At 50.6% G+C, this 57671-nt stretch carries 56 protein-coding genes and 1 other RNA gene; 19 read left to right on the forward strand and 38 right to left on the reverse strand.

Annotated features, from left to right (window positions below):
* Window positions 1-392 precede the first annotated feature (392 nt).
* The 5 genes from ACFVU8_RS19495 to ACFVU8_RS19515 all read right to left on the reverse strand — a co-directional run bounded on the left by ACFVU8_RS19495 (window position 393) and on the right by ACFVU8_RS19515 (window position 5171).
* Window positions 393-1154: a pseudouridine synthase gene (locus ACFVU8_RS19495; RefSeq protein WP_175374374.1), complete on the reverse strand. Its 762-nt coding sequence runs from the start codon at window positions 1152-1154 to the stop codon at window positions 393-395.
* 1 nt (window position 1155) lies between these two features.
* Entirely contained in the window at window positions 1156-2667 is a 1512-nt protein-coding gene (locus ACFVU8_RS19500) for an RsmB/NOP family class I SAM-dependent RNA methyltransferase (RefSeq protein ID WP_387429499.1), read from the reverse strand.
* Between the two features lie 118 nt (window positions 2668-2785).
* On the reverse strand, window positions 2786-3244 hold the full coding sequence (locus tag ACFVU8_RS19505) for a DUF309 domain-containing protein (protein WP_387429502.1): 459 nt from the start codon (window positions 3242-3244) through the stop codon (window positions 2786-2788).
* On the reverse strand, window positions 3234-4046 hold the full coding sequence (gene yjbM / locus ACFVU8_RS19510; RefSeq protein ID WP_175374371.1) for a GTP diphosphokinase: 813 nt from the start codon (window positions 4044-4046) through the stop codon (window positions 3234-3236). Before yjbM ends, ACFVU8_RS19505 begins: the two co-directional genes overlap by 11 nt.
* Before the next feature lie 30 nt (window positions 4047-4076).
* Window positions 4077-5171, reverse strand: a complete 1095-nt coding sequence (locus ACFVU8_RS19515; RefSeq protein WP_175374799.1) for a quinone-dependent dihydroorotate dehydrogenase — start codon at window positions 5169-5171, stop codon at window positions 4077-4079.
* A 211-nt stretch (window positions 5172-5382) separates the two neighbouring features.
* On the opposite strand from ACFVU8_RS19515, the gene ACFVU8_RS19520 reads away from it, so the two are divergent.
* Window positions 5383-5520: a hypothetical protein gene (locus ACFVU8_RS19520; RefSeq protein ID WP_175374370.1), complete on the forward strand. Its 138-nt coding sequence runs from the start codon at window positions 5383-5385 to the stop codon at window positions 5518-5520.
* Here ACFVU8_RS19520 and ACFVU8_RS19525 read toward each other — a convergent pair.
* The 3 genes from ACFVU8_RS19525 to ACFVU8_RS19535 all read right to left on the reverse strand — a co-directional run bounded on the left by ACFVU8_RS19525 (window position 5517) and on the right by ACFVU8_RS19535 (window position 8780).
* Window positions 5517-6950, reverse strand: a complete 1434-nt coding sequence (locus tag ACFVU8_RS19525) for a L,D-transpeptidase family protein (protein WP_387429504.1) — start codon at window positions 6948-6950, stop codon at window positions 5517-5519. The two genes, ACFVU8_RS19520 and ACFVU8_RS19525, sit on opposite strands and share 4 nt — an antisense overlap.
* 130 nt (window positions 6951-7080) lie before the next feature.
* Window positions 7081-7323: a ferredoxin gene (locus tag ACFVU8_RS19530; protein WP_175374368.1), complete on the reverse strand. Its 243-nt coding sequence runs from the start codon at window positions 7321-7323 to the stop codon at window positions 7081-7083.
* A 164-nt stretch (window positions 7324-7487) separates the two neighbouring features.
* Window positions 7488-8780, reverse strand: a complete 1293-nt coding sequence (locus ACFVU8_RS19535) for a DNA polymerase IV (protein WP_387429506.1) — start codon at window positions 8778-8780, stop codon at window positions 7488-7490.
* Between the two features lie 197 nt (window positions 8781-8977).
* On the opposite strand from ACFVU8_RS19535, the gene cimA reads away from it, so the two are divergent.
* A complete protein-coding gene (cimA, locus tag ACFVU8_RS19540) occupies window positions 8978-10597 on the forward strand; it encodes a citramalate synthase (protein WP_387429508.1) in 1620 nt (539 codons plus the stop codon).
* Window positions 10598-10681: 84 nt separating this feature from the next.
* On the opposite strand, the gene ACFVU8_RS19545 is transcribed toward cimA, so the two are convergent.
* From ACFVU8_RS19545 to ACFVU8_RS19560, 4 genes are all read right to left on the reverse strand, one after another.
* Window positions 10682-11242 carry a TlpA family protein disulfide reductase gene (locus ACFVU8_RS19545; protein WP_387429511.1) on the reverse strand — a complete coding sequence of 187 codons (561 nt, stop codon included), beginning with the start codon at window positions 11240-11242 and terminating at the stop codon, window positions 10682-10684.
* A 379-nt stretch (window positions 11243-11621) separates the two neighbouring features.
* On the reverse strand, window positions 11622-12371 hold the full coding sequence (locus tag ACFVU8_RS19550; protein WP_379468743.1) for an exonuclease domain-containing protein: 750 nt from the start codon (window positions 12369-12371) through the stop codon (window positions 11622-11624).
* Entirely contained in the window at window positions 12368-13450 is a 1083-nt protein-coding gene (locus tag ACFVU8_RS19555) for a DUF294 nucleotidyltransferase-like domain-containing protein (protein WP_387429514.1), read from the reverse strand. The genes ACFVU8_RS19550 and ACFVU8_RS19555 overlap by 4 nt, the downstream gene beginning before the upstream one ends.
* Window positions 13451-13481: 31 nt before the next feature.
* Window positions 13482-14873: an ammonium transporter gene (locus ACFVU8_RS19560; protein ID WP_379468739.1), complete on the reverse strand. Its 1392-nt coding sequence runs from the start codon at window positions 14871-14873 to the stop codon at window positions 13482-13484.
* A gap of 622 nt (window positions 14874-15495) precedes the next feature.
* Between ACFVU8_RS19560 and ACFVU8_RS19565 the strand changes: the two genes are divergently transcribed.
* Complete coding sequence (locus ACFVU8_RS19565; RefSeq protein ID WP_066371807.1) at window positions 15496-15927, forward strand: MerR family transcriptional regulator; 432 nt, start codon at window positions 15496-15498, stop codon at window positions 15925-15927.
* Window positions 15928-15963: 36 nt separating this feature from the next.
* Window positions 15964-16635 carry a zinc metallopeptidase gene (locus ACFVU8_RS19570; protein WP_379468735.1) on the forward strand — a complete coding sequence of 224 codons (672 nt, stop codon included), beginning with the start codon at window positions 15964-15966 and terminating at the stop codon, window positions 16633-16635.
* Between the two features lie 173 nt (window positions 16636-16808).
* On the opposite strand, the gene gltC is transcribed toward ACFVU8_RS19570, so the two are convergent.
* Window positions 16809-17720, reverse strand: coding sequence for a glutamate biosynthesis transcriptional regulator GltC (gene gltC, locus ACFVU8_RS19575; RefSeq protein WP_175374360.1), 912 nt, complete (start codon window positions 17718-17720; stop codon window positions 16809-16811).
* Between the two features lie 5 nt (window positions 17721-17725).
* Window positions 17726-18358, reverse strand: coding sequence for a rhomboid family intramembrane serine protease (locus ACFVU8_RS19580; RefSeq protein WP_387429517.1), 633 nt, complete (start codon window positions 18356-18358; stop codon window positions 17726-17728).
* A gap of 113 nt (window positions 18359-18471) precedes the next feature.
* Between ACFVU8_RS19580 and tpx the strand changes: the two genes are divergently transcribed.
* Window positions 18472-18990 (forward strand): thiol peroxidase, encoded by a 519-nt coding sequence (gene tpx, locus ACFVU8_RS19585; RefSeq protein ID WP_387429519.1) that lies wholly within the window; start codon window positions 18472-18474, stop codon window positions 18988-18990.
* A gap of 150 nt (window positions 18991-19140) precedes the next feature.
* On the opposite strand, the gene ACFVU8_RS19590 is transcribed toward tpx, so the two are convergent.
* The 3 genes from ACFVU8_RS19590 to ACFVU8_RS19600 form a co-directional block, all read right to left on the reverse strand.
* Window positions 19141-19530 (reverse strand): DUF1499 domain-containing protein, encoded by a 390-nt coding sequence (locus tag ACFVU8_RS19590; protein ID WP_066371822.1) that lies wholly within the window; start codon window positions 19528-19530, stop codon window positions 19141-19143.
* 157 nt (window positions 19531-19687) lie between these two features.
* A non-coding RNA gene (ssrS, locus tag ACFVU8_RS19595) (6S RNA) lies at window positions 19688-19880 on the reverse strand.
* Between the two features lie 104 nt (window positions 19881-19984).
* The gene (locus ACFVU8_RS19600) at window positions 19985-20803 is read right to left on the reverse strand and encodes a YesL family protein (protein ID WP_379468729.1); all 819 of its coding nucleotides are present in this window, start codon (window positions 20801-20803) and stop codon (window positions 19985-19987) included.
* Between the two features lie 178 nt (window positions 20804-20981).
* On the opposite strand from ACFVU8_RS19600, the gene ACFVU8_RS19605 reads away from it, so the two are divergent.
* Window positions 20982-21077, forward strand: a complete 96-nt coding sequence (locus ACFVU8_RS19605; protein WP_042186834.1) for a hypothetical protein — start codon at window positions 20982-20984, stop codon at window positions 21075-21077.
* Between the two features lie 184 nt (window positions 21078-21261).
* Here ACFVU8_RS19605 and cshA read toward each other — a convergent pair whose 3' ends face one another.
* Window positions 21262-22920, reverse strand: coding sequence for a degradosome RNA helicase CshA (gene cshA, locus ACFVU8_RS19610; RefSeq protein WP_387430115.1), 1659 nt, complete (start codon window positions 22918-22920; stop codon window positions 21262-21264).
* Between the two features lie 318 nt (window positions 22921-23238).
* Here cshA and ACFVU8_RS19615 point away from each other — a divergent pair, with 318 nt between their 5' ends.
* The 4 genes from ACFVU8_RS19615 (at window position 23239) to ACFVU8_RS19630 (ending at window position 27456) form a co-directional block, all read left to right on the forward strand.
* A complete protein-coding gene (locus tag ACFVU8_RS19615; RefSeq protein ID WP_379468727.1) occupies window positions 23239-24060 on the forward strand; it encodes a YitT family protein in 822 nt (273 codons plus the stop codon).
* Between the two features lie 175 nt (window positions 24061-24235).
* Window positions 24236-24424: a hypothetical protein gene (locus ACFVU8_RS19620; protein WP_175374354.1), complete on the forward strand. Its 189-nt coding sequence runs from the start codon at window positions 24236-24238 to the stop codon at window positions 24422-24424.
* Between the two features lie 236 nt (window positions 24425-24660).
* The gene (locus tag ACFVU8_RS19625; protein WP_379468725.1) at window positions 24661-25896 is read left to right on the forward strand and encodes a putative glycoside hydrolase; all 1236 of its coding nucleotides are present in this window, start codon (window positions 24661-24663) and stop codon (window positions 25894-25896) included.
* Window positions 25897-26088: 192 nt separating this feature from the next.
* Window positions 26089-27456: an MATE family efflux transporter gene (locus ACFVU8_RS19630; protein ID WP_387429521.1), complete on the forward strand. Its 1368-nt coding sequence runs from the start codon at window positions 26089-26091 to the stop codon at window positions 27454-27456.
* 80 nt (window positions 27457-27536) lie between these two features.
* Here the strand turns inward: ACFVU8_RS19630 and ACFVU8_RS19635 are convergent, their stop codons facing one another.
* From ACFVU8_RS19635 to ACFVU8_RS19655, 5 genes are all read right to left on the reverse strand, one after another.
* On the reverse strand, window positions 27537-27755 hold the full coding sequence (locus ACFVU8_RS19635) for a hypothetical protein (RefSeq protein ID WP_387429523.1): 219 nt from the start codon (window positions 27753-27755) through the stop codon (window positions 27537-27539).
* Between the two features lie 1091 nt (window positions 27756-28846).
* Window positions 28847-29107 (reverse strand): metal-sensitive transcriptional regulator, encoded by a 261-nt coding sequence (locus ACFVU8_RS19640; protein WP_066371850.1) that lies wholly within the window; start codon window positions 29105-29107, stop codon window positions 28847-28849.
* Between the two features lie 15 nt (window positions 29108-29122).
* Window positions 29123-31654, reverse strand: a complete 2532-nt coding sequence (locus ACFVU8_RS19645; RefSeq protein WP_387429525.1) for a CoA-disulfide reductase — start codon at window positions 31652-31654, stop codon at window positions 29123-29125.
* Between the two features lie 338 nt (window positions 31655-31992).
* Window positions 31993-32964: a 6-phosphofructokinase gene (gene pfkA, locus ACFVU8_RS19650; protein ID WP_066371858.1), complete on the reverse strand. Its 972-nt coding sequence runs from the start codon at window positions 32962-32964 to the stop codon at window positions 31993-31995.
* A 67-nt stretch (window positions 32965-33031) separates the two neighbouring features.
* Window positions 33032-34114 (reverse strand): tetraprenyl-beta-curcumene synthase family protein, encoded by a 1083-nt coding sequence (locus ACFVU8_RS19655; protein WP_175374348.1) that lies wholly within the window; start codon window positions 34112-34114, stop codon window positions 33032-33034.
* Between the two features lie 194 nt (window positions 34115-34308).
* Here ACFVU8_RS19655 and ACFVU8_RS19660 point away from each other — a divergent pair, with 194 nt between their 5' ends.
* Window positions 34309-35601 carry an MFS transporter gene (locus tag ACFVU8_RS19660; protein ID WP_387429528.1) on the forward strand — a complete coding sequence of 431 codons (1293 nt, stop codon included), beginning with the start codon at window positions 34309-34311 and terminating at the stop codon, window positions 35599-35601.
* A 313-nt stretch (window positions 35602-35914) separates the two neighbouring features.
* Here the strand turns inward: ACFVU8_RS19660 and ACFVU8_RS19665 are convergent, their stop codons facing one another.
* Window positions 35915-36112: a cold shock domain-containing protein gene (locus tag ACFVU8_RS19665; protein WP_019911834.1), complete on the reverse strand. Its 198-nt coding sequence runs from the start codon at window positions 36110-36112 to the stop codon at window positions 35915-35917.
* Between the two features lie 172 nt (window positions 36113-36284).
* Between ACFVU8_RS19665 and ACFVU8_RS19670 the strand changes: the two genes are divergently transcribed.
* The 6 genes from ACFVU8_RS19670 to ACFVU8_RS19695 all read left to right on the forward strand — a co-directional run bounded on the left by ACFVU8_RS19670 (window position 36285) and on the right by ACFVU8_RS19695 (window position 41022).
* On the forward strand, window positions 36285-36518 hold the full coding sequence (locus tag ACFVU8_RS19670; protein ID WP_066371860.1) for a hypothetical protein: 234 nt from the start codon (window positions 36285-36287) through the stop codon (window positions 36516-36518).
* A gap of 5 nt (window positions 36519-36523) precedes the next feature.
* The gene (locus ACFVU8_RS19675) at window positions 36524-36694 is read left to right on the forward strand and encodes a hypothetical protein (RefSeq protein ID WP_175374346.1); all 171 of its coding nucleotides are present in this window, start codon (window positions 36524-36526) and stop codon (window positions 36692-36694) included.
* 212 nt (window positions 36695-36906) lie between these two features.
* On the forward strand, window positions 36907-38697 hold the full coding sequence (gene pepF, locus ACFVU8_RS19680; protein WP_379468711.1) for an oligoendopeptidase F: 1791 nt from the start codon (window positions 36907-36909) through the stop codon (window positions 38695-38697).
* A gap of 85 nt (window positions 38698-38782) precedes the next feature.
* Window positions 38783-39103, forward strand: coding sequence for a LapA family protein (locus ACFVU8_RS19685; protein ID WP_379468709.1), 321 nt, complete (start codon window positions 38783-38785; stop codon window positions 39101-39103).
* 64 nt (window positions 39104-39167) lie between these two features.
* Window positions 39168-40211 carry a M42 family metallopeptidase gene (locus tag ACFVU8_RS19690; protein WP_387429530.1) on the forward strand — a complete coding sequence of 348 codons (1044 nt, stop codon included), beginning with the start codon at window positions 39168-39170 and terminating at the stop codon, window positions 40209-40211.
* Window positions 40195-41022: a hypothetical protein gene (locus ACFVU8_RS19695; protein ID WP_387429532.1), complete on the forward strand. Its 828-nt coding sequence runs from the start codon at window positions 40195-40197 to the stop codon at window positions 41020-41022. The genes ACFVU8_RS19690 and ACFVU8_RS19695 overlap by 17 nt, the downstream gene beginning before the upstream one ends.
* Before the next feature lie 735 nt (window positions 41023-41757).
* Here ACFVU8_RS19695 and ACFVU8_RS19700 read toward each other — a convergent pair.
* The 10 genes from ACFVU8_RS19700 to hemE all read right to left on the reverse strand — a co-directional run bounded on the left by ACFVU8_RS19700 (window position 41758) and on the right by hemE (window position 52513).
* The gene (locus ACFVU8_RS19700; protein WP_387430117.1) at window positions 41758-42243 is read right to left on the reverse strand and encodes a tetratricopeptide repeat protein; all 486 of its coding nucleotides are present in this window, start codon (window positions 42241-42243) and stop codon (window positions 41758-41760) included.
* A 56-nt stretch (window positions 42244-42299) separates the two neighbouring features.
* Window positions 42300-44246, reverse strand: coding sequence for an ABC-F family ATP-binding cassette domain-containing protein (locus tag ACFVU8_RS19705; RefSeq protein ID WP_387429533.1), 1947 nt, complete (start codon window positions 44244-44246; stop codon window positions 42300-42302).
* Window positions 44247-44372: 126 nt separating this feature from the next.
* Window positions 44373-44984, reverse strand: coding sequence for a TetR/AcrR family transcriptional regulator (locus ACFVU8_RS19710; RefSeq protein WP_387429535.1), 612 nt, complete (start codon window positions 44982-44984; stop codon window positions 44373-44375).
* A gap of 15 nt (window positions 44985-44999) precedes the next feature.
* Window positions 45000-45803, reverse strand: a complete 804-nt coding sequence (locus ACFVU8_RS19715) for a DUF92 domain-containing protein (protein ID WP_387429536.1) — start codon at window positions 45801-45803, stop codon at window positions 45000-45002.
* 37 nt (window positions 45804-45840) lie between these two features.
* A complete protein-coding gene (locus tag ACFVU8_RS19720; RefSeq protein WP_387430119.1) occupies window positions 45841-46464 on the reverse strand; it encodes a fumarylacetoacetate hydrolase family protein in 624 nt (207 codons plus the stop codon).
* A gap of 40 nt (window positions 46465-46504) precedes the next feature.
* A complete protein-coding gene (locus ACFVU8_RS19725) occupies window positions 46505-47236 on the reverse strand; it encodes a glycerophosphodiester phosphodiesterase (RefSeq protein ID WP_387429538.1) in 732 nt (243 codons plus the stop codon).
* Window positions 47237-47313: 77 nt separating this feature from the next.
* Window positions 47314-48825 (reverse strand): CapA family protein, encoded by a 1512-nt coding sequence (locus ACFVU8_RS19730; protein WP_387429541.1) that lies wholly within the window; start codon window positions 48823-48825, stop codon window positions 47314-47316.
* A gap of 207 nt (window positions 48826-49032) precedes the next feature.
* On the reverse strand, window positions 49033-50460 hold the full coding sequence (gene hemG / locus ACFVU8_RS19735; protein ID WP_175374335.1) for a protoporphyrinogen oxidase: 1428 nt from the start codon (window positions 50458-50460) through the stop codon (window positions 49033-49035).
* Window positions 50457-51413, reverse strand: coding sequence for a ferrochelatase (gene hemH / locus ACFVU8_RS19740; RefSeq protein ID WP_175374334.1), 957 nt, complete (start codon window positions 51411-51413; stop codon window positions 50457-50459). Before hemH ends, hemG begins: the two co-directional genes overlap by 4 nt.
* 47 nt (window positions 51414-51460) lie before the next feature.
* Window positions 51461-52513 carry a uroporphyrinogen decarboxylase gene (hemE, locus tag ACFVU8_RS19745; RefSeq protein ID WP_387429544.1) on the reverse strand — a complete coding sequence of 351 codons (1053 nt, stop codon included), beginning with the start codon at window positions 52511-52513 and terminating at the stop codon, window positions 51461-51463.
* 226 nt (window positions 52514-52739) lie between these two features.
* Here hemE and ACFVU8_RS19750 point away from each other — a divergent pair, with 226 nt between their 5' ends.
* Window positions 52740-53960: an MFS transporter gene (locus ACFVU8_RS19750; protein ID WP_387429547.1), complete on the forward strand. Its 1221-nt coding sequence runs from the start codon at window positions 52740-52742 to the stop codon at window positions 53958-53960.
* 2 nt (window positions 53961-53962) lie between these two features.
* On the opposite strand, the gene ACFVU8_RS19755 is transcribed toward ACFVU8_RS19750, so the two are convergent.
* Window positions 53963-54595 (reverse strand): O-methyltransferase, encoded by a 633-nt coding sequence (locus ACFVU8_RS19755; protein ID WP_387429551.1) that lies wholly within the window; start codon window positions 54593-54595, stop codon window positions 53963-53965.
* A 168-nt stretch (window positions 54596-54763) separates the two neighbouring features.
* Between ACFVU8_RS19755 and ACFVU8_RS19760 the strand changes: the two genes are divergently transcribed.
* Window positions 54764-55903: a THUMP domain-containing class I SAM-dependent RNA methyltransferase gene (locus ACFVU8_RS19760; RefSeq protein WP_175374330.1), complete on the forward strand. Its 1140-nt coding sequence runs from the start codon at window positions 54764-54766 to the stop codon at window positions 55901-55903.
* Between the two features lie 115 nt (window positions 55904-56018).
* Here ACFVU8_RS19760 and ACFVU8_RS19765 read toward each other — a convergent pair whose 3' ends face one another.
* The 3 genes from ACFVU8_RS19765 to ACFVU8_RS19775 all read right to left on the reverse strand — a co-directional run bounded on the left by ACFVU8_RS19765 (window position 56019) and on the right by ACFVU8_RS19775 (window position 57647).
* Window positions 56019-56843, reverse strand: a complete 825-nt coding sequence (locus tag ACFVU8_RS19765) for an aldo/keto reductase (RefSeq protein WP_379468683.1) — start codon at window positions 56841-56843, stop codon at window positions 56019-56021.
* A gap of 220 nt (window positions 56844-57063) precedes the next feature.
* Complete coding sequence (locus tag ACFVU8_RS19770) at window positions 57064-57303, reverse strand: YuzB family protein (RefSeq protein ID WP_066371926.1); 240 nt, start codon at window positions 57301-57303, stop codon at window positions 57064-57066.
* A gap of 41 nt (window positions 57304-57344) precedes the next feature.
* Entirely contained in the window at window positions 57345-57647 is a 303-nt protein-coding gene (locus tag ACFVU8_RS19775; protein ID WP_175374328.1) for a HesB/IscA family protein, read from the reverse strand.
* Window positions 57648-57671 lie beyond the last annotated feature (24 nt).

Below are 57671 nucleotides of genomic sequence, written 5' to 3' on the forward strand. Positions count from 1 at the left end.
TATCGTTGTCTTTGTTCTCCCAAGTGAACACACCTCCACTACTGTCATTATCGGTCTGTCCGTTAACGAGTGTCCACTATTTATTCTAATTGCATCTTGTACCTTAATTTACAGAATACACCCATGGGCCAAGGAATAAGGGCATTAATGCACCTTATTTTTTGTGCATACACCCTTCAAGCAGCGAAAGGAAGAATTTAGTGTGCAATTTTGCCTTTAATCGCTCTTTTTTCGTTTATTCAGCCTAATTAAGGTGCCATTTTTCCTTTATTTTCCGCTACTCCCCTGTGCCAAGGTGAATTTGGCCTCCGAGCTATAGCTGAGTCACCCGAAGTACGGCTTGCTCATAAAATTATTAATCAGCAGGGAGCCCAGCGGCCCTTTATCCGACCTCACCCTTCTCTACCCGCATCCAGCAGACGCAGCTCCTCGGCTGTCAGCTCGCGGCAGGCGCCCTGCGGCAAGCTTTCGTCCAGCTTCAGCCCGCCCATAGATACACGCTTCAGGAAGACTACCTTTTTGCCAACGGCCTGGAACATCCGTTTGACCTGATGGAATTTACCTTCGGTGATCGTAAGCGAAATCTGCGAGATGACTTTGCTGCCGCGCTCGCGGCTAAGGATGGTCAACTGCGCAGGTAGAGTCACATACCCGTCCTCAAGCTCCACACCAGCCGCGAAGGCCGCTACATCGGCAGCATCCACTTCGCCCTCCACTGTGGCTTCATAAGTCTTCGGCACATGTTTGCGCGGGGACAACAGTTCGTGAGCGAGCTTGCCGTCGTTGGTGAGCAGAAGTAGTCCTACCGTATCCTTATCCAGCCGGCCGACCGGAAACGGTTCGAAATGCGCGTATTCCTGGTCCAGCAGGTCAATTACAGTCCGATCCCGGCGGTCTTCCGTTGCCGAGAGAACGCCGGGGGGTTTATTCATCATAAGATATATATGTTCGCGGTACGTAAAACGTTGGCCGCCAATTTCTATGACATCTTGATTAGGGTCGACATGAATACCGCTGTCCTTGACCACGGTACCGTTCACTGTAATGAGGCCCTGCTTGGCCTGCTTACGAATCTCGCTGCGTGAACCGGCTCCGATATGGGACAGCACTTTATCTAACCGTTGCTTCTTGCTGCTGTTACCTGAAGCTCCCATCTTACGTCCACCTCCATCCAGCGGGATATTCGTTCTTCAGCATGCCATCCTGCCATTTGCCCCATCCCGCACTGTAGCCGTCAATGCAGACCAGCACATAGCCCTTCAAGGGACTTCCAGGCTTAACGACCAGTCGCTCCTCAGGGATCGCCAAAGTCTCTCCCTTAAGATAAGAAACTGCCTCCCCGCTGGCACTAGACAACGACAGACTGCGGCTGCTTTCTTCAGGCCGCAGCGCGGTCGCCAGCGGATGGCCGGGAATGAACCGGCCATTGCGGACCTGTCCCAGGTACCAACCGGGACGGACCGCCTTAAGCCCGTTCAGTGCCGCCTGTGGCAGCGGCGACAGGTAGAGATGGTCACCGAACAGCACGGGATGACCCTCAAGCTCCGGGCTCAGCTGTTCGCGAGCCCAGTCGCGGTACGCAGACAGCGCGGCCTCTTCAGCTGAGGCCTGACCCCGGCCACCGTCTCGGCCCGCTGGCCGCCCGCCCTTGCCGCGCCCGTTCTCCGCGCGGCGCACGGCAGACTTGCCAGACTCGGCCTTGCCTTTCCTAGGCCGAGCCGCAGCTGACAGTGTTACATCGTCAGCCGTACCAACTTCGGCATCCGGCTTCGCGGTGCCGTCATGCCGCAGCACGGCCATGAAGTGGCCTTCGCCCTTCACCTTGTGCGGCCACAGCCGTGCCGTACCGGCAAGCTCACCGAATCCTGGCGCGAACGATCCGGTGCCGCCCACGGGCACTACCGAAAAGTGCGGATGCACCGCTAGGAAGGTTGCAATGCTGCCTTCATTCTCTTCCGGGGAAAAGGTACAGGTAGAGTAGACAAGCGTTCCACCTGGAGCCAGCGCCATTGCAGCCGAGTTTAGAATTTCCCGCTGCATGTCCGCATATTTGGCCGGTGTCCCCGGCTCCCATTGACGCACCATGTCCTCATCCTTGCGGAACATCCCCTCGCCGGAGCAAGGTGCATCGATCAGGATTTTGTCAAAAAAGCCGGGGAACGCCGCCGCGATTCGCTCAGGGCTCTCGTTCAGTACGATTCCATTCCGAACGCCGTACAGCTCCAGATTCTTGGCTAGCGCCTTGGTCCGCTCAGAATGCAGATCATTACTGATCAAGAGACCCGCGCCTTGAAGTTTAGCGGCAATCTGGGTGGATTTGCCGCCGGGAGCTGCGCACAGGTCGAGCACACGGTCGCCGGGCTCTACGCCAAGCAATTCCACCGGAGCCATAGCACTAGGTTCCTGAATGTAGTACAAGCCCGCATGATAATAGGGATGCTTGCCTGGACGTGCTCCTTCTTCAGTATAAAATCCCGTAGGACACCACGGGATAGGCTCAAGCCCAAGCGGAGACAGCGCCCGCAGTGCTTCCACCGTTATTTTTAACGTATTCACCCGGATGCCTCCATATGGAGTCTCCTTGTAGGTGTCTGCAAATTGCTGATATTCATTTCCCAGCAGTTCCTTCATCCGCTGGGTGAAAGTGCCGGGCAGTTGTGCCGCCATGATGCCGTCCTCCTGCTTAAATAGGGTGATGAAAGACTCAAGGAACACCCTTGCGGGTGCCCCTTAAAGTAGACTGCTTATTCTATAAATCGAACTCCAAAAGAATAAGAGCGTTGACTTACTTGTGTTTCGAATGTGCTCGGTCCGGTCGTTGTGGGCCCCGGCGCTGGGGAATATTCGGTGTGATGCCGGTAGCTGCAAGTCTCACTTGCTGCGCCAGATCGTGATCAACGATGTCGATGGTAAGATCGAAATAAGGAAACGGCTGATCAGCGAAATTCTCCAGACGAACAGCATACTCCTTTACTTCACCCACCAGCTTCGCGAGATCGATACCGAGCGTCTTCGCCGGATAATTCTCCAGCTTGGCCGCCGCCCCCTGCAGCATCATTCTGCCACCGCGAACGTTGTTGTTCCGGAAGTGGTACAGTCCGACGGCTACCTGCAACAATCCCTTATATAAAGGGTCCTTGTCCTTGGCAAGCCACAGCTCCTCGAGCACTTCATGACACTCGAAATAATCTCTGTCCCGGTTGAAGTAGACCAGATATGCCAGGTACAGCGGTTCATAGTCCATCCGGCAGATCGCCCTTCTTCGCTTCAGAGAGGAGTCCGCGCACATGGTCCAGAAGTCCCTTCATGGCCTCCATATCGTGAGCCTGCCAGATTTCATTGAACCGTTCCTGGCTCTCGATGGCTTCATTGACCAGATGATAGAAATACAACTGGTGAATAGCCTTCAGCAATTGCGTGGTTGTATTCGAATTTTCCTCGAAGGTCATCTGGGCATCCAGAATTTCTTCACGGATACTGGACATTTCACTGTCAAGAATCGATGCCGCTTCCGCCGCCGTCTTCAGACGCACCCGGATTTCATCGGGCAGGCTTTCACGATATTTATAATTCAGGGAGTGTTCGATCGTCGCCCAGAAATTCATAGCGAGCGTACGGATCTGAATCTCAGCGAGCACAATCTTTTGGCCCAGGGCCGTCTGTACAGGATATTTGATAATCATATGAAAGCTGCGGTAGCCGCTCTCTTTATAATTGGTGATGTAATCCTTCTCATAGAGGACTTCCAGGTCCTTGCGGGCCCGGATATATTCAGCCACCCTGCGAATATCCTCCACGAATTGGCACATAATGCGAATGCCGGCGATATCCTCGATGCCCGTCTCCAGATCTTCCATCTTCACATTCAGGCGCTTGGCCTTTTCCAGAATGCTGGAGAGCCGCTTTACCCGGCCGGTTACGAACTCGATTGGCGTATATTCCTCTCTTTTTTTCAACTCCGAACGCATGGTCTTAAACTTAACTTTCAGTTCCTCCACAGTTTGCTCATATGGAAGTAAAAAAGTTCCCCAATCCCTTCCGTCCATCGCCTTCGTCCTCCTGTCCTTTCGTCTTCCTCAGTGATGATCCGCGCCCACCGCTTCGGAAAGTGTACGGAATCCGTCCCGGCGCAGCAGTTGCCGCAATCCGGCATGCAGCCTCCGGTTCACTTCAGGTCCCTCATAGATGAGGGCTGTATAAATCTCAACCAGGCTGGCGCCCGCCCGGATCTTGTCATAGGCATCCTGACTGGTGAAAATCCCGCCCGAACCGATAATCGGCATTTGGCCGCCGGTCTGACGATAGATTTTGCGGATAATTTCAGTGGAACGGTCACGGAGCGGCTTCCCGCTGAGGCCTCCGGCCTCTCCCGCCTTCTCATGGCTCAGTCCCTCACGGGTTATCGTAGTATTAGTAGCGATAATGCCGTCCATCCCCGCTTCAGTCAGCGTATGTACCATATATTCCAGCTCGGTGTCGCTCACGTCGGGAGCGATCTTCACCAGCAGGCTTTTGTTCAGTCCGGTCGCCTTGCGCTGAATCTCCATTTCTTCCTTGACCTGAGCCAGCAGGAACGACAGCTCACTACCGTGCTGGAGGCTGCGCAGGTCTGGCGTATTTGGCGAGCTGATGTTCACCACAAAAAAATCACCGTACGGATACAGCGTACGGATACACTGGCGGTAATCCTCATGGGCGGCTTCATTACTAGTCGCCTTGTTCCGTCCAATATTGACCGCAACCGGAATTCTGCGGTGCTTCAGTGCCTTCAGCCGCTCCTTCATGGCCTCGGCGCCTTCGTTGTTGAAGCCCATCCGGTTAATCAGGGCCTCGTCTGAGGGCAGGCGGAACAACCGCGGGCTCTCGTTGCCCGGCTGTCCTTTGGGCGTCACCGTCCCCACTTCCATGAAGCCAAAGCCGATGGAAGAAAACCCCGGCACTGCTGCAGCGTTCTTATCCAGGCCCGCAGCCAGTCCTACCGGAGTAGGAAAGTGAACGCCAAACAAATCGACAGCCATGTCGGCCGTCTCCGGCACCCCGTACATCAGGCGCAGAGCCGCGCTGCCACCAGGCATGAATGCTGCTTTGTCCAGGCCGCCAACGACCAGATGGTGCGCCTTTTCCGGGTCCATTTTGAAGAAAATCGGTTTTCCAAAATTACGATACAGCACCATTCTCGCTCCTTCATGGGGTCATCGCTAGTGCTTAAGTCTCCCCGCTTCTGTAGGTTTCTACTTGATTTTAGCCTTTTCCGGGTGAAAAGAAAAGTTTTTTGCCCTTTCCCGCTCCAAAGGACCCGTAGTCCAAGTATAGTAATTTTATTGTAAACGCATTACAATGTAAGGGTAATCACCGATTATAAGAGAAAGAAGGTCGAACTGTATGTCAACCAAACGTAAACCTCCTACACTGCAGCAGAAGAAGGAAGAAGTGAACCGCAAAGCCCTCTTGTGGATCGGCGTAAGCCTTGTATTACTTATCATTCTGATTGTTGTTCTGTTAATTGTAGCAGGCAATTAGTTCAACCAGTGGTACTTTTTATGGGGGTTGGTCTGATTCTCTGAAGTTGCCGGCGCGAAGCGTTCCTTCGGCAGCAGCAGTTCTGCAGGCAGAACCCCTCTGCTGATTTCTACCTTCGTTCCCTTAGGCGCCAGTGCGAATAATTCCTCCACATCCCCCCGTCTCATCCGAATACAGCCCAATGACTCATCCTTGCCGATACTGTTCAGATCATTCGTGCCATGAATGGCATAATTCGTGTCTGAGAGCTGCATACCGCGGCTGCCGAACTCTCCGTTGTCATGCCCATTAGGATTAACAACCTTATCCGATATCGCAAAACGTCCCTCAGGGGTACGATCCCCGCCTAGGCCCACTTCATAGTTCCGCAGCATCACCGAGCCGCTGACGACTGCCAGACGGTGTGTTTGTTTATCTATAATAATAGTAAGCGGGCTGGCAAAAAAGGGCTGGCCCTGCGTCCCGCCGCTAGCCCCAGACCCACTCCCGTCAGCTCCCTGCGCGGCTTGTGACGTAGCTGGCTGTTCCGGTTGATCTCCTCTTGCCCCCGGGCTTGCCGCCGCCCTGAGCGGCTTAAACGCCTGCTTCATAGTAGGCGTGACGCCCCCCAGCCAATTCCCGGGAAACGGTCCAGTGAGTTCCTTCAGGGAATCCGGCAGCTTTCCCTTTGCAGACTGGTAGGCCTTCATCGCGCTCCACAGCACCGCTTGCTCCTCCTGGGCGTCTTGCCACTCTCCGGCCTGCTTGGCCAGTTCGCCATGCTCCGGCGGCTTACAGTTGCAGACAGCCGGCTCAAAGGACTGATACTCGATGACTCCATCACTCTTCTTTTCGAGCGCAGAAATCAGTGGCAGCCGCTTCTTCCAGATCAGCCATTGTCCTTGACGCTTCATACCGAGTACCGCTGTCTTGGAACCCTCCTGCTCCCCACCGAGCATCGTGACCAGCAGCTTGCCGGCTGAGGAAGCGCCTCCACCTTCGACCGCCGTGAAGGCTAGCTTGGACTTAACCGGTGTCTGACTATTTCCCGGTTTAGCAATGGCAGGTACCTCTACAGGATCAACCTTGTCTGAATCCCCTGCAGCTGAAGACCCATCGGGTTCCCATTGCCCGACAAGCCCCGGTGCAGCCGCCGAAGGGATGACCACCAGCAGCAAGAGTATTAGCGCCATCAGCGCGCGGCGGATCTTCTTTCGTTTCCGGTCCCGCTCGCGCCCGGCCTGAAGCAGCCCATCCTCATACTCACGAAGCATTTCGGCGGGCACCTTACTATGCTCGAAAGCCTCATAGACTTCCCCGGACTGGTTAAAGCAATAATTGGCTTTGCCGTGCTGTCCGTTCTTATAATATTCTTTCCCAAGCAAGTACCATGCCATCTTATTATCAGGATGCATCTGCACGTAGGCTTTGAGATGCTGTATATTTTTCATCGGGACCTCCGCTATTTAAAGATTCCTTCATTATTACTATCGGCTGGATATGAAAAAAAAGACATCCCCAGCACCAAAATTGGGCCTAAGGATGTCTTTTATCTCGTATGACGATAATATCGCGGGTGAATTAACCTTCTTTATTAAACGGCTCGTCCGCAATCTTGATGGAATCGGTTGGGCATCCGTCGCAAGCATCTTGCAGATCGTCGAACAGATCGTCTGGAATTGCCGTTACGCCGTGGTTTCTGTCATTCTCATAAATAACTTCCGCCAAGCCTTCATCATCGTAATCATAAATATCAGGGGCCGTCGCGCCACATGCACCACATGCAATGCAAGTATCTTTCTCGACCCAAGTGTACTTAGCCATAATTTATCTTTGCCTCCTGTTAAACAATACAGCGCCGTGAGAACGGTCTGTTATTTTTCTCATATTAATATAAAAGGAATGCAATTTCAATGAATTTTCAAGACGTTTGCATTTCCGCCTCAAAATATGGCAACTGATCCAAGCGGATAGTCACGCCCTTATTTTCAGTCCTGATCCCGCTCCAGACGGCCGAGATTATCTTTCTGCAGCGAGGTGCCCCGTTCCTTGTGGTTGCGCAGCAGCGAGGAGTGCGTATCGCTCAGCATCCCTGCCGTCAGCACCGCATTTTCGCCGAATTTATTACGCAGCATGTCCATGGCCTTGTTAAGCGATTCCTTCTTGGGCTGGCGTTCATAATCGAACAGATCCAGTTGAATCGCCGCCTCTTCCTTGGGAGACAGCCCCTGAGAGGTCACACCAAGCAGGCGTACAGGTTTGTCTCCCCGCCAGTGGCGCACATACAGGTCACAGGCAGCCTTGTAGATATCCTCCGCCGTCTCTGAAGGTGCGTCCAACTGACGTGAACGGGTGATCGTCTTCATATCGGGCGTGCGGATAGTCAACTGGATCCCTGCGGCCACAAGACCCTGTTTGCGCAGCCGTCTTGCCACCTGATCGCTCAGGTTGAGCAGGATGGGCCGGGCCTCCGCGATGCCTACAACATCCCGGGGCAGAGTGGTCGTATGCCCGATGGACTTGCTCTGTTCCCGTTCCGGATTGACAACGCCATGATCGATCCCATTGCCCGCCCGCTTCAGCCAGGAGCCCATGACGCCAAAATGCTCAGTCAGCATCCGCTCGTCAGCAGCAGCCAGCTGTCCAATGCTGTAGATCCCAAGCTTCTTCAGTTTCTCCGCCGTCTTCCCGCCGATCCCGAACATTTCGTTGCAGGGCTTATGCCACAGAATATTCGGCACATCGCGCAGCCGCAGCACGGAAATACCATTAGGCTTTTTCAGATCAGAGGCCATCTTGGCCAAGAGTTTATTCGGAGCAATTCCAATGGAGCAAGGGAGGCCCAGTTCCTCCATAATACGGCGCTGAATCTTCTCCGCAATCTCCAGCGGTGTACCAAACTGGCGGGAACCGGTAATATCCAGATAACATTCATCAATGGAGACCGCTTCAAGTAAAGGAGTATAACTATAGGCAATCTGCATGAACGCATTCGAATATTTGCGGTATAAATGAAAGTTTGGTTTAATAACGGTCAGCGAAGGGCAGATCCGCAGTGCCTTCTGCACCTGCATTCCCGTAGAGATGCCTTGTCGGCGCGCAGCATAGGAGCAAGTTACAACAATCCCCTTGCGCATCTCCACGCTTCCGGCCACTGCCGTCGGTTTGCCCTTATATTGATCCGGGTCCTCCGCCTCATGGACAGAGCAGTAAAAGGCGTTCATATCCACATGCAGGATCACCCGGCCGCTTGCGGGATAATATTGATCAACATTCTGCACAATATCTACCCTCTATCCTCTTATGGTTTCTATTGTCAGAACTAGAATACCGCTCCCCTGCGCGAAGGTCAACTCACCGAGCCTGCTTCTTTAGCACAAATGTTCTCTACCACGTTGCCGTATAAAAAAGTTCTCTGTTACATTCCCGCGTAAAAATGCTATAATGTATAAATTCATTTCCCTTAAGGAGGACTATCATGTCAAAGTCCATCTCCATCTTCGATACAACGTTGCGCGACGGCACCCAAGGTGAAGGTATCAGTCTGTCGGCCGACGACAAGCTGAAGATCGCCAAGAAACTCGATGATCTGGGTGTGCACTATATTGAAGGTGGCATCCCGGGAAGCAACAATAAAGACATCGAATTTTTCAAAAGAGTTAAAGAACTACACCTGAACGCCAAAATCACCGCCTTCGGCAGCACCCGCCGCAAGAATTCCCTGGCTGAACATGACGACAATCTGCAGCGGATGATTGATGCGGGCGTGCCTGCAGCCACACTCGTAGGTAAGTCATGGGATTTCCATGTGCATACCGCGCTCCAGACTACACTGGAGGAGAATCTCGCCATGATTGGGGATTCCATTTCCTTTCTGAAGCACAAGGGCCTTGAGGTTATTTTTGATGCCGAGCATTTCTTTGACGGTTATAAAAACAACCCCGAATACGCCGCGGCAGTCCTGGCCAAAGCCAGAGAAGCCGGCGCAGACTGGCTGGTTATGTGCGACACGAACGGTGGAACACTTCCCCATGAAATACAGGAGATCGTCACGTCATTGTCGGCACGGCTTCCAGAGGCCAAGCTTGGGATCCATACCCACAATGATTGCGAACTGGCGGTGGCCAATGCGCTTAGCGCCATCGGTGCAGGCGTCCGCCAGGTTCAGGGAACCATCAACGGTTACGGCGAACGCTGCGGCAACGCCAACCTGTGTTCCATCATCCCTACGCTGCAGCTCAAGATGGGTTACCACTGTATTCCGGGTGACAACTTGTCACAGCTCACCAACACTGCCCGCTTTATCAGCGAGGTAGCCAATGTGAACATGCCTGTGAATCAACCCTATGTAGGGAATGCTGCTTTCGCTCACAAGGGCGGTATTCACGTCTCCGCCATCCTGCGCGATTCTCGTACCTATGAGCATATTGCTCCCGAGCTTGTCGGCAACAAGCAGCGCGTTCTGGTCTCAGAACTTGCAGGACAGAGCAATGTACTATCGAAAGCTCAGGATATGGGGCTTCATCTTGATCCTAGCAGCGAACAGGCTCGCAAAGTTATCGACAAGATCAAGACATTGGAACATCAAGGTTATCAGTTTGAGGGTGCAGATGCCTCACTGGAGCTGCTGCTTCGTGAAGCAACAGGTGAAGTCAATGAACTGTTTGTCTTCGAGTCCTTCAAGATGCTGGTGGAGAAAAATGCCGGCAGTCCCGTTGTCTCCGAAGCCTTTGTCAAGATCCGGGTCGGAAAAGAGAACCTCTATACCGCCGCGGAAGGCAATGGTCCGGTCAATGCACTCGACAACGCGCTACGCAAGGCCCTGCTAACCTACTTCCCGCAGCTTAAGGAAATGCACCTCTCCGATTACAAGGTGCGGGTTCTGGATGAACAGGATCAGACAGCGGCGAAGGTACGTGTATTGATCGAGTCGAAAGACTACCATCAAACCTGGAGTACCGTTGGCGTATCCAGTAACGTCATTGAAGCCAGCTGGGAAGCACTGGTCGACAGTATGCGTTATGCTCTGCTTGGCCAGATTTCCCAAGTGCATGAGCACCTTGAAGATCATGAACCAAGAGGCCTCGTTAACCATTAACGAAGCCGTAACACAATAAAGCCCACTTTCAGCAGCCTGATTGCTGAAAGTGGGCTTTTTTCAAATTCTAATTATTCTTATTTCCTAAGAACCAGTGAGCGCAGTGATCTTCGCTTCCAGTTCCTCCGGCGTCAGGATACCAAGAATAATCTCGGAGATGACACCGTTCTTGTCAATAAGTACATTAGTGGGAAAGACCGCACCGTTATATTTGGCAAAGGCCTCGCCCTTCTGGTCGTATATCACCGGAAATGTCAGCTTGAACTTCTTCACGAAGCGTTCGGCATTCGGCTTGTAATCATGGCTGGTCACATTGATGCCGTAAATATCCAGCGTGTCCTTATATTTTGCGGCTATGACATTCAGCTCCGGAGCCTCCTGCTGGCAGGGATCGCACCAAGAGGCCCAGAAATTGAGCAGAACGGCTTTTTCTGTTTTGCCGCCTACCTGGTATGTGCTGCCGTCACTTCCTTGCAGGGTTAACGCTGGCGCCAGCAATCCGGCACGAGGTCCGGATTCAGTGGGCAGCTCCTGCGATTTGAATACAGCTACCGCTTCTGAGCCCCGTTCCCGCCACATTACAAGCACAACCAGAATAACAATCAAGGTTACTACCGCTAAATTCCGTTTATTAACAGCTTTCATTGGCGTCTGTTCCTTTGCGAAATGGGATAGTTTCTTACTATTGTACCCCCATTCGGTAAAGTTTCAAACCATCCATAAATTTGTCATACATAAAAAAAGGATTCCGCCGCAGAGGACGAAACCCAAATGAAGAGAGGGGTGAACAATTGACAGCCCGCCGGAGAAATGTCCAGTCCATAGGATGGAGTCTTTCTTACAGCAAGCGCTGGGGAGGCACCCGCTGTCCAGTTGTCCACGTCAAGCATGAGGAGGCCTGCCGGTTGCTGCCGCAGCGGGAGGCATGCGATCGACAGCTTGTGTCAAACGCAGGCGTAGCGCCTTACCCGCTGCGTTCTGTAGCCCCATGCCCACGGTTATACACACATATGGGTTAGCGGTGCTAGGCCCTGCTTAAATAAGCGTACAAATCCCCTAACGTCTCCACCTGACGCCGTTTGGCAATCTCCCGAAGGTAGGCCACCCAGAGCTGCGCCGTCATTTTGGCATCCTCCAGAGCATGATGTCTCTCTGTAATTGGTATACTGTGTACGGCCAGCAGTTCATCCAGAGAATAGTTGCTACGCTGTGGCTCCAGCCATCTAGCCAGCATCATCGTATCCAGTACACGATGCGTTAGCTGAACCTTGGAGGTTTTCCACAGGGCTGCATTTAGAAAAGCTTTGTCATGCGCACTGGCATGAGCCACCAGCACCCGCTGCCCTACAAAGGACATGAAGTTATGAAGCCCCTCCATCAGAGGCGGCGCTGTCTTAGTCATTTCCTCCGAGATTCCTGTTAGCTCTGTAATGTTACCCGGAATGGACGTCTGACAGTTGACCAAGGTATAGAAGGATTCCTCCTCCTTGATCTCCTCCCCTACTACCCGAATCGCGCCGAAGGACATAATCTCGTCACCATGCTGGTGAGAAAAGCCTGTTGTCTCCAGGTCAAAAATCACCGTCTCCAGCTGTGACAGCGGAGTATGCAGCACCTCAGGCCGCCTTTTCTCCCGCATCAGAGAGCGGATAAAAGCCATCTGCTGGGCGGTCTGCTGCGCCGTTTCTCCGCCCCGCATGGAAGCAATCGCGGACGGCATTCCACCCTGTCTCAAGTTGCTCCAGAATCCGCCGCCCTTATTTGGCTCCTTCATGACTGTCTCCTCTCCGCTGCTCTGAGCTGTCTTTGCAAGGCACGGTGAATACGCCTGACCAATAGCAGACTTCCACGCAGCTCCGACATTAACTGCTTGTTCTTCAGGTCCTGCTCCGAAATATAATCACTGCTAAGCAACAACCCATTCTGGGTGATATAAGGTGTATTCGAACGCATTCGTAGTGCTGTCAGGAAGGCTGTACGGATATCAACAAGATAATCATACTGCCCAAGTTGCTCCAGTTCCGTAAGCCGATTCAAAGTAGCACTCTCCTGAATTCCGTGCGACAAAGACAAATGTCTTACACTGTTAACCAGCGGGATATACATCCCGTATTTAATGTCGAATCCTCCGGCGTAGTCCCCGAAACGTTCAGTAAGCACTTGACCCAGCAGATTAAGCGTCGCCTTGTGACGGACTGTGTTGCGCAATACGGCAGTGCTGAGTTTCTCATTGTCAATGAATCCTTCATGATAGGCCTTCAGCCATTGTGCCGACAATTCAGCGTTCCCGGCAACATGACGCATATCTGATGCAATGATGAGATAGCGGACTGGCTCCCATTCCAGCTGGCTTCTCCATCCTTCGAGCTGTTCCTTCCATTCCTGGAGTGTCTTGCGCCACATTGGCTCGGAACACATGACCTTGCCTTCGCATTTCTCATACCCTGCTTCCTCCAGCACATCGGATAGCAGCGTACCGAAGACTTCAAAATACCGATTCTTGGCCCCATCCGGTTCCCCATCCACAATTAAACCGTTATCCTGGTCGCTCCATAAAGTAGCTTCCTGTCGGCCCGCACTGCCGAATACGATAAAAGAATAAGCGCAGGGAGGCGGGCCGTAGCCCGCCTCTCTCATCTGCGCCTCGCATATTTGCACTGCGGCCTTGGCAATGAGGTCATGCATGGCATTCACGCGTGACAGCCATTCCCCAATCGGAATCATGTTCAACTGCTGGAGAAGCACATTTTGACAGGCGATGCGCCTTATCTTAAGTTCATGCGGCGAACCGGCCGTTGCGATGGAAGTATAGTAGTTCTCATTGACCCATCCTGCAGACTCCATCGAAGCCACTCGGTTCGCCTCCCTTATAAGTGAAGTTATATTAATGCTTGGCAGAATTGGATTCCGAATCTGTAATCAACTTCATTTGCTCAGGGTAGCCATAGGTACCATGCTCACTGATATCCAGTCCCATCAACTCTTCCTCTTCCGTTACGCGGATGCCATTCACCAATTTCATAACATACAAGATGATGAAGGACAGCACAGCTACGAAGACGAATGTTCCAACTACGCCAAGGATTTGAACACCCAGCTGATGGAAGCCACCGCCGTAGAACAAGCCCGCTTGACCAACACCCACCGTCTCAGCCAATTCAGGTGTTGCGAACAAACCAGTGGATACCGCCCCCCACACTCCGGCGAGGCCGTGAACAGAGAAAGCATAGATCGGATCATCCAAACCTGCACGCTCCAGCCATTGTGCTGTCATGAAAGTAAATGCTCCCGCTACAAAACCGATCAGAATTGCAGCCCAAGGCTCAACGAAAGCACATGCTCCTGTAATAGCTACCAATGCTGCCAACACACCGTTCAGCATCGCTGGAATATCCGATTTACCGAAATACAGCCAGGAAGCAATCAGCGCTGCAAGACCGCCTGCTGCCGCTGCAATGTTTGTAGTCACTGCTACGTGTCCGAAGAAACCACCCATTGGTGACAGAGCACTACCAGGGTTAAAGCCGAACCAGCCGAACCAGAGAATGATAACGCCCAGGACAGTAAAAACTTGGTTATGGCCCGGGATGATGACCGGTTTGCCTTCTTTATTGAATTTGCCAAGTCGCGGCTTCAGCAATATTGTAGCCACTAATGCCGCAGTTGCGCCCGTCAGATGGACTACAGTGGAACCTGCATAATCTTGCATTCCCAGGGAGGACAACCAGCCACCGCCCCATACCCAGTGGGCAACTACCGGATAAATGACTACCGAGAAAATAATACCGAAGATAATATATACGCTAAGTTTAGCACGTTCAGCCATACCACCAGATACGATAGCCAGCGATACCGCTGCAAAGGCCATTTGGAACAGGAATTTAATATTCAAAGTTACATCAGAGCCAGCCAGGGAATCAAAGGAAGCTGCTGTGCTGTCTCCTCCATAAAGGAAGCCCGTTGTACCGAAGAACCCGTTACCATTTCCGAAACCGAGTCCGAAGCCGACAGCCCAGAAGCAAAGGCTTGCGATCGCCAGCGTCAATACCGTTTTACCAGCAACGTGACCCGCGTTCTTCATTCTTACCGAACCAGCCTCCAGCAGTGCAAAACCGGCTTGCATAAAGAAAACCAGAATAAAGGCTAAGAAGGTAAATGCTGTGTCGAGCCCGATTTGCAATTGCGGACTAGTCGGACCATCCGCTGCAAACGCGCTTACCGGATAAATCATCAGTGTTATCATAGCTAACACCAAAACCAGCCATTTCTTTCTCATTGTTCCCCACTCCCCTAATGTTATATTTTCTAACAAGTTGTGAAACTCTTAATGTCATTATAAGCAGGAGTAAGGTAAATTGACAAGGGTATTTTTAAACTTTTCATTATTTATTTTAGAACCGGCTTTTAATGCACTAACTTAAGATATGGAGATCACGCAACCAATAATGTTTTAGAATAACGCAAAACATACATTCGTCTTTAATGTAACCGCATCCAGTAAATTGCTGTGTCTGATCAACAATTCAAGTGTTTTTAATGAATATTACAATCAATAAATCTGCATTGTTCGTGTTTATATATCCACCCCTATGACGTTCATCACCTAACATATCATGTTACATTAACACTGTTTCTATACATTTCTATAGAAGTAAGCGATGCATCCCTTCTCTTCCTTCAAAGCTGACATAAGAAGAACTGAACAGCTCACCGCTATATTCATGTCAGGTATTTTCGTCTCACGGCACGCATATACTTTAGGTAAGCATCACGTTTGACTGTACGGTTTACAGTTTGTTATCATTGTAGAGACAGGTTTGAGATTGCCAAATATAAGGAATGACTGCCACAACACGGTTGTCTGATTCCCAGCAGCGAGGTGAGTTAACATTGGGGATATGACCCTGTATCGAATTGGAGAGTTGGCCAAATTTGCCGGCATCAGTGAACGTACGATTGATTATTACACCAAGTTAGGGCTTATTTCTCCGGAGTCGCGGAGCATGAAGAATTATCGTTTATACAATCATGAAACCTTGGCCGCTTTGGAACGTATTAATCAATTGAAGCATGACAAGTATACATTGGAAGAGATCAAGATCATGATGAGCAAATGGAAAACGGCCGCTCCAGAAGCGGATGTATCCGATAAGCTTGTTGAGCTAGAGCTTCACATGCAGCAGCTAGAACGCGAAGTCAAAGCCCTTGAACCGATGATCAGTGGATTGAAGCCCGGGCAGGCGAACAGAGCTTTGTCCGCACTTCTCCCGCAGGGCGTGGCCTGTATTGAAGCAATACGACTTCTTCTGACCCACGGACCGCCGATGTAAGTAGCTTGTTCACACAACACTCTGGAGGAATGACATATGATGATGTACTTATTAGTAATTGTTGCTTTTCTATTCTCGTTATGGGCCCAGTTCAGGGTCAAAGGCACATTCAACAAATGGTCTAAGGTGGCTACCTCCAACGGAATGACAGGATACGATGCCGCGCGCCATATGCTGGATTCCAATGGACTCAGCGATGTTCCTATCGAACCTGTACGCGGCGCTCTATCCGACCATTATGATCCGATCAACCGCGTTGTGCGTCTGTCGGAACCTGTATACTATGAAAGCTCAATCTCCGCCGTATCGGTGGCTTGCCACGAGGTTGGCCATGCGATCCAGCATAAAGTGCACTATCCGATGCTGGCCTTGCGTCACCGGATTTTCCCGGTAGTTAACTTTGCTTCCGGCATCGCTCCTTTCATGCTGATCGCCGGTTTCCTCTTCAGCTCTTTCAATCTGATTGGACTTGGCATCATTTTCTTCTCGGCTTCCGTAGCTTTTCAGTTGATCACCTTGCCGGTCGAATTCAACGCCAGCAACCGCGCCCGTCAAGTCATGGTTGAGCAAGGCTATATCCGTAACGATGAGGAACATGGTGTTGCTAAGGTTCTAAATGCCGCAGCTTTAACTTATGTGGCAGCAGCACTGGTCTCCCTGCTTGAATTGTTCCGCTTGATCACCGTCTTCCTCGGCAATCGTGACTAATATCTGATCTGCCATCCTTTTAAGGGGTGTCCCAAATATCGCATTCGCGGTAGGGGGCACCCCTTAAATATGTTTATCAACACACAAAAACCTCTCTTGTTGAAATGGTGCGTCATCAACCATTTTCTAAAGAGAGGTTTCTTTAATTCTTCTATACTACTCAAGATACAAAATCAGCCTACTGGCGCTCCCGAATGCTTCAGCCTAAAATAGGATAGCAAGAAGGTACGGAAGGAGCGAGCCACAAGCGGCAGCTTGCCGTCAGTCCGGTGAATCAGGCCGACTGTTCTAGTAACAACGGGTTCAACCACCTTCACCTGTGCCGGCTGAAGCGGATTCGTCTGGAAGAGCGCCATCTCCGGAAGCAGACTCACACCCATTCCAGCCGCGACAAGACCGCGTATAGTGTCCGTCTCACCACCCTCAAAGGCTATCTGCGGCTTGAACCCTGCCTGAAGGCATGCCTGCCAGACAATTGGCCGTAGAGAGTACCCCTGACTGAACAGAACGAACTTGTCATCCTTCAGCTGATCCAGCCGAATGACCGATTCCCCGGCAAGCGGATGATTTTGCGGAAGAATCGCGAACAACTCCTCCGTCATTACGATATCTCCTGCCAGATGGTCATTGCTCTCCGGGAAAGGCGAGATAAAGGCCAGATCCACTTCACCCATCAGCACATCCTTGATTAGCGACGGGTACGTCCCCTGCTTAAAACGAAACTTGACATGGGGATAATGCTTGCGGAACTCCGCTACAATACTCGGGATAAGATGCGTGCCCAGGCTATGTGGAAATCCTATACGAATCTCGCCCCGCTCCGGATCCAAAAACTCGTGCACCTCCGCCACCGAACGCTCCAGCTCCTTGAGTACGACCTCTACCCTCTTGCAGAATAACTGGCCCACCGGCGTTAGCTGCAGGTTGCGCCCTTTCTGCATGAACAAGTCCACACCCAATTCCTGCTCCAGCTGATGAATCTGGCGGCTGACCGCAGATTGAGCCACATGTAGCTCTTCCGCCGCGCGGGTGACGTGCTCCTTTTGAGCAACCTTGAGAAAATATTGCAGCTGTCTAAGCTCCACGCTTGTCATCTCTCCTGTCTTCGGCTTCTTTTAAATACGCGAATAATCAGTCCATAGAGGAAAAAGCCGGCGACCAAACCGCCGATATGCGCGACCCAATCTATCTTAGGAACCGCAAACGTCATAATAAGACCCGTCAGCAGAAGCCCATAGAGCGTCTTACGCGATCCTTCATCCATCATTGTTCGCTGCATAAGGGCAATGTAGAGAAATGCCCCATATACAGCGTAGATTGCGCCTGAGGCCCCCACGGAGACTCGCCACACATTGTCATTGGAACTGCTCAGTACGATCGACATTACATTGGCCAATACACCTCCGCCTAAATAAAGCAGCGCATACCGCCACCAGCCAAGTAGCCGTTCCAGTGGAGGAGCAAACACCAGCAATGCAAAACTGTTAAAGAATAAATGAGAAAAACCGTTGTGCAGGAAAATCGCAGCTCCGTAACGCCACCACTCTTCCCTGTAAGGTCCATTATCCACGATTGCTCCGTAATGCACCAGGGTATCTAGATTCGTTGATCCCCCATTAGCTGTTAAAACTACGAACATGACCACATTCGCCAGAAGCAAAAGCGTAGTCACCGGATAATACCGGATATAGCTTCGCCAATTCTCATACCGTATGAAAATCATAATCATCCATCCTTTTATACAAGTTATCCTGTTGGACATTCTCCCTTTAAAAAGATTATAATTTATTGTGGCAGTAACATTCCAATATGCCCATTCGAGGAGGAAACAAGGATATGACGCAAGAAAGAACAGGCGTGGCCACTTTAAAGGGCAGCCCCATCACACTTATCGGACCCGCACTGAAAGCCGGCGATCAAGCACCGGACTTTGTACTCAGCAAGAATCTTCTAGAAGAGGTATCCCTCAGTGATTATGCTGGCAAAATCAAGCTAATCAGCGTTGTCCCTTCTCTGGACACTGGTGTGTGCGATGCACAGACTCGCCGGTTCAATACGGAAGCCGCTGAACTTGGCGATGATGTCGTCATTCTCACTGTCAGCGTAGATCTTCCATTTGCCCAAGCCCGCTGGTGCGGCGCTGCTGGTATTGATCGTGTAATCACGCTTTCCGATCACAAGACTGCTTCATTTGGTGAAGCTTATGGCGTTCTCATTAAGGAACTCCGTTTGGACATGCGTTCCATCTTCGTGATCGACAAGAACGATAAGTTAACTTATGTAGAATACCTGAGCGAAATGGGCGAGCATCCAAACTATGAAGCTGCTATCGCCGCTGTTAAAGAGCTTCTGTAAAGCTTAGCGCAGGACAAACGCACGTATGCACTTTATTATTTGTGAAAAAAGCGGCAGAAGGCCTCCCTTCTTCCGCTTTTCTTATGCGAGTATCTCTCGAAAACGCATACAATCCCCAAATGGAATTGTTATTCGGCTATGCCGCTGTTCTCAATCCACTTTATATTTGCCAAGCTTCTTGTCCAGCGATCCATAAAGGCGCTGAATTACGCGGTAATTGCCGCCGAGGTCACCCAGAGAACCTCTGGAAGCGGAATATATATCAACTGCACAGCGCACCGGCGTCGTATTGAGTACCGAGACGGTGATATCAAGCGTACGGCCTAAAGCTGTTTTTTTCTCTAAAATAATTTCTCCGACGGACTCCACCTCATGCAGCACTTTATAACCCGGAATTTTTTTTAGTGTTGCGGATACTTCTTCCCAAGCCTTGTCCTTCTGCAAATTGTAGTAACGCGTCTTCAATGCCGGATCTTTTGCGCGGTCGCTTGTTCCATCATGGCTGCGGAACAAGCCGACCAAGGTTCTTTTCAACGACAAAATACTTCCCCCTCTTCAAGTCCCATGTTCATTAGTATAAGTGTAACACTCTTGCCTCAGGAACAAAAGAGCAATACTCACTTTCTGAATGTTCGCACAAGACAAGAAGGCGCCCTATCCGCAAAATACGGAAAATAGGGCGCCTGTCATAACCATTGGAAAACCCGCCTATGCCGTCCGGCCACAGTGTCTTCTGAACCTGCTAGAGCAGGTGGGTGATCGCAGAACTCGCTTTTGAATTCCCCAGGCCATATAGGCGGGGCCTTTCAGCCACGTTTCAATTTTGATCTCCCGAGACATTGTCATTGGTTCAAAACAACGAGCAGCCATAACGTACATCGCAGGATTTAGAACTATTATATTGCGTTTTGACGAAAATGTAAACCTGTATGCGCTTTAAATTATAATGGTTTAGAAATTTCGCCAGTTTTCCGCAGCGTCAAGCGATATTGACTTAGATCCGTTTGGTATCTCTATCGTCTTCGTCATCAAGCTTATCTGCCCCGGATTCGCCCTCTTCTTCAAGCTTACGGGCTTCTTCCGCTTCTTGCTCCTTCAGCTTACTCTGCTCAACTTGCATTTGCAGCTTGTTATAGGTTGCATAGAAGTTAAAGAAAGCAAGCATGGCTATTAGCGTAGGAATAGCAATAAAGTACAATGCAGGATACTTCAGACCTATATAAGCCAGTAACCCCGCTCCGATCAAGGTCATGAACACACGAATCGGACGAGCGACGGTCAGCAAAAACGAGTTGATGACAACTTGTTTGAAGGTCATTTGGTAGTGAACTACGATTGAGAAGAAATTAAACATGGACACAAACAAAATAATCATCAGCACCAGCATCAAAATGCCCACAATTTTGAAGTTGGACATTTGCGTCATGTATACGGTCACATCAACGTACATAATGACGATCAGCAGCGTATAGATCAGGCCGCCGAGCATGCTTTTTACATAATTCTCTTTATAACCCTGGAAGAACGTACGGAAAGTGCTGACATCCGTATTTCCCATTACCCATTTGCGCACAACCGTGAATAATGCGGCCGTAGCCGGAAACACAGTAAACGGTGCGAAAATGCCCATTGCCCAATTCAAGGTCAGCTGTTCATTGGGACCGCCTGTGCCAGTACCCAACATAATAATTTTCATAACAGCTGCAAACAGAAACGGAATTGAACAGAACGCCCATAAAATATTACTGAACGCAATCCGTGAAATCCATTCTGTGATGCGGTATAAACCACCCATTGCTCCTTTAAACTCCAATTTCCCTTCCTCCTGTCTGTCTCGCGCATACTGCGTATCTTAACTATACCCTATTTGCCCCGTTCTTTTCCAGCGCCCAAGTTTTTGATTGATAGGTTATGGTCTATACCTTCAAGGTAATAAGTCCATATATTAGAGACGTAACCAATTTAATCAACATTTCAAAGGAGGTATTCCTATGTCCTCACCTGTTGGCTACGGCGGCTGGACTTCCACCGGCACAATTCTGGTTTTGTTCATTCTGCTCGTCATCATCACTCGCACATTCATCTAACCTGTGCCAGTTGATTCCTTGGAGCGTCTATTTCGTCTAGCGGACAAATAGCCGTTCTCTTAACAACGATAAACAATCCATTACCACAAAACTCTTGCTTATACAAAAAAGACGGGACCCGCGTAGCGGTGTCCCGTCTTCTTCATATATTCAGTCATCAGCGGTTGCTGGTGACCTGGTCAGCTTAAGCGTCGAAGGAAGAATCCTCACGTTTTACAGCTGGACGTGTGCTGGTAGTGCTGCTGCTTGGACGAGTAGAAGGTCTGCGCTCACCGCTGCGGGATGCCGAGGAATCACGGCCTGCTGCGTTGTCGCGGTTGCCTTTGTAGCCGCCGCCGTAGCCGCCATTGCCACTACCGTAGTTGCTGCTGTAGCCACCACGGCTGCTTCCGCCGCCGTTGTTGTCACGGTTGCCACGGTATCCACCGCCGCCGGAACCACCACCGTAACCGCCACGGTTGCCGTAGCCACCGTTAGGCTTGCGTCCGCTGCGAATATCGTTCTTGCCACCGCGACGTTTTACGCGGATCGGATCTTCCGGAGTCAATTCGATTTCGGAATCCTTCTTCTCTCCAGTCAGAAGCTTCATTGCTGCAGACAACAATTGTACGGAATCGTATTGCTCCAACAATTGAATAGCAATGCCTTTATATTCATTCAGCTCGCCATTCTCCACCATATGAAGTAGACGCTCTGCAGTAATGCGTTGCTTACCTTCAATTGCCTCAGCCATAGTTGGCAATGGCTTGCGGGTAATACGGTGACGAGTAACACGCTCAATCAGGTGCAGGTGATCCATTTCGCGTGGAGTCACGAAAGACCATGCTGTACCTTCCTTACCTGCGCGACCAGTACGGCCGATACGGTGTACATAGCTCTCAGGATCTTGTGGAAGGTCAAAGTTGATTACATGGGTTACGCCGGATACATCGAGACCACGTGCTGCCACGTCTGTAGCTACCAGTACATCAATGCTTCCGTCACGGAATTTACGCATAACGGCATCACGTTGATTCTGGGAAAGGTCACCGTGAAGTCCATCAGCGGAATATCCGCGCTTCTGGAGGGCTTCAGCCAATTCATCAACCCGGCGCTTCGTGCGTCCGAATACGATAGCAAGGTCAGGAGACTCCATATCGATCAAGCGGCTTAGCGCTTCGAACTTTTGACGTTCAGGAACTTCGATGTAGGCCTGGTCGATCAGCGGTGCGCTGATTTGCTTAGGAATAACCGACACGTGCTGCGGATTCTTCAGGAATTGCTGAGCAAGACGTTGGATGTTCGGGGGCATAGTAGCAGAGAACAGCATAGTTTGACGCTCTTCCGGAACAAGCTTGAGGATGGACTGGATGTCCTCCATGAAGCCCATGTCCAGCATTTCATCTGCTTCGTCAAGGACAACAGTCTGTACATCGTCCAGACGGATGGTTTTGCGGTTAATGTGGTCCAGGAGACGTCCTGGGGTACCGATAATGATCTGAGGTTTCTTCTTCAGCCCACGGATTTGACGGCCGATATCTTGTCCGCCATAGATCGCCAGGGAACGAAGTCCTTTGAAGCGGGTCAGTTTGCCGATTTCCTCAGCTACCTGGATAGCCAGTTCCCGCGTCGGGGTCATTACAAGTGCGAGAATCTTCTCATCTTCACGGTTGATTTTGGAAATGAGGGGAATACCAAATGCAGCAGTCTTACCAGTACCTGTTTGTGCTTGACCAATTAGGTCCGATCCGGTCAATGCCAGGGGAATCGACTGTGCTTGAATAGGTGTTGCTTCCTCAAATCCTAGCTCTGTGATTGCCTGGAGAACTTTTGGCTCCAGGCCGAATTCTGCGAATGTTTTCAAATTATTCATGCTCCTTCTATACAGTGGACATTCCACATGCTTGTCTGTATTCTTAAGTAGCGGTAAACACATTTATAGGCTGTCCAATCATGCCAGAATCTCTGCATGGTTAACGCGTACCTGGGACGAAAAGCCGTCCTATCATCAGGCGCTTCAAAATCACCTGAGCAATTGTAGCTTCACATCCGAAGCAATGCAAAAGTACCATTGTAACGTCCTACTCAAGAATATCCTATACATTATATCACAAACATAAAGGGGAATACCAGTGTATTCCTTTCTTTCATGGTTTACAATACACACCAGAGGTGAATTTGCTTGTTAAAACGTATTGGGAGTTATGCAACAGTCATATTTGGATCTGCATTGATCGCCAGCGGCTTCAATCTTTTTTTGATACCGCACCGTTTGCTAAGCGGCGGCGTGTCAGGTCTGTCGATGCTCGTGGGGTATTTCACCCCATTGAACATCAGTCTGCTGTATCTTTTGTTCAACATTCCGCTGCTTGTGGCAGGATGGTTTCAGCTCGGACGACGATTCATCGTTCTCAGCATCCTCTCTGTCGCCTCCACCACATGGATGATGACACTGATTCCAGTAAGAGTGGTACCCTCGGATATGCTGCTTGCTTCTGTATTTGGCGGCGTGATGGTGGGCATCGGGAGCGGGATTTCCTTCCGTGCTGGCGGCTCGTCCGGCGGCTTCGATATTCTGGGCTCCATCATTACCCGCTACCGTGATTTTCCGGTAGGCACTATTATCGCGGGAATGAACGGTCTGGTCATTCTGGCCGCAGCTTATTTTGACAACAATTGGAACCTCGCTTTGGCATCCATGGTTTCGATCTATGTTACCGGCAAGGTGGTCGACATGATTCACATCAGCCATATCAAGGTAACCGTATATATTGTAACCAATCGTACGGAAGAGCTACTCAAGCAGCTGCTCGTTCTGCAGCGCGGAGTTACTAAGATTCGCACCGAGGGCGCTTATTCTCACGTGGAAAAGGACATGCTAATGACAGTAACTACACGGTATGAACTTGCAGAGCTGAAACGCATCATCAAAACAACGGACCCGCAAGCTTTTGTTAATATCGTGGAGACTGTAGGCGTCATGGGTTCATTCCGCAAGAGGTAAATTGAGAAACAATGCACATGCTTTAAATCTGTGGTATATTATAGTCACGCAGGACCCTTTATAATTTCATGAAGATTGTGCTTTACCTTCTTACTTCCAAGCATCTCGTTTTTCTGGGTGAACCCTGAATTCAAGTTCAGTACCATTCGAAAAAGGAAGGGTGATTGTTGTGGAAATGGAAACGGTAAAATTGTCAGCAATCGTCATGAGATGGTATCCCGATATGATGCCGTTTCTCAAGCAGGACGAACTGAATTCGGTGATCGTGCTGCGCGACGGACTAAGTATTTTGGAACCGGCAGATGCCATGGACATCATCCATTACAGCATCTGTGAGCATCAGAACTCTGCGTATCTTCACTAAGCAAGCCGCAAGAACATTTTCTTGATTGTTGCCGCTCTGGATTTGGCCATGTGCTGAACCCGGGCGGCATTTACTTTTTAATCTTCCGTTTAAAATTAGTGCATCCCGTTTATAAACAGAAAAGGGTCACTGCACTAGGAACACATTGTCAGCAAGTTTATGACAAGTCTGTTCTTTTTGGGAGCAGTTGTTCCTGTATAATTCTAAGGAACGTACATAAAGGGAGAGAATGAAGAATGAACATCACCTGGGCTCTATTGATGATGACACTGGGAAGCGTAGGCATTCAGCAGGACCAGCATTCAGCCAATGTGACAGCCGCTTTGCAGGCCGCAGCTAAGAATCCTGCCATCATTGCACAAAACAGCACCAATCCGAGCCAGAATACCACAGGCGGAGACAGCGTTGCCGCGTCGGCTACACCAGCACCACAGACCGGTGGCCAGAATAGCGCCCCCCTTGCTGATCCTCAACCGGATGCGCCTAAGGTGAAAGGCATATATGTTACTGCTTACAGTGCGGGCGGCGCCCGTATGGAGCAGTTGCTTAACCTGATTGATTCCACGGAGCTTAATTCCATGGTTATTGATATCAAGGATGATGCCGGGTATATCACTTACAAGACGGACAACCCGGAGCTTCAGCAAATGGGCGAGCCTAAGCCATTCATCGGAGATATCAACAAACTCATGGAGCGGCTGAAGCAGCACCAGGTCTATCCGATTGCGCGGATCGTTGTATTCAAGGATACCGTGCTCGCCAAGAAACACCCGGAACTGTCTTTTGTGAATCCGGACGGCACTATCTGGAAGAACAAGGGCGGCGACAGCTTCGTTAACCCTTACAATGAAAACGTGTGGAAATACAACGTGGATATTGCAAAGGAAGCAGTTAAGCTAGGTTTCAAGGAAATCCAGTTCGACTATGTCCGTTTCCCCGAAGGCTTTGAGAAGCGTGCCGACACGCTGAAATACACCAAGAGCGATAAAGCGCGTATTGATATCATTGCGGATTTCGTAAAATATGCCAAGGCAGAGCTTAACCCGCTTGGTGTTCGCGTCTCTGTTGATATCTTCGGCTATGCCGCTTCCGTCCCTGCTGCGGAAGGCATCGGTCAGGACTTTGTGAAGATCTCCAAGAATGTCGATGTTATCAGTCCGATGGTCTACCCAAGCCATTATACGACCGGCTGGTTCAGTGTTAAGGACCCGGACAAAGACCCTTATGCAACGATCAAGGGTTCTATGGTGGACACACACAAGAAGCTGGACCCGCTGGGAAGCTACAAGCCTGTGATCCGGCCGTGGATTCAGGATTTCACAGCCAGCTGGCTTGGAAGCGGCCACTATGTGAAGTACGGCAAGCAGCAGGTAGAGGATCAGGTACGTGCCTTAAAAGATCAGAATGTTGATGAATTCCTGCTCTGGAATGCCAACAACCGCTACACCGCTGATGTAAATTACGGAAAATAAGCTTACGGCCATTATTTTTTTATACGGAATCTGAATCAATTTTATAATGCGGATTTCAATCCGAAATGGATTTATGAAATTGACTCAATCTGATAGTATATTCTTATTAAGGGACCCGGCATCCGCCGGGTCTTTTGCCGGGCAGTTTGGCAAAATTAACCGAAAAAATTATAGAACCCGAGGCAAATAACAATGATCCAAAGTAATTCTATCAAGCAAAAAATGGGACAATTCCTGCACATTCTGTTTCCGATTCTGGTCACCCAGATTGCGTTGTCCGCCATTACCTTCTTTGACACAAACATGTCCGGCAAGTTCGGTACAGCCGACCTGGCAGGCGTTGCTATCGGCACAAGCCTCTGGATTCCGATCCAGACCGGATTGAACGGTATTCTGATGGGGATCACCCCCATCGTTTCACATCTTGTCGGCAGCAAAAGAGACAACGAAGTCGCCTATAAAGTTACACAGGGCATTTGGCTATCCCTAATTGTATCTCTGCTTGTCCTGCTTATCGGCTTCTTATCGCTGTCACCGATTCTGAACTTCATGAATCTGGAGCCTGCAGTTAGAGATATCGCGGCCCGCTTCCTGGGAGCTATTTCTTTTGGCGTGATTCCTCTCTTCGGTTACACCGTCCTGCGGAGCTGCATTGATGCGCTCGGTCAGACACGAGTATCCATGTTCATCACACTGATTGCTCTGCCGGTTAATGTAGGCCTTAACTATCTTCTGATCTTCGGAAAATTCGGCTTTCCGCAAATGGGCGGTGTCGGGGCCGGTGTTGCATCTGCGATCACATACTGGGTAATATTCCTTGTTGCGCTGGTCTTTATCTACCGGGCTGAGCCGTTTGTCGGCCTTAGACTGTTCCGCAAGTTCCATTTCATGTCGCTGTCTACCTTCAAGGAATTGCTTAAAATTGGTGTTCCTATTGGCTTCTCGATTTTCTTCGAGACGGCGGTCTTCTCAGCAGTGACACTGCTGATGAGCCGATTCGATACGATGACCATCGCCGCCCATCAGGCAGCGATCAATTTCGCTTCGACCCTGTATATGATCCCGCTCAGTATCTGCATGAGCCTTACAATTCTTGTTGGCTTCGAGACTGGCTCCGGGCGGCTCAAGGACGCTCGTCAGTACGGCATTATCGGCATCGGCGCAGCGGCGATACTTTCATTCGTAACGGCACTGGTGCTGCTATTCGCTGGCAATCATGTCGCTGGACTCTACTCTGATGAGCCCGCGGTTATCTCGTTGATCCAGCATTTCCTGATCTATGCGATCTTCTTCCAGATCTCGGATGCAATCGCCACACCAACCCAAGGCGTGCTGCGTGGCTATAAAGATGTGAACCCCGCCTTTATCATCTGTTTTATCGCTTACTGGGTCATTGGCCTACCAGTAGGCTATGTGCTGGCGACCTATACCGATTTGGGTGCATATGGCTACTGGATCGGACTGATCACCGGTTTGGCAATCGGAGCGATACTGCTGATGTCAAGACTCGTTATTGTGCAGCGCCGTTTTGCTGCCAAGGTGAACGCAGGCGAAGCGTAAGCCTGCTAGAAATGAATGTACAAAGCAGCGAAACACGTTGATAGCGTGCTCGCTGCTTTTTTACGTATGATGATAGTAACTTATATAACCTGATTGCTTGCTACGTACAGGAATAAGCTTGGTTTAAAAGCAAAATAGAAATCAAGTTCGAATGCAAGTTTGAATGCAAGCTTGAATGCAAGTTCGAGTGCAAGTCCGAATGCAAGTTCGAATGCAAATTCGAGTGCAAGCTTGAATGCAAGTTCGAGTGCTAGTTCGAGTGCAAGTTCGAAAGGCTGAGGAGCTTTCCCTTTTTGCAAAAGATAGTTAACTCGGGGAGGAGAGGTTGTTGATAACTGTAGTCCAATTCATCCCCATACCCCCAAACGCTCAACTTCGGCACCCTTGCCTCCACCTTGGGTATAGTAGACAAACTCATCTCACAGGGTACCCAAAAATAATAAGGGCAAAACTGTATCTTAATTTTAGATGTAAACACACCAAACGGGAAATAAGGGCAGAAATGTATGTTAAATCTACACTTTTGCCCGAAAAGAGGCTGCACCTATGAAATTAACATACAATATTGCTCTTATTTGCAAAATAATATGATTCCGCAGGAAATTAAGGTACAGAATTGCCCTTATTTCGATGCACACGTGCTCCAGCCAGCTATCTGCATTCTGCCACCTATCGGCAGCTATTGGGCCACAAACTACAATCATCTTCTGTCAGCACCTTCAAGATAGGGTACATACTTTGGAGTATGACTTAGTATCAGCCACACAACGCTAACTCTAACCCTTAGATCCCACTACCTATATCAGACGCCACCCTCCTTTTGGCTCTTACGGACATCGGCTTGTCTTTCCCATCTGATTGATCCACATTTTTTACATGGTGTGGTTTCCTAAACCAATAAAAAAAGGGCGAGCTTCGCTCATCCCACAACAAATAATTTCTTATACGTTAAAAAAAGGAACAGCATGACTGCTGTCCCTTCCGTTTAAACTCTTTGCTTCTTTGCCACTTAATCGCTAAGCTTCTAACCCTTAACTCCTTTGCTTCCTGGCTCCTTAGCTTCTAACACTTAACTACCTGGCTACCTGGCTACCTGGCTACCTGACTGCTTAGTTCTTACACTTAACTACCTAGCCACCTAGCTGCTTAGCTTCTAACACTTAACTACCTGGCTGCCTAACTGCTTAGCTTCTAACACTTAACTACCTAGCCACCTAGCTACTTAGCTTCTAACACTTAACTGCCTGGCTACATAGCCGCTTAACATCTAGCCCCTACTAATTCGCTATGGCTGCTTAGTTCTAACCTTCCAACCCTTCGCTACCTGCTCCTTAGCTTCTAAATTGCTTAGTCTCTAAACACTAGGCTCCTTAACGCTCGCCTTGGTCCCTTATCTACTCTTAACAAGCAGCTCTACCGCTTCCTTAATCACCTTATCCGGCGAATGGCCCTGCTCTAGTTCTTCTTGAATACAATGCTGCAGATTGGAACCGATCACGGTTCCTACAGTACGGTCGACCGCTGTACGGATGGCCGTCAGTTGGGTAACAATTTCACGGCAGTCCTTGCCTTCCTCCAGCATCCCCAATACACCGCGAACCTGGCCCTCGATCCGCTTCAGTCTGTTTTTAATCGCGTTATCATACTCCATTGCTTCACACATCCTTTAAATAAACAAGTTAACGCCTGCATCGTCGGCAGCGCCGAGATAACTGGCTACACCTCCAAAATCCACACCGTCCAGCAGCTCTTCCTTCTTAATCCCCATAATATCCATACTCATCGTACAGGCAATCATCCGCACTCCTGCGTTCATAGCTCCCTGCATCAGTTGCTCCAAGGAGTCTACATTCTTCTGTTCCATCGCATGGCGGATCATCTTCGGCCCCAGCCCGCCCATATTCATCTTGGACAGCGGCAGGGATTTGCTGCCCTGTGGCATCATGATTCCGAACATCCGCTCCATGCCGCTCTTCTCTACCGCAGGCGCCTGTATTTTTCGTAAAATGTTTAAGCCCCAGAAGGTAAAGAACATCGTCACTTGCTTGCCCATAGCCACAGCTCCGGTTGCAATAATGAAGGAGGCGATAGCTTTGTCCAAATCACCGCTGAACACAACCATGGTAGAACCATTCTTGTTCCCAGAACCTGATTCAGGGATCATTAACCGTCCATCTTGATTCCGAGAAGTATCCCGGCCTTTGCGCAGCACAGCTGTTACCTTCCCCTGAGACACATCCAGCGCTTCCAGTGTATTGCCTGTTTTGTGGCACCACTGCTCAATATCTGCTGCAAAACCAAAGTCTGTTGAGGTAACCTCCAGCTGGCCGCCTTCTTCCAGTGATTGTACCGTTTCGTATACCTTGAGTATAGGCCCCGGGCATTGCAATCCGCAAGTATCCAGCAAGGTCAACTGCGCATTCGTCCCTATTGGATTATGGGTTACTGGAACCTCAGAGGGGTTCTCGGGTCCTGGCTGTTTGCTCTTTGCTTTAGTCGGACCACCGCCAGTCGGGCTACTACCTACTTCTGGGGATTGGGTCAGCCGCCCGGCTCGCAGCATTGAAGCATAGGTCTTGTAGCCGCCATCTACGTTACGAACGCGATAACCATGTTGGCTTAACAAGCGTGCCGCGATATATCCACGCAGTCCAACCTGACAAGAGACCGCGATCTCCTGCTCGCGCGGAATCTCAGCCAACCGGCCGCGTAGCTGACCAAGTGGAATATGAATGGACCCTGAAATAGCCCCTGCCAGCAGTTCAGCTGCATCTCTGACATCAATGATCAGCCCGCCATTCCGGTGAAAAGCATCCACCTCATGCCACTGCAGCGTATCTACGAGGCCATCCATCAGGTTGGAGGCGATATAACCCGCCATATTGACAGGGTCCTTGGCCGATGAGTATGGTGGCGCATAAGCCAGTTCTATGTCGGCTAGTTCCTGCACATCCAGTTTGCCGCGGATGGCTGTGGCGATAACGTCGATTCTTTTATCCACTCCCTCCGCTCCGACGGCCTGTGCGCCATAAATTCCCCCCGTCTCTGGATTGAACAACAATTTCATAGAGATTGGCGAGCTTCCAGGATAGTACCCTGCGTGGGAGTTCGGGTGCAGATGAACCGCCTTGTACGGAACGTTAAGCCGGCGCAGCGTTTTCTCGTTGTTGCCCGTCGAAGCCGCTGTCAGCGCAAAGGTCTTGATGATTGCCGTACCAAGCGCACCCTCATACGCTATGGGCTTACCGTTGATATGATCAGCTACCAGTCTTCCTTGGCGATTCGCTCCCCAGGCGAGTGACACCATCGTAGCGAATCCATGATTCCAGTCTTTGACCTCGATGGCATCGCCCACTGCGTAAATGGCAGGGTCGCTGGTTTGAAGCTGGGCATTCACCTTGACCGCCCCACGGAATCCAAGCTCAAGCCCACAGGATTGAGCAAGATCGTTCTCTGGACTTACCCCGATTGCCATAATAACCATGTCCGTGTGCAGCAAATCTCCAGAGGTCAGATGCAATTCACGACCTGCAGACTTGAATTCCTTCACACCTTCCTTCAGCCGGATATCCACCCCATTAAGGCTCATATGTTGCTCCACAAGGATCGCCATTTCAGGATCTAGCGGATTCAGCAGTTGTTCCCCCCGATCAAGAAGTGTAACCTCAACACCGCGTTCGCGCAGATTCTCGGCCATTTCCAGCCCAATGAACCCTCCGCCGATAACCGTCGCATGTATAGGGTGACGCTCATCTACAAAGCCTTTAATCCTATCCGTATCCTGAACATTTCTTAGCGTGAACAAGTTAGCGGCATTTTCGATTCCCGGAATCTCTGGCATTATAGGCCTTGCACCCGGTGATAGCACAACGAGATCGTAAGCCTGTGTCCCTTCTTCACCCGTGAGTGTATTGCGGAAATGAATAAGCCTCTGTTCGCGGTCTATTGACGTCACCTCGGTCAGCACGCGTACATCAATGTTGAAACGGTCTTTAATCCCCTTAGGGGTCTGTAGGAACAATTTTTCACGGGAATTAATGCTGCCCCCAATATAGTAAGGCAATCCGCAGTTAGCAAAAGAAACATGCTCGCCCCGCTCGAACATCACAATCTCGTCTTGCTCATTCAAACGCCGAAGCCTCGCTGCAGCGGAAGCCCCTCCGGCCACGCCCCCAATGATTACAATTCTTCTATTCATCTCTCATCCTCCTCGTATATACCCTATGGGGTATATAATATACGGGTGGGGGTATATTGTCAAACGTAAAATATCCAGTCCTCTTCAAGAGTCCTCACCAGAATCGCTGAATCCAACATCCTTAAGGGGCCTCACCAAAGATCGCCGAATCCAACATCCTTAAGTGTTCTCACCAGAAATCACCCAATCTAACATCCTTAAGGGCCTCACCAAACATCGCCGAATCTAACAACTTCAAACGTCCGCTCTGGAAATCAGCAGATTTCCCAACATAAAAAGCCCTGCGATCACCGCAGGGCTCATAACTTCATAATTTCAGTACATAATCATTGCCGTTCTTATTGAGAAAGACGGGAAGCCAATTCATACAACTCAACGTTGAAGTCCTTCTTGCTATTGACCACGGTGTCAATGTCAGTCAGAACAAGCTCACCTTTGATGATACCGCAAGCTTTACCGGATTCGCCATCCAGCAGTTTGCGCACAGCGAAATCACCCAGGCGGCTTGCCAGATTGCGGTCCGCTGGTGTCGGTGTACCGCCACGTTGAATATGTCCGAGCACAGTAACACGAGCATCCAAAGAGGAGTGACGGTCCTTCAGTGCCTGAGCAACATCTTCGCCCTTGCCTACGCCTTCAGCTACGATCACAATACTGTGTCTCTTACCGTTGACAAAGTTATCGCGCATACGATCGGCAACTTCATTCAGATCATAAGGCATTTCAGGGACAAGAATGGTCTCCGCGCCGGAAGCAAGACCCGCATGCAACGCGATATCGCCGCAGTGACGACCCATAACTTCAACGACAGAAGAACGTTCGTGAGAGGACATTGTATCGCGGAGCTTATTGATCGCATCCACAACTACACCTACTGCAGTGTCAAAACCAATGGTGTAGTCTGTGTAAGAAATATCATTGTCGATCGTTCCCGGCAGGGCCATCGTCTTGATCCCAAGCTTGCTCAGTTTGTTGGCACCTTGATAAGAACCGTCGCCGCCAATAACCACCAGGCCGTCAATCCCCATCTCATTAAGGATGTCCGCACCCTTTTGCTGGCCTTCAGGCTTCACGAACTCCAGACATCTGGCCGACTGCAGGATGGTACCCCCGCGCTGGATGATATCGCCGACGCTGCGCAGATCCATCGGGAAGATATCCCGGTTCAAAAGCCCTTGGTATCCGCGTTGAATCCCAAATACTTCAATACCGAAATAAAGTGCGCTGCGCACTACTGCGCGAACTGCGGCATTCATCCCTTGCGAATCCCCGCCGCTGGTCAAGACTGCGATCTTTTTAACTGTTGCCATTCTGATGTTCCTCCTTAAAATTGTGCGAAGGCCGTCTCTCTTGCGAGAAACTGCTCCACAAGCATTCCTAATACATGTGCTTGCGTATCCAGCGGCTGTTCACGAAGAAGAAGAGCCTCGTTAGCGGGCTTCCCTTCATCAGCCGTTTCGATACTGAGCGAACTTCCCGCTGTTCGCTAACTTTCGGATCGGATAAATACAATGCCAGCAAACCTTCGATGACCATGCGATGCATCGAGGTCTCGGGAAGATTCCGGACATCCTTGCGGGCCCACTCCACGATGGAAGCGATCCGATTCAACATGGTATCAGTGTCGTCATAATAATTGCAGAAATTGAGATCACCGCCGGCCCTGTCTTCATCCTGATCGATGAGGTAGTCCAGCATAATGTGCAGACCGCACACATGCGGGAAATACGCCGCACGAATGGACGCCGACTGTGCCTTGCTCAGCTTGGGATCACATGAGGCCAGAAAAAGCATAAATACACCCAGGGTAGATCCTGTAGCCGCCGCAAACTCATTCCAATACAAATGAGGTGCGCGGCTTCCATGCTCCTCCCACCATTCCTTCAGGGCAGCTTCCCTGAGTTCCGGGCGGATGTGCTTGTACACCTGCAGGTCTGTATACAATTTAGCCAAGTCGGCGATCTCATCCGCTGCAGCCGCATAACCCGGCAGCAGGGAAATCATCTCCTGGCATTTGCGGACCAGTCTGTGCAGATAACCGCCATCATTCTGTTCGGTGCGAAGCGCATAATAATTAACAAGCTCCGCTTGAGGATTGATAGCATCCAGCATCGACTGATGCAGCAGCCTGAAATCGGCAGGATCCAGTGAGGTACTACGGTCACATAAGTTGTCCAGATAATCGCTGATCGTTTGATAAGCAACAATAAGCGGAATAAGTATATGTCTCATCGATAAATTACCGGCCGCATAAATACCGCCGCCCTCGCAGTGAAACTGTTTAGTCTCAATGCTGGCCAGCGCTTGCTTCCGGAGCTCGGGATCGGGAATCCCTTCCGCATCTTGACGCCAGAAGCCCAGGCATGACCTAACTTCCGGCAGCACGTACTTGTAGACCCTCTTCATAAGTCCTATAGGACCTTTCGGGCTTAGGTAACGGCCTTGCTCAAATTCATTCAATGACAGTGCCTCCACATTGTTGTCTCCTTATCCAAATCATCATTATTATAATATGATCACCGTATTTGTACAAACAACAAAATCACTTTCACAAATCCTTGCAAGATTCAGAAATACCGCTATTTTCGTAAACATGGCTTCCTTCCTTTGTGCTATACTACTCGTATTTGATATTCGGAGGAGTGCAAAACATCATGTTTTCAGAACGGAGCGGCAGCGGTTCCGGTGAGCAGAACTGGCTGCGATCCTTTATGTTTACGGTTTTCGGCACCAGCGTCCTGGTTGTATCTTATTTCCCATTGTTCTATACCCATCTCGGCTTCAGTAGTTCGCAGGTAGGATACCTGTACTCTCTCGGACCGCTTATTTCAATTCTCTCCAATCTATTCTGGAGCATGATCAGCGACCGACTGGGCACCATCAAGAAGATCATGGTCATCCTGCTGGCAGGTCAACTTGTTCTGGCGCTTCTTTTGGCGAGGGCAACGGAATTTTCATCGGTTATGATTATTTTATCCCTTTTCTATTTCTTCTATTACCCTGTTTTTCCACTTGCAGATACGATGGCTATCAAAACCGCAACCCGCTATGGACGAAATTTCATCACAATTCGGGTATTCGGTTCTCTGGGCTATGCCTTTTTCGCATTGACAGTAGGCTACGTACTGCGGGCTGTAGGCTCTTCCTGGAGCATGGCTGTCTGTATTGCTATAGTCATCGCTGCCCTGTTGATCACCATTCCCTTAAAAGATGCTAAGCGGGACCCGGCAGCGCTGAAGAACAAGCCTGAGAAGAGTCATAAGGGCGGAAAAGGCAGTGGATTGAAAGAAATTCTGCTGCAAAAAGAAGTGCTGTCGTTCTTTGGTATCGTCTTTATACTTGCCCTGGGACATCGGATGAACGAGGCTTTTCTGACCATTAGCCTGAAGCAGCTTGGAGCTGGTGAGGAGATTATCGGCTGGGCGCTGCTTGCTTCCGCGTTAAGTGAAATTCCAGTTTTCTTTCTTCTTAGCAAATATGGAGAGCGGTTCAAGGAACTCCCTCTGCTTGTCTTTGCCAGTCTCATGTACGCCCTGCGCTTCCTGCTCATGTCCTACGCTCATGCTCCGTTGGCGATGGTAGCGATCCAGGCCATGCACAGTGTAACTTTTGGTGTATTTTATGTCACCTCGGTTCGTTACATCACACGGATGATACCCGATCATCTGCGTGCCACGGGCATGGCGCTCTTCACCATCGTCTGGTCGAGTGCTTCCGGGCTGCTCAGTGGAGCTTTCGGTGGAATCATCTATGAAAATGCCGGGCGGTCTACCTTCTACATGGTTGCAGCACTCTTCTCGATCCTTGCGTTTGGCGGATTTTTGCTAAAATACCTGCTGTCCTCCAACACAAAGGTTGCACCGGAAGCTTCCCTCAAGAAGCAGGCTGTCCAAGCTCAGGACTCGCAACCACCAGGAACCACTCCTGCGGAGAATTCCACACTATAGGGGCGTTCCTATTGAGGAACCGCCTATCGACAAACAACCATACCCTGTGTCCTTCCATGAAGGGCGCAGGGTTTTTAACAAAATATAAGAATTTGTATGTTCTACGCTATAAATTATCCTTATATTTCTCGCTGAAACGGATACCGCCCCTTAGCGGACGGCAACGCCGTTTCTACTTGTCAGGATATATAACAAAAAAACACAGTCCCCGAGAGAACTGTGTGTTGTGTAATTCGTTGGTTACCACTTTTACAAGAGCTAGCCAAATTGATATATATTTCTCAGCAGACAGCCAGGCTGTCAGAACCGATTCTTATAGTTTTACTACGTTAGCTGCTTGTGGACCACGGTTGCCGTCAGTGATGTCAAACTCAACAGCTTGACCTTCATCCAAAGTCTTGAAGCCGTCGCCTTGGATTGCTGAGAAGTGAACGAATACGTCTTCGCCGCCTTCTACTTGAAGAAAACCGTAACCTTTTTCTGCGTTAAACCATTTTACTGTACCTTTCAAATGAACAACCTCCTAAAAATAGCGCCATATATGGCGTATGCTTACATTATACTCCATTTTATTGTCCAGTGCAATCCATCTTTCCCTCGTATCCCTGAATTAATTTGCTTTTCCCTTCCCGGGTGCGTTATCATTGACCCAAAAGCCAAAAATCGCCAGGGTGGTAATGAAAATGATCAAAAAACACGAAATATACAAAACAGACAAATGGAACATGATGACGGTTGAGGTCCAAGGCCGCTATATCATCCTTCGGGAAATTTCCGATCAATGGGGTGAGGAAACACATACCTTCATGAGCCGTCCGGCCATGATGCAGTGGGTGGGCAACCGCTTCAACAAAGAATCCTATAAAGACAACGAAGAAGAGTATAAGAAAATCATGGAAGCTTTCAAGCAGGTATAACGAGGATGAACACAGAGAATCTCACGATTTATACAATCGTTGTTCTATGTCTCGGCGCCGTGCTAATTATGTCCAGGGACCGGGTACCGCAGCGATTGAAGCGGGGGATGGCCCTGACAGCCGCCATTATGATTTTCCTGGCTTTTGTCTTCATTATTTACAGCTTCCTGGCATAACCTGCGCATAAGCGACGCTGAGATTACATAATCATGGTCAAGCTGGGCATATTAGGAACACCTTTTATTATAAGGAGGCTTCCGCATTGCCTGTATGGACCCGCTCTCTCTCGTTACTACTTGCGCTCTCTATTTTGCCGGGTGATTTATCATCCGCCATGCTGCCGCAGGAATCAGCACCTGCATCATCCCATCATTCGAGGAGGATTTCCATGGAACAATTACTAAAAAGAAGTGAAGTGCCTGCGGAGAACCGCTGGAAGCTTGAAGATATGTTTGCTTCGCAGAAAGACTGGGATGACGCTTACACCGAAACCAAAGGTCTCATTAAAAAAGCTGCCGACTTTCAGGGCAAGCTCGACACTGCTGGAGCACTAAAAGACTGCTTCGAACTGGATGACAAGCTCTCCTTGCTCACTGAACGGCTCTATGTCTATGCACATATGCGTCAAGATGAAGACACTGCTAATCCGGTCTATCAGGCGCTTTCCCAAAAAGCAAAGCAGCTTAGTGTAGAAGCCGGCGAGGCGCTTTCTTTTATCACACCGGAAATTCTGGCTCTGCCGGTCGAGAAGCTTGACCAGTTCATCGCTGATTCCGAGTTGTCCGATTATACCTTCACGCTCACGGAGATGAAGCGCCAGAAAGCGCATATTCTCACCAAAGCCGAGGAGGCACTGCTGGCCCAAGTGGGGAACCTGTCCCAGGCGCCGCAAAACATTTTTGGCATGCTGAACAACGCCGATCTTAAGTTCCCGAAGATTAAGGACGAGACCGGCAAAGAAGTAGAGTTGACGCATGGCAGCTATATTAAGTTCCTGGAAAGCCCGGACCGTGAGGTCCGCAAGAACGCTTTTAAAGCCGTGTACGAGACTTACGCCAAACAGAAAAATACAATTGCAGCCACGCTGAGTGCCAATGTGAACAAAAATGTGTTCTACTCACGCGTGCGCAAATATCCATCGGTGCTGGAAATGTCCCTCTACGGTGACAATATCCAAAAAGAGGTATACACCAACCTGATCGATACGATCCATGAGAGTCTGCCGCTGATGCACCGCTATATGAAGCTACGTCAGAAGCTGCTTGGGGTTGACGAGCTGCATATGTATGACTTGTTTGCTCCACTCGTGGACGAATACAAGCTGGACATTACCTTCGATGAAGCAAAGAAAATTACCAAAGAAGGCCTTAAGCCGCTGGGCGAGGACTATCTGAAGGTTCTGCAAGAAGGCTATGATAACGGCTGGATCGATGTCTACGAGAATGAGAACAAACGTACAGGTGCATACAGCTGGGGAGCTTACGGCACTCACCCTTACGTGCTGCTGAACCATAACGACAACCTGAACAGTATGTTCACGCTGGCACATGAGATGGGTCACGCCCTTCATTCCTACTATTCGGACAATACGCTGAAGTATCGGGATGCACAGTACACGATTTTCCTGGCGGAGGTTGCTTCCACTACCAACGAAGCACTGCTGATGGATTATTTGCTTAATAAGTCCACAGATCCGAAGGAAAAAATGTACCTGCTCACCTACTATGCCGACCAGTTCCGTACGACTGTATTCCGGCAGACGATGTTTGCCGAATTCGAGAAGATTGTCCATGAACGCGCAGAAGCCGGTGAGTCCCTGACTCCGCAGGATCTGTCCGCTATCTACTATGACCTGAACGTGAAATACTATGGCAAGGACATGGTCGTTGACAAGGATATCGAGATGGAATGGGCACGTATTCCCCATTTCTACAACAGCTTCTACGTTTACAAATATGCCACAGGCTTCTCGGCAGCCACGAGCTTTGCGAAACAGATTCTGGAGGAAGGCAAACCGGCGGTGGACCGTTACCTCGGCTTCCTGAAGAGCGGGGGCAGCGACTACTCCATCAACATTCTGTCCAAAGCCGGTGTTGACATGTCCTCCCCTGCACCGATCCGTGAAGCGATGAGCGTGTTCGAAAGCGTGATTGAGCAGATGGAACAGTTGACCAAGTAAAAAAGAACGTTTAGTATAAAGTTAATCCCTTGCCCGGTCGCGGGCAGGGGATTTATACTGTAGCCCTTTAAGGAGGAATACCCTCATGAAATTACAATGGTCATTGATCGCGGGTCTGATCTTCGCGCTGCTTACCGCAGTTTTTGCGGTGATTAATGTCGATCCGGTACAGGTCAATTTCTTCTTCACTGTCGTCAGCATGCCGCTGATTCTCGTCATCTTGGGCTGCGCCCTGATCGGCGGGATTATCGTCGGGTCCTATGGCATTTTCCGTCAGTACAAACTGCAGAAGCAGATTAAACAGCTGACCGCCGAACTGGCCAAGCTGCGTGAAAACAGCACGTCGCTGGATAGCTTCACGCTGAGCGATGAGAGTGTGTCAGCAGACAGCTCTACACAGGTATAAAATACATAAGGGCATCGGCTTCTGCCGAGGGCCCTATTTTCCCATGAACTGGAGGCTTTAATCCATGCTTACGATTCAACCTAATGAAGAATACATTCTATCCATTCTTAAAAAATTACTCGATACTCCCAGCCCCAGCGGCTTTACCGCTGAGGTCATGAACCTTGTAGCCGAAGAGGCAGCTGCGCTGGATATCCCGTTGTCCTGGAATGAGAAGGGCGGCGTGGTCCTGACCGTTCCCGGCCTCGATCCTTCCCGTACGGTAGGCATTAGCGCACATGTGGACACTCTGGGCGCGATGGTCCGCTCCATTAAATCCAACGGCACCTTGCGCCTAACTTCTGTAGGCGGCTTTACGATGAATAGTATCGAGAACGAATACTGCATTATTCACACCCGCAGCGGCAAGACCTATACAGGCACGATCCTGACGAGTCACCCTTCCGTCCATGTCTATGCCGATGCACGCGACTTCAAGCGGCAGGAAGAGAACATGGAGGTCCGTATTGATGAACTGGTGTCTTCCAAGGATGATGTGCTTAAGCTCGGCATCTCCGTGGGAGATTTCATTTCCTTTGATGCCCGTGCGGTGATTACGCCTAGCGGCTATATCAAATCCCGTCACCTCGATGACAAGGCCAGTGTAGCCGCTCTGCTTGGTCTGCTGGAAAGCATCAAACGCGAGGGCTGGAAGCCCCTGCATAATCTCTCCCTGCTGATCTCCAACTATGAAGAGGTTGGACACGGCGCCTCCTGGATTCCTGGCGAGATCAACGAGATGATCGCTGTAGATATGGGCGCCATGGGCGATGATCTGAGCTGCAAAGAGACGGATGTCTCCATCTGTGCGAAGGATTCTTCTGGCCCTTACGATTATGCTATGACCGGCCGCTTGATCGAGCTGTCTCAGGCTTTGGCCATCCCTTATGCCGTAGACATCTATCCGATGTATGGCTCTGATGCCTCCGCCGCGCTGAAAGGCGGCAACAATATCCGTGCAGCCCTGATCGGTCCGGGCGTACATGCTTCTCACTCCATGGAACGTACACATAAGCAGGCTGTCTTGAATACGACGAAGCTTCTTGCTGCTTATGTCGGAGCCAACTGAGAGCCTTGTCGTCCGTGAGGAACGGTTATGGAAACGTAGGCCTCGGCTGTTCTTTACCGTCCTTACGTTATCAATCGCTCTGATCGCCATTACCTGGATCTTGCTGGACAAAGAGGAAAAACGGGAGGTCTTTAACGGCCTCCCCCACGCCTACACGTACCGGGAGACCGAAAGTTCAGGCAAAGTGGCTTTGCACATGATGTCCCTCTCCCCTGACCGTGTTGTTCTCCGTCCCGCTGGTGTGCCGCTACGGCAGATTGCCGCCTATGGAATCAACGGCGGCTTCTTTTATGGCAAGGATCTGTTGTCCATTGCCATTATGAATGACAACCCGCTCAGCGGCGGGCGACATGATTACGGCTCAGGCTGGTTTAATGCCAAGTATGCCCGTGGCACCTTAGTCTGGGACGGTGCGAAGCGCCAGTTCTCGGTCCAGGTGGTATCCAGCGGTGATGAACTGGCGGTCAGCGACCGTAATCATTATTTTGCCCAGGGTGGCATCAGTATGAACCTGGAGCATGAGGAACAGTGGGCAGTGACGGCGCAAAACGAAAATTTGCCGTACGCCAATGAACAACGGATGCGCTCAGGCATGGTCTACGATAAAACCGGAGCGCTGTGGCTGATCGTGACCCCGACACTCTGCACGGCGGAGGCGTTCCGGGCAGCTATCCTGGAGAGCGTGCCGGGAGAAGGCCGGGAAGGTATCTTTCTCGACGGGGATGGCTCCTCGCAGATGAATGTCGATGAGGCCGTCTTGACCGGTGATCAACGAGCGGTCGTGCAGATGATCGCCGTGTCGCGGGAGTAGAGAAATCTAGATAGTATGGATTTAAAGAGCGCATTTAAAGAACGCTTTTAAAGAGCACGTCTAAAGAACACGTCTAAAGAACACGTCTAAAGAACACGTCTAAAGAACACGTCTAAAGAACACGTCTAAAGAACACGTCTAAAGAACACGTCTAAAAAGCAAACAAGGCCAAGAAAAGAGAGAGTCTATAATAGGGATTCAACTAGACAATTCCACTCTCCGTATGGATACACACGTCGTTGGGATTCCCGAAGTACAATTAACAGCATTTTTGTACCCTAAATATTCTGTAACTAGGGGTTAGCGGGAATTAAGTGCAATATTGTACCTTAAATCTTCCAGAATACCCGCCAAGTGAGCTTTCTAGAGAAATTAAGATACAAAAATGCTCTTATTTCCCTTATTTGCCTCTTTTTAATAAAATTAAGGTACAAAAATGCCTTTAGTTGGGGAGACGAACCCTCTTTCTCAATATAAAACGACTAGTGAAGGGGATGAGAGGTTTGCGTCCTAAAACCCTAACTTCACAGGATAACACCTGCTTTTCTGTGTGAATCTTACTCTCACTTCATAGAAGTAAAAAGTTAAAATGAGCACCTCTGAGCCTCACTCAGTGAGGCTTTCACTTCAAGAAGCACAAAGAAGCTGACGCCGTTACCGGCGTCAGCTTCTTTATGCTGTGTATTAATCTTATCCATGCGATCTCTAATCACGGAATCCATACTCTACAGGAGCTCAATCCCAAGTCTGTTCCAGCTTATCGGCATAAAAGGCAATGGCCTTACTGTAGCTGCGGATTCCCTCGTCTGCCGAGGTGTCCGCGAGTTGCTCCAGCAGGATGCCCATCGCCTCGCTATGGTCCCCCAGATTATGCAGCGCCATCGCGTAGAATACCGGAAATTCCCGGCGATCCGGGAATTCAGCCATGCCTTGGGCCAGAATGGCCCTAGCACGCTCGTATTCGCCGAGCGTTCTGTAGGTGCTTCCCAGTCCAAGCAGCGCACCAGCCTGGTCCTCTGGCGGGAGACCTAGCGCTAGGCTTTTCTCGTAATAAGGCACTGCCGCTCGTTCCAGGCCCAGTACATCATGTGTCCAGGCCAGCTGATAATGCAGCCTGGCATGCTGCGGGTGACCTTCAAGCTGCTCTAACAGCAGCGTCCTGGCCTGCTCTGCCTGCCCAGCACTCCTGAGGGCCACAGCGGCTTCTATGATCCCCTCTATCACTAGCCCTCATCCTTTCCAGTTGCATAATCCGCTCTAGGATGAAGCATACAACATTAAGCATTGCCTGCTATCTTCTCTGCCAGCTCGTTAAGATACGTCCAGCGTTCCATTAGACGCTCCAATTCAGCCTCGCCTTGGCGCTGCTGTTCCACCAGCTCCTGCAGAAGCACAGAGTCGGCGAAGGCTGCTTCCATCTTCACACTGATATCGGCCAAATGCTGCTCTGCCAGCTCAATCTGCTCGTCAATGCCTTCAAACTCACGTTGTTCCTTGAACGTGAATTTGAGTTTTTCCTTGGCTTGAGACGGTGCTGGATTATCCGCTGCGGAGGCTTGAGGTGCACTGCGTTTTGCACCACCGGCACCAGCATCACCTTTGCTCCCTGCCCCACTCCCCGGAGCAATATTCTTGGCAAGCCACTCTTCATATTCACTGTAGTCGCCAACATGAATCCGGATCTTGCCATTCTCAAAGGCGATAAGCTTGTCGATCGTCCGGTCCAGAAAGTACCGGTCATGGGATACTGTAAAGACTACACCCGGGAATTCATCCAGATAGTCTTCCAGAACCGCCAATGTACCAATATCAAGATCATTGGTCGGCTCGTCCAGCAGCAGCACATTTGGAGCTCCCATCAAGACACGCAGAAGATATAGCCGTCTCTTCTCCCCGCCGGAGAGCTTGGAGATCGGCGTCCACTGCGCTGCCGGAGGGAACAGGAAGCGTTCCATCATCTGCGAGGCCGTAATGACGCTACCGTCCGCTGTGCGGACTACCTCAGCCTCTTCCTTCACATACTCGATGGCCCGCAAGCTTAGATCCATATCCTGATGCTCTTGCGTGAAATAACCGAGCTTCACTGTAGCACCCAATTGAACTTCACCGCTATCCGGCTGCAATTTCCCGGCGATCAGGTTCAGCAGCGTGGACTTGCCGCTACCGTTCGGCCCGACAATCCCCACTCGGTCCTGCGGAACAGCGATGTAGGTCAGATCGCTAATTAGCTGCCGTCCATCCAGTGATTTGGACAGCTCTTGTATTTCAATAATTTTACGCCCCAGCCGGGTCGAAGCTACGGACAGGTCAAGTGTACCGCCGGAGACATTGCCGGTCGCCTCCTTGAGCTTCTCGAAGCGATCGATTCTGGCCTTCTGCTTCGTAGTACGCGCCTTCGCCCCGCGGCGAATCCAGGCCAATTCTGTACGCAGCAGATTTTTACGCTTCTGCTCCTCTGACGCCTCCCGCTCTTCACGGTCAGCCTTCAGCTCCAGGAAGCGGGAATAATTTGCTTCATAGCGGAACAAACGTCCACCATCCAGTTCCAACATGACGCTGGCGACCCGGTCCAGGAAGTACCGATCATGCGTAATCATGAGCAGCGCGCCGCGCCGTTTCTGCAGATACTGCTCCAGCCAGGCTACGGAATCCGTATCAATATGGTTGGTAGGCTCATCTAGAATCAGCAGCTCTGACGGTGTGATTAGCGCCGCGGCAAGGGCCACACGCTTGCGCTGTCCGCCGGACAGATTCTCCATAAGAGCATCGAAGCGGGTGATACCAAGCTTGGTCAGAACACTCTTCGCTTCACTTTCAAGATGCCAAGCATCAGCAGCGTCAATAGCTTGCCCTATTCCGGCCAGCTTGCGCTCCAGCGCAGTATTCCCAGGATCAGCTTCCAATTGCGCCACTACATCCATATACTCACGGGTCGCAACCAGCGCCGGGTCTTCTCCGGCAAAGACCTGCTGAAGAACCGTATTACCGGGCTCGTAAGGCGGATTTTGGGCCAGAAATTGTACCCTCACATCGTTACCGATGGCTACTTGTCCTTCATCCGGTGTGTCCAGACCGGCGATGATACGTAAGAATGTCGATTTGCCTGTACCATTTACACCGACAATACCGATCTTATCCCGGTCATCCATCCCGAATGAAGCGTCTTTGAACAATATTTTTTCGCCATAGCTTTTGGAGAGATGCTCCACGGTCATAATATTCATGCTTTATCCTCGCTTGCCTTAGTTTATATTTGAAGCTGATTGCAATCTGGAGAAAACCGCCCGGAACCCGGACGGCCTTATCTTCTGGCGCTTCGTAATTTCCAGCGGGTACACTCCCAACGCCTCTCAGCCCGGTGGTGCTTCTGCTTCTGGTATATGTAAAGCGTTCATCGCCCCGTTAATGAACAGACTCGCGGCAAATCGCGACCGCTTGCGGGCATCGTCAGCCGTGAAATCCGGCTGGAACAGAATGTCCATCTTAAGTCTGTCCAGCATGCCAATGTAGGACTGCGCCATTAACTCCGGCTCCGTAGCTCCACCTTCCAGTAGCACCTTCATGACTGCCTGCTTGTACTGCTCCATGAATTGAGCCATGTAAGCCACGAGCTCAGGGTTATTGTTAGGCGCCCGAAAGAACAGTTTCGTGTGCTGCTTGCGGTCATAATAATAGAACAAGTGATGATCCGCTATAACCGCCAGCTTGCCGCTCAGGTTGTTCTCGGTACCCAGCCTCTCTTCCAATTGCTCCAGAAAGCCTTCGCAGTCACGCTGTGTGACAGCCATGAATAGCTCTTCCTTGCTCTTGAAATAGAGATATATCGTTCCTTTGGCAATTCCCGCCTGCTCCGCTACCTGCGACATCTTCGTCTCGTAGAAACCGGCGGAGCCAAAAAGTCCGTAAGCAGCATTGAGAATGGACGTATGTTTATCATTGGATGCGCTGCCCAGGCAGTCCACCCCCTTACTGTATATTCACCAGGCCAGTCCAACCAGCAGAGCCACGATCCCGCCAACCGCCGAGCTGATAGCATTAACTGCATCATTGGTCATCCAGCGCCAACCACGGGCGTGTACGGCAGGGACGCCGCAGTGCTGCGGACTCTCTACCTCACGGCCGCAGACTGTGCAGCGATTCATCTGCTGTACGGTTGCACCGAGGAACGAGTCGGCAAAAGCACCTGCAAGCCCGCCTAACAGCCCGGCTAGCACCAGTGTCCAGAAAGCCTGATCTGCCATTCCGGCACCCTTCTGAAGCAGCCATGAGCCCGCACCGATCAGGACACCCCCGGCACCAGCCGCCAGTGTTCCCAAGAGCGACACTCCGCCAGAGGCACCTGCAGGCAGCACTTTGCCCGTGAGCACGGAGCGTGGCTGCTTCTTGCTAAGCGTGCCAATCTCTGTAGCCCAAGTATCCGAGGTTACGGTAGCCATTACGCCGATGAACAGAAAGCTCCACAGTTCCAGCGGATACAAGGCATTCAGCAGCACAACCAGCATACCGATCCCGCCATTGGCGAATACCTGTCCGGCATCGCGGCGGCCCGTCTTAGCATACGTCTCTTCCAGCTCTGCCTTGTTATCGTGCTTAAGCTTGGACAACAGACTTGAGGTAATAAAGAATAACAGCAGAACGCCAAACCAGAAGACGTTGCCTGCTCCAAAATAAATCGTGCCCATCAGCACTGCCGCCAGCATACCCGAGAGGCTCAGCGACTGTCTCCAATACGCGGCTCCCGCGACCAGCAGAGCACCACAGGCCCCGATTATAAGCTGCATGATTTCAACTCCTGCCACTATAGGGTTGCTTCCCGCACTAGCCGATCAGGCAGGTACCAAGCAGCCTTTCTCCCCAATATAATTCAAAGGAATCACCAGTGACTGCTGGTCCTACACCCGCAGGGGTTCCGGTGAAGATTAGATCATTTTTGCCCAGCCCGTAGCGGGCAGCAATAAAGTCAACGATTTTCTGGAGGGAGAAAATCATATCCTTCACGTTGCCGCGCTGCACTTCCGCACCATTTTTCAAAATCACAAAATCCGTAGCCTCCAGCTCATCCTGGTCGGGAAAAGCAATATACGGGGTCAATGGAGCCGAATTCTTGAAGCCCTTGGCTGCAGTCCACGGCAGACCCTTCTTCTTCAGGTCATTCTGCACATCACGCAGTGTGAAATCCAGTCCCAATGCCATCACATCCACCAGTTCCTCCACACTCATTCCCGGCACATAATCACGCGCGATCCGCAGGACAAGCTCGCCTTCAAAATGAATCTGACCGGCATCCTTCGGAAGCTGGATAATGGCTTTATCAAGGGGGACTGCCGCATGAGAGGGCTTCAGGAAGATCAGCGGCTCAGCCGGGACCTTGTTGCCCAGTTCTTCTGCATGTAGCAAGTAATTTCGTCCAACACAATACAGATTATTTATAGCCGCGCACATGGATAGATTCAGCTCTCTTTCCTGTTGATTGTTAAATTCATTACTTTCCAATGAACGTATCGCCCCATAAATCAGGACGGTTCGTACAAATCATTATATCAGAATGCATGGCCGCCAAGCGACGCATCTCCCGTGCTTTATTCACTGTCCAGGCCATTACCTTGATGTCTTGCTCCGACAGCAGGCTGGCCATAAGCGGGTTCAGTCGTGAAAAGCGGATTGAAAGGAAGGAACATTGCAGCTCCTGCAACTTCGAAACCGGGTCACCCGATCTGGAATCATAGATCAGCCCCGTTCTGAAACGGGGGTCCAGCGCCTTGATTCTCTGCAATGCCCCATGATCAAACGAAGTCAGGACAACCTCATCCCGCATATTGCGGGCGTTAACCTGATCGATAACCGCCTGCTCGAGACCGGGGTACATATCGTTTACGGTTTTGAGCTCAATATTGAGGCGTAGCTTGCCAGATACCAACGCCAGCACTTCATCCAGCGAAGGCACTTTCTCGCCACGAAAAGCCCTTCCTTTCCAGCCGCCGGCATCCAGCCGACGAATCCCCTCCCAGTTCATCTCCCTGACCTTGCCGTGCCCGTTGGTGGTCCGATCCAGCGTGTAATCATGAATGACCAGCGGCACGCTGTCCCGTGATAGCTGAACATCAATCTCCATCCAGCGCACAAAGGGGAGCTCTAGCGCCATCCGAACAGCGGCCAGTGTATTCTCCGGCGCCTTACCGGAAAATCCCCGGTGTGCCACACAAGGGTTCTTCATCCCATTCCCCCTCTGACCATTCGCTTCTCAAGCGGCTGCTATTTATGCAATTTTTCCAGTTCCGCGCTTAACCTTTATTATTTTGCCTTCTGAGTCACTTTGCCGTCAGCACCAATCCGCACAAGACCGGAAGACAAGGACTCGATTCGCTTCAGGAGAATACCTCCTGCCACATCATTCATTGGGACAGGGCGGGCCAGCTCAGCGTCCATCGGTTTGAGTTGCATCGAGCATTGCCCTTTGATAGTACACTCAGCCTGAAAAACCGCTGTCTCCCAGGTAGTGGGGATAGAGCCTTTGGTGAAAATAAAATTACCCGTGCTGTAGGCGATCCATTTGCCTTTATAAGGCTCTATGCCCTGCAGCACATGGGGATGTCCGCCAATGACGAGATCCGCCCCTGCATCTATAAAACTGTGGCCCAGCTTCTGCTGAACACTGTCGTACTGATCTACACGTTCCTTACCCCAGTGCACAACCACAACCACCAGGTCTGCCTTTTTCTTGGCAGCGGCAATCGCTTGTAGTCCTTCTGCACTGTCATAAACGGAGGCAACACCCGGAGTATTCGGTCCCGCCTTCCAATCCATAACTGGCATGACTCGTGTGAATCCCAGCAGCGCAATCTTGATTCCATTGCGTTCAAAATATTGCGCGCTATAAGCCTCCTTGCTATTGAGGCCTGCTCCGACATAGGGAATGCCTCTCTTACCCAGGTGAGTCATTGTATCTCTAAGGCCTTCCTGTCCCTGATCCAGGGTATGGTTGTTAGCGAGGTTCACAGCGTCAATGCCAGCTGCCTTGAGAGCGTCCAGAGCCTCGGGCGCGCCCTTAAACACAAATTGTTTATTCTGAGCGCCAACTCCCCGGGTCGTGATCGGCGTCTCCAGGTTCACCACGGTAAGATCATCCTTCTTGAACATGCCGCCAAGCGCGGAATACGAATAATCATAACCTTTCTGCTTGAGCAGTTCTCCAGCTTTGCCGGAGAAGATAACATCCCCGGCAAAGCTCAGCTTAACCGTACGTTCCCCTGCCAGGCCTTCAGGCAGCCCTGCGATGAAATTACTGTCTTTGCCCTGCACATCTCCCGTCTTGCTATCAGAAGGGGTCTTACTGCCCGTTCCGTTCTTCCCTCCGGTGTCAGTAGGTGAGGAACTATCCCCTGCAGAAGTCTGCCCTTCAGCCGTACCCTTGTTATTCCCAGTAACTCCATCGTCTTCCGGGGGGCTGCTCGGTAGAGGTGTGGCCGTTGGCGCTACTGTTGCCTCAGGTGTTGCTGTTATTTCAGGTGTTGGCGTTGCTTCTGGTGTTGCCGTAACTTCGGGTGTGACTGCCGCTTCGTCTTCATTGTTCGCCGAGGTAGGCGGGTCACTCTCCTGCATCGCCGGATCCGGGGAAGGGGAGTCCGTAGCCTGTGCCACTGGAGGCGGAAAGGAAGATCTATAACCATGTTCGCTGGTAAAACCATAAGTCAATAAGGCGGTGATCATCAATAGTAAACTTACATTAATCCAAGCCCAGATCGTTCTACGACGACGTCTGTTCGGTTTGTCTTTGCGTCTGGAGCTTGATCGCGGCGAATACATGGGTACAATGGTTCTCCTTTGTGTTTAAAATTGTTTCTATTATATCATATCACGTGCTTGTCCCCGCAAATGGTAGAATTGCCAATTACATTTAATAGGACCTTAATTAATGTTCAAAAAAACGGTGAGGCGTTAGAAGTACGCCCCACCGTTCCCAAATTCTATATTTATATAGAACTTAATAAAAATAACAAACAAAGAAACCAACTATTCCTTCAAGGCACCCGCAGCGGCTTCGGCCAGAAGCTTGGCCTGCTTGATGCAGTCCGGCATGCCAATGCCGTCATATCCGGCGCCGAAAGCATACACCCCCGGAAGGCTCTCGGCCATTTCGCTACGGAGCCGGGCAATCGCGGCTGGATGGCCTACCGGGTACTGTGGCATCGAATGCCGCAGACGGGTGATTTCCGTAAACAGAGGCTTCGCGGTAATGCCCATGATCTCACGCAGATCCTTGCGCACCAGTTCTGCCAATGCGTCGTCGGGCAGTTCCACATTCTGTTCATCACCGGAACGTCCTACGTAACACCGCAGCAGAACCTTGTCATCAGGGCTGGTATGCAGCCATTTGGACGAAGTCCAGGTACACGCCGTAATGTTACGACCTTCCTTACGCGGAACGAGAAAGCCGGAACCATCATACTCGCCGACTGTATCTTGCTTATTGAATGCCATGACCACATTTGCCACGGAGACATAGTTCACTGCATCCAGTGCTGATACATCGACATGCGGACGCAGCAGTTCTGCAGCGGCAAAATTTTGCGTCGTTACGTATATATCATCCGCTTGCAAACTCTCACCGTTATCTAACACAATTTCATAGCGGTGAGTACGATCAGACCCACTATGTACTTTAATGGAAGCTGCTGCAACTTCTGTGCGCTGCTCCACATCATGCAGTTCATGAATCAATCCGTGCACGAGGCTCTGTAGTCCCTTGGTGAAGGTCAAAAAGGCACTTTTCTTAGTTCCGGTATGCGTCTCAGCCGGCTTGCGCCCAGTGGTCATCCCGCGAATCAGGCTGCCGTACTGCCGCTCCACATCGCCGAACTGCGGAAAGGTCGCCTGCAGGCTGATCTTGCGCATGTCCCCCGCATAAATTCCGGCAAGCAGTGGCTCGGTCATGTTCTCCAGGACCTCTGTTCCAAGCCGGCGCTCAATTAGCGACCCAAGGGATTCGTCCTCTTTGCTGCGCTTTGGCGGGAGGATAAAGTCCATCATTGCCCGAGCCTTACCGCTGAAGGATACGAGCCCGCTTTTCAGAAACGGTCCAATCTCTGTAGGAATACCGAGCACCAGACCCGCCGGCATTGGATGAAGCTTGCCACGTTGCAAGATGTAGGTTTTCTTGGCATTGGGATTGGTGGTAACCAGTTCATGGTCAAGCTCCAGTTCCTTTGCCAGATCGCTCATCGCCGTTTTGCGGGCCAGGAAGGAATCCGGGCCTTTCTCGATGACGAAGCCATCCCGGTGCAAGGTCTCAATCTTGCCGCCTAACGTCTTATCCTTTTCGATCAATACGATATCGGGGATTACCCCAGCCTCTTTATAGAACTTGCGCACATAAAAAGCGGCGCTGAGGCCGCTCAGGCCTCCGCCGATAATGACGATCTTCCTGGGGGAAGCGGTCATGGCTGGGTCACCTTCATCTGGTTCACCTGGCTTAATACGACATCGCTCAGAACAGACATGTATGCCGGATCGCTGTTCAGCGATTCAGTCCGCGTAAAACGCATATCCAGCTCGGCAGCGATTGCCGTTGCTTCGATATCAAGGTCATACAAGACCTCCAAATGATCAGACACGAAACCGATTGGTGCAGACAGCACGTATTCCACCTGTTCCTTGCTGAGATCGCGTAATGTGTCAAGGATATCCGGGCCCAGCCAAGGCTCAGCCGTGCGCCCTGCACTTTGCCATGTGAATTGCCATGAAGCCACACCTGCTTTGTCCGCGATGGCCTTGGATGTCTCCATCAACTGGTCAACATACGGATCACCCATGGCCAGGATGCGTTCCGGCAAGCTATGAGCGCTGAAAAGAACACGGATCTCGTCACGTGCCGCCCCCGCTTCCACATACTGATCCATCTTGGCTGTCACTCTCCGGCTCAGCACATCTATAAGTTCAGGATGCATATGGTAACTCTCGACGAACGACATGTTAACGCCGCATTCCTCAGCCTTAGCCTGTGCCCGCTTGATATAGGTACCTACACTCATAACCGAATAGTGGGGCGCCAGCACAATCCCTACAGCTTGTGTAATGCCTGCCTTCGCCATCGCTTCCACGCCATCCTCAATAAACGGACGGGCATGCTTCAAACCCTGGTAACAGACGAATTCCAGATCGCGCCCGCCTTTATCCTCGTTCAACTTGGCCTCCAACGCCTCAACCTGACGGTCCGTGTTCTCTCTCAGTGGAAATACACCACCGACAATCGCTTCGTAACGATCCTTCAGTTCTTTTAGCTGTTCTGCTGACGGCGCATTGCCGCGACGAATATGCGTATAGTAAGCTTCTACATTATCCAGGCTTTCAGGAGTGCCGTACGACATGACCAAAACACCAATTTTTGTTGTCACGTTTTCCATCCCCTTTAGTAAGTTTTAGATCCGGTTGTTCGGGAACGTTATTTGCCAGCTCCCGCCAATACACCGGCCGAATACTCGTGAATATATTCTGTCAATTCCCTTAGCTTGTCCAGCGAAGCCTCGGGGAATAAGCCATGACCCAGGTTGAATACATAACCCGGCTCCAGCACACCTTCATCAATCAGGTCTTTGGCCCGCTCCTTGAGCAGATCCATTGGCGCGGTCAGCAGGTAAGGGTCCAGATTACCTTGTACTGCGAACTTGCCGCCCAGTCTACGCCGTCCTTCGGTCAGACTTACCCGCCAGTCCAGGCCGATGACATCAGCTTGAAGGCTTTGAAGGCTTGGCAGCAATTCACCCGAGCTCACGCCCGGGAAATAAATTTTCGGTACGTCCAAATCGGACAACTCAGCAAAAATGCGCTGAATCGTCGGCAGCACATAGATCTCGAAATCCCGAGGCGCCAAGGAGCCTACCCAGCTGTCAAACAACTGGAACGCCTTGCCTCCGCTGCGGACATGACTGCGCAAATAAGCGATGACCATATCACCCAGTTTGTTCATCAGCTTTTCCCATACCTGGGGCTCACTGTACATCATCTCTTTGGTACGGATATAGCTCTTGGACGGTCTACCTTCAATTAAATAACTGGCAATCGTAAAAGGTGCGCCAGCAAACGTGATCAAAGGCACATCCAGTTCCTTCTCCAAAATAGAGATCGTTTCCAAAATGTGGCTTAGGTCGCCCTCAATGTCAATCGGCTTCAGCTTGTCCACATCAGCTGCGCTGCGGATCGGATTCTCGATCACCGGCCCGATGTTTTTGACAATGTCAAAGTCCACCCCGATGGAAGCCACAGGATTCATAATATCCGAATATAAAATCGCTGCGTCCACACCCAGCTTCTTCACAGGCATCATAGTTACTTCCGCGGCCAGCTCGGGCTGACTGCAGATCTCGAGGAGCGAATATTTCTCCTTGATTTTACGGTAGTCGGGGTCATAACGACCGGCCTGCCGCATGTACCATACGGGAACGTGTTCCGTTTTCTGCTTCCTGCAGGCACGGATAAAAGTATCATTGTAGGTCATGATAATATCTCCATAAGATTTAATAAAATCTAAAATTCACATATTACCTATTATGCCCTTTTTGCAGGGATGTAACAACCGCCACACCCCCAGCCGAATGACAATCCTATGACATTACTATGACAAGTGTTGCACCGGAGATGTCGAAAAATGTGATATACTGATAGAATGTCAATTTTTCGTGAATTTTTATTCCTATGATTTCCCTGAAAGGAAGTGAAGCACTTTGAAGAATTGGGAGACTTGGAAAGTCAATCTCATGGTGCTTTGGTTTGGACAATTCCTGGTCAACGCCGGGATGACAATGATCACACCATTTCTGACACTGTACCTTGCCAAGGATCTTGGCGTGCAGGGCGAGCATTCGATCGGAATCTGGGCCGGCCTTATTTTTGCCGCCAATTTCCTGACCTCGTTTCTGTTTCAGCCCCTGTGGGGCAAGCTGGCCGACAAATACGGACGCAAAATCATGCTGCTGCGCTCCAGCTTCGGTATGGCGATTGTCATCGTGCTAATGGGCTTTGCCCAGACCCCGATGCAGCTGCTGCTACTGCGCCTGTTGAACGGTACGATTTCCGGATTCAATCCCGCCTCCATCGCCCTCGTCTCCGGCACAACGCCGAAGAACCGCATGGGCTTTGCGATGGGCCTCATGCAGTCCGGTTCGGTGGCAGGTACTATTTTGGGGCCGCTGATCGGTGGTTTGCTGGCAGACTGGATTGGGTTCCGCCCGATTTTTTATGTCGTAGGCGCATTGCTCTTTATCGCCTCATTACTGGCACTCTTCCTTGTTAAAGAAAAGTTCGACCGGCAGGAAGCCGCACATGTACCGCAGATTTCAGTACTGGCTGGCTTGAAGGAGCTTACGAAGGTTCCTCAATTGCCCGCCTTGTTCGGTATTACGTTCCTGCTGCAATTCGCCATGATCAGTCCCATGACGCTGCTGCCTTTGTATGTAGAGAAGCTGAATGGATCTGCCGTCAACATCGCCTTTTGGGCCGGCATGGTCAGTGCGGTCACTGGCGTCTCGAATATGCTGGCGTCTCCCGTCCTAGGCAAGCTAAGCGACAAAATTGGGGCACACCGCATTCTAACTTATGCCCTAATCGGAGCCGCTGTATTCCTGATCCCGCAGGCTTTTGTAACGACTGTTTGGCAGTTAATCATCATCCGCTTCCTGATGGGTGTGTTCATGGGTGGACTGCTGCCCAGTGTCAACGCTCTTATCCGTACTTACACACCTGACGGCAAGGAAAGCCGCGCCTTTGGCTTCAACAGCAGCACTCTAGCCCTTGGCAATATGCTCGGCGCCATGATCGGCGGCTTCCTCTCCGGATATATCGGGATCGAGGGACTCTTCATCATTTCAGGCAGTCTGCTTCTGATCAATATGTTCTGGGTACGAATAAGCCTGTATAAACATACCACCCCGCGGCTGTTTCGTTGACGCTATTTAACGACTGCCAGGGCCAACCCGTCGTAAGCAGGCAGCAGTGTGCTGGTCAGCCGGTCATCACTGGCGATCATTTCATTGAAACGACGCATAGCCTGCACGGCAGGTCCGTTCTTCTCGGTGTTCAGCGTACGACCGCGCAGGAAGATGTTATCCCCGGCAATAATTGCTCCCGGCTGTGCCAGCCGGATGGCATATTCCAGATAGTTCGGGTAATTCTCCTTATCCGCATCGATGAAAAAGAAATCGAATGAGGCACCCTCGGCTTCGAGCTGCTTGAGGCTGTCAAGGGCCGGGCCCACTCTGTACTCTACAGCTTCGTCCCCAAAACCGGCCTGCTCCAGATGACCACGCGCCAGTTCGGCGTATTCGGCTTTCAGTTCCAGCGAAGTCAGCTTGCCGCCAGGCGCCAGTCCGCGGGATAGGCAGATCCCGCTGTAACCGCCAAGTGCCCCGATCTCCAGAATCCGCGATGATCGGGAGAGGCTAACGAGCATACCAAGCAGCCGTCCGTAACCTGGAGCAATGGAAACCTCCGGCATCCCTGCTGCGACGATCGCTGTTTTGACATCCAGCAGCAATTGATCTTCTGTATATAGCTGTTCACTGTATTCTTCCTGATTAAGCATGTATAATCTCCTTTGATCGACTTGCCGATATCTCCTTAAGAGAGTCCGGTAAGTGTATTGTTTATTTTTTACGGAGTGACGGTCATTGTGAACTGCCGCGCATTCCCCTATACTTGATTGTACTGGCTTTATGTATTTATCTACAAGTTAAATGGAGTTGAGACCTTTTTGAGCAAATTACAATTAATCGCTACGGCACCGATGGGCCTGGAGGCCGTCGTGGCCCGCGAACTGAACCAACTGGGCTATGAGACCACAATCGAGAACGGACGAGTCCTCTTCAGCGGAGATTACATCGACATCTGCCGCTGCAATTTGTGGCTACGCACCTCCGACCGTGTTCTGGTCAAGATGGGGCAGTTCCCGGCGTCCACCTTCGATCAGTTGTTCGAAGGCGTCAAGGCACTGCCTTGGGCCGACTGGATTCCTGAACATGGAGAATTCCCTGTGGAAGGCCGTTCCCATAAATCACAGCTGACAAGTGTCCCTGCTTGCCAGGGTATCGTCAAGAAAGCGATTGTTGAGAAAATGAAGCAGTCGTACGAGACGGACTGGTTCCCGGAGAATGGACCACGTTACGTCATTGAAGTGATTCTGCTGAACGATATCGCTTTAATCACGTTGGATACGACAGGACCAGCGCTACATAAGCGTGGCTACCGCAGACATGCTACCGAAGCTCCGATCAAGGAGACGATGGCGGCAGCGCTGCTGCAGCTCAGCCGCTGGAACGGCAGTCGTCCGCTATATGATCCGTGCTGCGGTTCCGGTACCATTCTGATTGAAGCCGCGATGATCGCTTGGAACATCGCCCCGGGCCTACGCCGCTCTTTCCCTTCCGAGCATTGGCCGGTCATTCCGAAGTCCCTCTGGGAAGAAGCCCGCGAGGAAGCCTTCGACGCAGTGCGTGATGATTACCCGCTGCAGCTGTTCGGTAGCGATATTGATCCTGAGGCCATTGAGATTGCCGAAGCTGCGGCCAAGAGTGCGGGACTGTCCGGTGAGATTACTTTTACCGTTCAGGCTGCCGCAAAGGTCAGACCACACGGAGAGTACGGCTGTATTATCACCAACCCGCCTTACGGTGAACGGATAAGCAGTGATAAGGAAGTAGAGAAGCTGACCCGCCAATTCGGCGAGATGATGGTCTATCTGCCAACCTGGTCCTTCTTCGCAATCAGCCCTTACAAAGAATTCGAGCAATATTACGGCCGTAAAGCCGATAAACGCCGCAAGCTCTATAACGGGCGCATTGAATGCCAGTATTATCAATATCTAGGCCCATTACCGCCGCGCAAGCCACAGTAAATAACGAGCAACGGACACTTTCCTGCATTCTCTGCACCGCAATAAAACAGCCTTAAAGGCGTGTGAATCACACGTATTAAGGCTGTTTGTTTATACTTGTTCCTGTAGAATTGATCTAGAAAAAGAGCTTATCCGGGTTCGTTCCGATTCGCTCGTCCGCATTCAACCCAGTAATCGCGTTCAGTTCTTCCCGGGACAATTCAAAATCGAAGATCTCACTATTTTCCTTAATTCTGGAAACCGTCACCGACTTAGGAATAATGATGATTTCATTCTGCAGACCCCAGCGCAAAATCACCTGCGGCACTGTTTTCCCATGTCTTGCCGCAATCTCCGCGAGCAGTTCATTGTCCTGAAGTCTGCCTTTCATCAACGGCGCCCAGGCTTCGATCTGTATCTGGTGAAGCTTGCAGAAATCATGCAGTTCCTTCTGTATGAAACGAGGATGCAGTTCCACCTGATTGACAGCAGGTACAATTGAGCTCTCTTTCATCAATTCCTGCAGATGGTGAATCTGAAAATTGCTTACCCCGATCGCACGTACCCGCCCTTCCTCGTAGAGCCGTTCCAGCGCACGCCATGTATCTTTATACTTATCTTGGCCCGGCCAGTGTATCAGATAGAGATCAATAACATCCAACCCCAGCTTGCGACTGCTTAGATCAAAGGCTTTCAGTGTAGTATCGTAGCCCTGATCTGTGTTCCATACCTTTGTCGTTACAAAAAGACTGTCACGCGATACGCCGCTTGACGCAATGGCTCGTCCGACTTCTTCCTCATTTCCATAGATCGCCGCAGTATCAATGCTCCGGTAACCCAGCTCCAGCGCTGCCGTCACCGCCTTGGCGACCTCTTCTCCCTCCGCCTTGTACGTTCCCAGTCCAAACCAAGGCATCGCTATTCCATTGTTTAATATCGTTACATCGGTAATATGCTTCATACCTGTCTTCACCCCTCTGAAATAGTCGGATTTCTAACAACGCTGCTATTATAGCATCATAACCTCACTCAAGTAGAAACGACTTTGCCGCCCTCCAAGGGGCGGTATCCGTTTCAACGATAAATATAAGGATGATTTATAGCGTAAAACATATACACTCTTATATTTTCACAAAAACCGCCCTGCAAAATGCAGCGGCGGCCGGATGTGCGTCATATTATTATTGCTGGGCAACGGGCCGCTTGACGAAAGATTCCACTTTCTTCAGCACTTCATCTTCTGTCGGAGCGCTGATATAGCGTCCGTTAATAAAGACGAATGCCCGTTTGCCGCAAGGTCCGCAGTAGGACTTGCAGCCGATCTTTATCTCGGCATCTGGCGCCATCTTCTGCAGCTTAGGCACAATGCTTTTGAGACTGGTAAAATTACACTTGTCACATACTCGTATATCGTTAGCCATGGAGCAACCCTTCTTTATGTCTGAAAATCCGGGGCGAATGCTTAGTGATCGCCGTGATTTCCTTTAGACGGATTAGTGATGACAAAGCCTTCTTCCGGGAAATACAGATAGTCAATCTTAACGCCGTCAAGTAGCGGCTGTCCTGCTTCCAGAATCACGTCAATTTCCTTGTCTGTAGAAACCACAACATCATTTTCTTTAGGCGTGTCCAAATCCAGGCCGTAGTGGGCATGGTCGCCATGGGCATGCGTAATCGCAACGCGCAGTTTCAGTTCACTGTTGCCTTCCAGCTCAATCTGCTTCTTTATGACTTTAGCCGCATTGCGGGTAATTTTGACGTTCATCTGCAATCCATCTCCCAGCATCTA

It is taken from the genome of Paenibacillus sp. NPDC058177 (assembly GCF_042883835.1).
Lineage (GTDB): Bacteria > Bacillota > Bacilli > Paenibacillales > Paenibacillaceae > Paenibacillus_AQ > Paenibacillus_AQ agri.

Bases quoted from the DNA above. Each gene is read 5' to 3' on its own strand.
- ACFVU8_RS19495 (WP_175374374.1), bottom strand. From the start codon at position 1,154: ATGGGAGCTTCAGGTAACAGCAGCAAGAAGCAACGGTTAGATAAAGTG.
- ACFVU8_RS19500 (WP_387429499.1), bottom strand. From the start codon at position 2,667: ATGGCGGCACAACTGCCCGGCACTTTCACCCAGCGGATGAAGGAACTG.
- ACFVU8_RS19505 (WP_387429502.1), bottom strand. From the start codon at position 3,244: ATGGACTATGAACCGCTGTACCTGGCATATCTGGTCTACTTCAACCGG.
- yjbM (WP_175374371.1), bottom strand. From the start codon at position 4,046: ATGGACGGAAGGGATTGGGGAACTTTTTTACTTCCATATGAGCAAACT.
- ACFVU8_RS19520 (WP_175374370.1), top strand. From the start codon at position 5,383: ATGTCAACCAAACGTAAACCTCCTACACTGCAGCAGAAGAAGGAAGAA.
- ACFVU8_RS19525 (WP_387429504.1), bottom strand. From the start codon at position 6,950: ATGAAAAATATACAGCATCTCAAAGCCTACGTGCAGATGCATCCTGAT.
- ACFVU8_RS19530 (WP_175374368.1), bottom strand. From the start codon at position 7,323: ATGGCTAAGTACACTTGGGTCGAGAAAGATACTTGCATTGCATGTGGT.
- cimA (WP_387429508.1), top strand. From the start codon at position 8,978: ATGTCAAAGTCCATCTCCATCTTCGATACAACGTTGCGCGACGGCACC.
- ACFVU8_RS19545 (WP_387429511.1), bottom strand. From the start codon at position 11,242: ATGAAAGCTGTTAATAAACGGAATTTAGCGGTAGTAACCTTGATTGTT.
- ACFVU8_RS19550 (WP_379468743.1), bottom strand. From the start codon at position 12,371: ATGAAGGAGCCAAATAAGGGCGGCGGATTCTGGAGCAACTTGAGACAG.
- ACFVU8_RS19560 (WP_379468739.1), bottom strand. From the start codon at position 14,873: ATGAGAAAGAAATGGCTGGTTTTGGTGTTAGCTATGATAACACTGATG.
- ACFVU8_RS19565 (WP_066371807.1), top strand. From the start codon at position 15,496: ATGACCCTGTATCGAATTGGAGAGTTGGCCAAATTTGCCGGCATCAGT.
- ACFVU8_RS19570 (WP_379468735.1), top strand. From the start codon at position 15,964: ATGATGATGTACTTATTAGTAATTGTTGCTTTTCTATTCTCGTTATGG.
- ACFVU8_RS19580 (WP_387429517.1), bottom strand. From the start codon at position 18,358: ATGATTTTCATACGGTATGAGAATTGGCGAAGCTATATCCGGTATTAT.
- tpx (WP_387429519.1), top strand. From the start codon at position 18,472: ATGACGCAAGAAAGAACAGGCGTGGCCACTTTAAAGGGCAGCCCCATC.
- ACFVU8_RS19605 (WP_042186834.1), top strand. From the start codon at position 20,982: ATGTCCTCACCTGTTGGCTACGGCGGCTGGACTTCCACCGGCACAATT.
- ACFVU8_RS19620 (WP_175374354.1), top strand. From the start codon at position 24,236: ATGGAAACGGTAAAATTGTCAGCAATCGTCATGAGATGGTATCCCGAT.
- ACFVU8_RS19625 (WP_379468725.1), top strand. From the start codon at position 24,661: ATGAACATCACCTGGGCTCTATTGATGATGACACTGGGAAGCGTAGGC.
- ACFVU8_RS19630 (WP_387429521.1), top strand. From the start codon at position 26,089: ATGATCCAAAGTAATTCTATCAAGCAAAAAATGGGACAATTCCTGCAC.
- ACFVU8_RS19640 (WP_066371850.1), bottom strand. From the start codon at position 29,107: ATGGAGTATGATAACGCGATTAAAAACAGACTGAAGCGGATCGAGGGC.
- ACFVU8_RS19645 (WP_387429525.1), bottom strand. From the start codon at position 31,654: ATGAATAGAAGAATTGTAATCATTGGGGGCGTGGCCGGAGGGGCTTCC.
- pfkA (WP_066371858.1), bottom strand. From the start codon at position 32,964: ATGGCAACAGTTAAAAAGATCGCAGTCTTGACCAGCGGCGGGGATTCG.
- ACFVU8_RS19660 (WP_387429528.1), top strand. From the start codon at position 34,309: ATGTTTTCAGAACGGAGCGGCAGCGGTTCCGGTGAGCAGAACTGGCTG.
- ACFVU8_RS19670 (WP_066371860.1), top strand. From the start codon at position 36,285: ATGATCAAAAAACACGAAATATACAAAACAGACAAATGGAACATGATG.
- ACFVU8_RS19675 (WP_175374346.1), top strand. From the start codon at position 36,524: ATGAACACAGAGAATCTCACGATTTATACAATCGTTGTTCTATGTCTC.
- pepF (WP_379468711.1), top strand. From the start codon at position 36,907: ATGGAACAATTACTAAAAAGAAGTGAAGTGCCTGCGGAGAACCGCTGG.
- ACFVU8_RS19685 (WP_379468709.1), top strand. From the start codon at position 38,783: ATGAAATTACAATGGTCATTGATCGCGGGTCTGATCTTCGCGCTGCTT.
- ACFVU8_RS19690 (WP_387429530.1), top strand. From the start codon at position 39,168: ATGCTTACGATTCAACCTAATGAAGAATACATTCTATCCATTCTTAAA.
- ACFVU8_RS19695 (WP_387429532.1), top strand. From the start codon at position 40,195: ATGTCGGAGCCAACTGAGAGCCTTGTCGTCCGTGAGGAACGGTTATGG.
- ACFVU8_RS19705 (WP_387429533.1), bottom strand. From the start codon at position 44,246: ATGAATATTATGACCGTGGAGCATCTCTCCAAAAGCTATGGCGAAAAA.
- ACFVU8_RS19715 (WP_387429536.1), bottom strand. From the start codon at position 45,803: ATGCAGCTTATAATCGGGGCCTGTGGTGCTCTGCTGGTCGCGGGAGCC.
- ACFVU8_RS19720 (WP_387430119.1), bottom strand. From the start codon at position 46,464: ATGTGCGCGGCTATAAATAATCTGTATTGTGTTGGACGAAATTACTTG.
- ACFVU8_RS19725 (WP_387429538.1), bottom strand. From the start codon at position 47,236: ATGAAGAACCCTTGTGTGGCACACCGGGGATTTTCCGGTAAGGCGCCG.
- ACFVU8_RS19730 (WP_387429541.1), bottom strand. From the start codon at position 48,825: ATGTATTCGCCGCGATCAAGCTCCAGACGCAAAGACAAACCGAACAGA.
- hemG (WP_175374335.1), bottom strand. From the start codon at position 50,460: ATGACCGCTTCCCCCAGGAAGATCGTCATTATCGGCGGAGGCCTGAGC.
- hemE (WP_387429544.1), bottom strand. From the start codon at position 52,513: ATGACCTACAATGATACTTTTATCCGTGCCTGCAGGAAGCAGAAAACG.
- ACFVU8_RS19755 (WP_387429551.1), bottom strand. From the start codon at position 54,595: ATGCTTAATCAGGAAGAATACAGTGAACAGCTATATACAGAAGATCAA.
- ACFVU8_RS19765 (WP_379468683.1), bottom strand. From the start codon at position 56,843: ATGAAGCATATTACCGATGTAACGATATTAAACAATGGAATAGCGATG.
- ACFVU8_RS19770 (WP_066371926.1), bottom strand. From the start codon at position 57,303: ATGGCTAACGATATACGAGTATGTGACAAGTGTAATTTTACCAGTCTC.
- ACFVU8_RS19775 (WP_175374328.1), bottom strand. From the start codon at position 57,647: ATGAACGTCAAAATTACCCGCAATGCGGCTAAAGTCATAAAGAAGCAG.